This window comes from Bacillus sp. ABA4_010 (assembly GCF_056159105.1).
The window spans coordinates 1,899,775-1,957,445 of record NZ_JBSWUN010000003.1 but is presented as its reverse complement, the minus strand read 5'-3'; the positions used below and the strand labels follow the sequence as shown (position 1 = coordinate 1,957,445).

At 39.9% G+C, this 57,671-nt stretch carries 59 protein-coding genes (1 of these 59 running past the window's edge); 19 read left to right on the top strand and 40 right to left on the bottom strand.

Going from position 1 to position 57,671, the window contains the following annotated elements:
• Positions 1 to 608: 608 nt before the first annotated feature.
• Entirely contained in the window at positions 609 to 2,042 is a 1,434-nt protein-coding gene (locus tag ACXAEO_RS10990; protein ID WP_474880809.1) for an alanine/glycine:cation symporter family protein, read from the bottom strand.
• A 355-nt stretch (positions 2,043 to 2,397) separates the two neighbouring features.
• Here ACXAEO_RS10990 and ACXAEO_RS10985 point away from each other — a divergent pair, with 355 nt between their 5' ends.
• Complete coding sequence (locus tag ACXAEO_RS10985; RefSeq protein ID WP_474880807.1) at positions 2,398 to 3,189, top strand: hypothetical protein; 792 nt, start codon at positions 2,398 to 2,400, stop codon at positions 3,187 to 3,189.
• Complete coding sequence (locus ACXAEO_RS10980; protein WP_474880805.1) at positions 3,174 to 3,458, top strand: hypothetical protein; 285 nt, start codon at positions 3,174 to 3,176, stop codon at positions 3,456 to 3,458. The genes ACXAEO_RS10985 and ACXAEO_RS10980 overlap by 16 nt, the downstream gene beginning before the upstream one ends.
• Positions 3,459 to 3,494: 36 nt before the next feature.
• Here the strand turns inward: ACXAEO_RS10980 and ACXAEO_RS10975 are convergent, their stop codons facing one another.
• Entirely contained in the window at positions 3,495 to 3,800 is a 306-nt protein-coding gene (locus ACXAEO_RS10975) for a hypothetical protein (RefSeq protein ID WP_474880802.1), read from the bottom strand.
• A gap of 69 nt (positions 3,801 to 3,869) precedes the next feature.
• Positions 3,870 to 5,153, bottom strand: coding sequence for a nitroreductase family protein (locus ACXAEO_RS10970; protein ID WP_474880800.1), 1,284 nt, complete (start codon positions 5,151 to 5,153; stop codon positions 3,870 to 3,872).
• A gap of 231 nt (positions 5,154 to 5,384) precedes the next feature.
• Between ACXAEO_RS10970 and ACXAEO_RS10965 the strand changes: the two genes are divergently transcribed.
• Positions 5,385 to 5,789 (top strand): hypothetical protein, encoded by a 405-nt coding sequence (locus ACXAEO_RS10965; RefSeq protein WP_474880797.1) that lies wholly within the window; start codon positions 5,385 to 5,387, stop codon positions 5,787 to 5,789.
• Between the two features lie 68 nt (positions 5,790 to 5,857).
• On the opposite strand, the gene pepF is transcribed toward ACXAEO_RS10965, so the two are convergent.
• From pepF to ACXAEO_RS10940, 5 genes are all read right to left on the bottom strand, one after another.
• Positions 5,858 to 7,648 carry an oligoendopeptidase F gene (gene pepF / locus ACXAEO_RS10960; RefSeq protein ID WP_474880795.1) on the bottom strand — a complete coding sequence of 597 codons (1,791 nt, stop codon included), beginning with the start codon at positions 7,646 to 7,648 and terminating at the stop codon, positions 5,858 to 5,860.
• A 31-nt stretch (positions 7,649 to 7,679) separates the two neighbouring features.
• Positions 7,680 to 8,102: a DUF1284 domain-containing protein gene (locus ACXAEO_RS10955; protein ID WP_474880791.1), complete on the bottom strand. Its 423-nt coding sequence runs from the start codon at positions 8,100 to 8,102 to the stop codon at positions 7,680 to 7,682.
• Between the two features lie 27 nt (positions 8,103 to 8,129).
• Positions 8,130 to 8,885: an exodeoxyribonuclease III gene (locus ACXAEO_RS10950; RefSeq protein ID WP_474880788.1), complete on the bottom strand. Its 756-nt coding sequence runs from the start codon at positions 8,883 to 8,885 to the stop codon at positions 8,130 to 8,132.
• Between the two features lie 128 nt (positions 8,886 to 9,013).
• Positions 9,014 to 9,538: a type 1 glutamine amidotransferase domain-containing protein gene (locus ACXAEO_RS10945; RefSeq protein WP_474880785.1), complete on the bottom strand. Its 525-nt coding sequence runs from the start codon at positions 9,536 to 9,538 to the stop codon at positions 9,014 to 9,016.
• A 107-nt stretch (positions 9,539 to 9,645) separates the two neighbouring features.
• Positions 9,646 to 10,254 (bottom strand): LysE family translocator, encoded by a 609-nt coding sequence (locus ACXAEO_RS10940; RefSeq protein WP_474880783.1) that lies wholly within the window; start codon positions 10,252 to 10,254, stop codon positions 9,646 to 9,648.
• Between the two features lie 143 nt (positions 10,255 to 10,397).
• On the opposite strand from ACXAEO_RS10940, the gene ACXAEO_RS10935 reads away from it, so the two are divergent.
• A complete protein-coding gene (locus tag ACXAEO_RS10935; protein WP_474880780.1) occupies positions 10,398 to 10,943 on the top strand; it encodes a helix-turn-helix domain-containing protein in 546 nt (181 codons plus the stop codon).
• Between the two features lie 84 nt (positions 10,944 to 11,027).
• Here ACXAEO_RS10935 and ACXAEO_RS10930 read toward each other — a convergent pair whose 3' ends face one another.
• From ACXAEO_RS10930 to ACXAEO_RS10920, 3 genes are all read right to left on the bottom strand, one after another.
• Complete coding sequence (locus ACXAEO_RS10930) at positions 11,028 to 11,762, bottom strand: DsbA family oxidoreductase (protein ID WP_474880778.1); 735 nt, start codon at positions 11,760 to 11,762, stop codon at positions 11,028 to 11,030.
• 63 nt (positions 11,763 to 11,825) lie between these two features.
• Positions 11,826 to 13,949, bottom strand: coding sequence for a DEAD/DEAH box helicase (locus tag ACXAEO_RS10925; RefSeq protein WP_474880776.1), 2,124 nt, complete (start codon positions 13,947 to 13,949; stop codon positions 11,826 to 11,828).
• A 100-nt stretch (positions 13,950 to 14,049) separates the two neighbouring features.
• On the bottom strand, positions 14,050 to 14,463 hold the full coding sequence (locus ACXAEO_RS10920) for a hypothetical protein (protein WP_474880774.1): 414 nt from the start codon (positions 14,461 to 14,463) through the stop codon (positions 14,050 to 14,052).
• 151 nt (positions 14,464 to 14,614) lie between these two features.
• On the opposite strand from ACXAEO_RS10920, the gene ndk reads away from it, so the two are divergent.
• Positions 14,615 to 15,064 (top strand): nucleoside-diphosphate kinase, encoded by a 450-nt coding sequence (gene ndk, locus ACXAEO_RS10915; protein WP_474884107.1) that lies wholly within the window; start codon positions 14,615 to 14,617, stop codon positions 15,062 to 15,064.
• Between the two features lie 46 nt (positions 15,065 to 15,110).
• On the opposite strand, the gene ACXAEO_RS10910 is transcribed toward ndk, so the two are convergent.
• A complete protein-coding gene (locus tag ACXAEO_RS10910; RefSeq protein ID WP_474884105.1) occupies positions 15,111 to 15,758 on the bottom strand; it encodes a methyl-accepting chemotaxis protein in 648 nt (215 codons plus the stop codon).
• Positions 15,759 to 16,780: 1,022 nt separating this feature from the next.
• Here ACXAEO_RS10910 and ACXAEO_RS10905 point away from each other — a divergent pair.
• The gene (locus tag ACXAEO_RS10905) at positions 16,781 to 18,643 is read left to right on the top strand and encodes a sensor histidine kinase (RefSeq protein WP_474880772.1); all 1,863 of its coding nucleotides are present in this window, start codon (positions 16,781 to 16,783) and stop codon (positions 18,641 to 18,643) included.
• Positions 18,644 to 18,669: 26 nt separating this feature from the next.
• On the top strand, positions 18,670 to 19,650 hold the full coding sequence (locus ACXAEO_RS10900; RefSeq protein ID WP_474880770.1) for a response regulator: 981 nt from the start codon (positions 18,670 to 18,672) through the stop codon (positions 19,648 to 19,650).
• Positions 19,651 to 19,718: 68 nt separating this feature from the next.
• Here ACXAEO_RS10900 and ACXAEO_RS10895 read toward each other — a convergent pair whose 3' ends face one another.
• From ACXAEO_RS10895 to ACXAEO_RS10860, 8 genes are all read right to left on the bottom strand, one after another.
• Entirely contained in the window at positions 19,719 to 20,366 is a 648-nt protein-coding gene (locus tag ACXAEO_RS10895) for a peroxiredoxin-like family protein (RefSeq protein ID WP_474880768.1), read from the bottom strand.
• A 21-nt stretch (positions 20,367 to 20,387) separates the two neighbouring features.
• The gene (locus ACXAEO_RS10890; protein ID WP_474880766.1) at positions 20,388 to 20,945 is read right to left on the bottom strand and encodes an NAD(P)H-dependent oxidoreductase; all 558 of its coding nucleotides are present in this window, start codon (positions 20,943 to 20,945) and stop codon (positions 20,388 to 20,390) included.
• A 240-nt stretch (positions 20,946 to 21,185) separates the two neighbouring features.
• The gene (locus ACXAEO_RS10885) at positions 21,186 to 21,503 is read right to left on the bottom strand and encodes an ArsR/SmtB family transcription factor (protein WP_474880764.1); all 318 of its coding nucleotides are present in this window, start codon (positions 21,501 to 21,503) and stop codon (positions 21,186 to 21,188) included.
• Positions 21,504 to 21,605: 102 nt separating this feature from the next.
• On the bottom strand, positions 21,606 to 23,030 hold the full coding sequence (gene nhaC, locus ACXAEO_RS10880; protein ID WP_474880762.1) for a Na+/H+ antiporter NhaC: 1,425 nt from the start codon (positions 23,028 to 23,030) through the stop codon (positions 21,606 to 21,608).
• Between the two features lie 414 nt (positions 23,031 to 23,444).
• Positions 23,445 to 24,593: a M20 family metallopeptidase gene (locus ACXAEO_RS10875; protein ID WP_474880760.1), complete on the bottom strand. Its 1,149-nt coding sequence runs from the start codon at positions 24,591 to 24,593 to the stop codon at positions 23,445 to 23,447.
• Positions 24,594 to 24,821: 228 nt separating this feature from the next.
• Positions 24,822 to 25,463, bottom strand: coding sequence for a TetR/AcrR family transcriptional regulator (locus ACXAEO_RS10870; RefSeq protein ID WP_474880757.1), 642 nt, complete (start codon positions 25,461 to 25,463; stop codon positions 24,822 to 24,824).
• 140 nt (positions 25,464 to 25,603) lie between these two features.
• The gene (locus ACXAEO_RS10865) at positions 25,604 to 26,716 is read right to left on the bottom strand and encodes a metallophosphoesterase (protein ID WP_474880755.1); all 1,113 of its coding nucleotides are present in this window, start codon (positions 26,714 to 26,716) and stop codon (positions 25,604 to 25,606) included.
• Positions 26,717 to 26,788: 72 nt separating this feature from the next.
• A complete protein-coding gene (locus ACXAEO_RS10860) occupies positions 26,789 to 27,613 on the bottom strand; it encodes an SDR family oxidoreductase (RefSeq protein ID WP_474880753.1) in 825 nt (274 codons plus the stop codon).
• Between the two features lie 209 nt (positions 27,614 to 27,822).
• On the opposite strand from ACXAEO_RS10860, the gene ACXAEO_RS10855 reads away from it, so the two are divergent.
• Entirely contained in the window at positions 27,823 to 29,217 is a 1,395-nt protein-coding gene (locus tag ACXAEO_RS10855; protein ID WP_474880750.1) for a D-serine ammonia-lyase, read from the top strand.
• 157 nt (positions 29,218 to 29,374) lie between these two features.
• On the opposite strand, the gene ACXAEO_RS10850 is transcribed toward ACXAEO_RS10855, so the two are convergent.
• From ACXAEO_RS10850 to ACXAEO_RS10810, 9 genes are all read right to left on the bottom strand, one after another.
• Positions 29,375 to 29,461, bottom strand: a complete 87-nt coding sequence (locus ACXAEO_RS10850; protein WP_474884103.1) for a putative holin-like toxin — start codon at positions 29,459 to 29,461, stop codon at positions 29,375 to 29,377.
• Between the two features lie 164 nt (positions 29,462 to 29,625).
• Complete coding sequence (locus ACXAEO_RS10845) at positions 29,626 to 30,015, bottom strand: VOC family protein (protein WP_474880747.1); 390 nt, start codon at positions 30,013 to 30,015, stop codon at positions 29,626 to 29,628.
• Positions 30,016 to 30,102: 87 nt separating this feature from the next.
• On the bottom strand, positions 30,103 to 30,621 hold the full coding sequence (gene mug, locus ACXAEO_RS10840) for a G/U mismatch-specific DNA glycosylase (RefSeq protein ID WP_474880745.1): 519 nt from the start codon (positions 30,619 to 30,621) through the stop codon (positions 30,103 to 30,105).
• Between the two features lie 132 nt (positions 30,622 to 30,753).
• Positions 30,754 to 31,221: a hypothetical protein gene (locus ACXAEO_RS10835; RefSeq protein ID WP_474880742.1), complete on the bottom strand. Its 468-nt coding sequence runs from the start codon at positions 31,219 to 31,221 to the stop codon at positions 30,754 to 30,756.
• Between the two features lie 95 nt (positions 31,222 to 31,316).
• On the bottom strand, positions 31,317 to 31,469 hold the full coding sequence (locus tag ACXAEO_RS10830) for a hypothetical protein (RefSeq protein ID WP_474880740.1): 153 nt from the start codon (positions 31,467 to 31,469) through the stop codon (positions 31,317 to 31,319).
• A gap of 226 nt (positions 31,470 to 31,695) precedes the next feature.
• Positions 31,696 to 32,529, bottom strand: a complete 834-nt coding sequence (locus ACXAEO_RS10825; RefSeq protein ID WP_474880738.1) for a WD40/YVTN/BNR-like repeat-containing protein — start codon at positions 32,527 to 32,529, stop codon at positions 31,696 to 31,698.
• Complete coding sequence (locus ACXAEO_RS10820; protein WP_474880736.1) at positions 32,529 to 32,981, bottom strand: flavodoxin; 453 nt, start codon at positions 32,979 to 32,981, stop codon at positions 32,529 to 32,531. Before ACXAEO_RS10820 ends, ACXAEO_RS10825 begins: the two co-directional genes overlap by 1 nt.
• A gap of 179 nt (positions 32,982 to 33,160) precedes the next feature.
• Positions 33,161 to 33,631 carry a branched-chain amino acid aminotransferase gene (locus tag ACXAEO_RS10815; RefSeq protein ID WP_474880734.1) on the bottom strand — a complete coding sequence of 157 codons (471 nt, stop codon included), beginning with the start codon at positions 33,629 to 33,631 and terminating at the stop codon, positions 33,161 to 33,163.
• 58 nt (positions 33,632 to 33,689) lie between these two features.
• Positions 33,690 to 34,649 (bottom strand): tyrosine-type recombinase/integrase, encoded by a 960-nt coding sequence (locus tag ACXAEO_RS10810; protein WP_474880732.1) that lies wholly within the window; start codon positions 34,647 to 34,649, stop codon positions 33,690 to 33,692.
• 284 nt (positions 34,650 to 34,933) lie between these two features.
• Between ACXAEO_RS10810 and putP the strand changes: the two genes are divergently transcribed.
• Entirely contained in the window at positions 34,934 to 36,385 is a 1,452-nt protein-coding gene (putP, locus tag ACXAEO_RS10805; protein WP_474884101.1) for a sodium/proline symporter PutP, read from the top strand.
• A 118-nt stretch (positions 36,386 to 36,503) separates the two neighbouring features.
• Here putP and ACXAEO_RS10800 read toward each other — a convergent pair whose 3' ends face one another.
• A complete protein-coding gene (locus ACXAEO_RS10800) occupies positions 36,504 to 37,016 on the bottom strand; it encodes a helix-turn-helix domain-containing protein (protein WP_474880730.1) in 513 nt (170 codons plus the stop codon).
• A 151-nt stretch (positions 37,017 to 37,167) separates the two neighbouring features.
• On the opposite strand from ACXAEO_RS10800, the gene ACXAEO_RS10795 reads away from it, so the two are divergent.
• The 5 genes from ACXAEO_RS10795 to ACXAEO_RS10775 all read left to right on the top strand — a co-directional run bounded on the left by ACXAEO_RS10795 (position 37,168) and on the right by ACXAEO_RS10775 (position 42,652).
• Positions 37,168 to 38,466: an MFS transporter gene (locus ACXAEO_RS10795; RefSeq protein WP_474880727.1), complete on the top strand. Its 1,299-nt coding sequence runs from the start codon at positions 37,168 to 37,170 to the stop codon at positions 38,464 to 38,466.
• A 34-nt stretch (positions 38,467 to 38,500) separates the two neighbouring features.
• Complete coding sequence (locus tag ACXAEO_RS10790; RefSeq protein ID WP_474880725.1) at positions 38,501 to 39,484, top strand: ornithine cyclodeaminase family protein; 984 nt, start codon at positions 38,501 to 38,503, stop codon at positions 39,482 to 39,484.
• A gap of 250 nt (positions 39,485 to 39,734) precedes the next feature.
• A complete protein-coding gene (locus ACXAEO_RS10785; protein ID WP_474880723.1) occupies positions 39,735 to 41,246 on the top strand; it encodes a spore germination protein in 1,512 nt (503 codons plus the stop codon).
• Positions 41,247 to 42,422 (top strand): Ger(x)C family spore germination protein, encoded by a 1,176-nt coding sequence (locus ACXAEO_RS10780; RefSeq protein WP_474880721.1) that lies wholly within the window; start codon positions 41,247 to 41,249, stop codon positions 42,420 to 42,422.
• On the top strand, positions 42,422 to 42,652 hold the full coding sequence (locus tag ACXAEO_RS10775) for a hypothetical protein (RefSeq protein WP_474880719.1): 231 nt from the start codon (positions 42,422 to 42,424) through the stop codon (positions 42,650 to 42,652). Before ACXAEO_RS10780 ends, ACXAEO_RS10775 begins: the two co-directional genes overlap by 1 nt.
• Here the strand turns inward: ACXAEO_RS10775 and ACXAEO_RS10770 are convergent.
• The 3 genes from ACXAEO_RS10770 to ACXAEO_RS10760 form a co-directional block, all read right to left on the bottom strand.
• On the bottom strand, positions 42,649 to 43,743 hold the full coding sequence (locus tag ACXAEO_RS10770; protein ID WP_474880716.1) for a GerAB/ArcD/ProY family transporter: 1,095 nt from the start codon (positions 43,741 to 43,743) through the stop codon (positions 42,649 to 42,651). The two genes, ACXAEO_RS10775 and ACXAEO_RS10770, sit on opposite strands and share 4 nt — an antisense overlap.
• Before the next feature lie 171 nt (positions 43,744 to 43,914).
• Entirely contained in the window at positions 43,915 to 44,367 is a 453-nt protein-coding gene (locus tag ACXAEO_RS10765; RefSeq protein WP_474880714.1) for a GNAT family N-acetyltransferase, read from the bottom strand.
• 367 nt (positions 44,368 to 44,734) lie between these two features.
• Positions 44,735 to 45,034, bottom strand: a complete 300-nt coding sequence (locus tag ACXAEO_RS10760) for a hypothetical protein (RefSeq protein WP_474880712.1) — start codon at positions 45,032 to 45,034, stop codon at positions 44,735 to 44,737.
• Between the two features lie 216 nt (positions 45,035 to 45,250).
• Here ACXAEO_RS10760 and ACXAEO_RS10755 point away from each other — a divergent pair, with 216 nt between their 5' ends.
• From ACXAEO_RS10755 to ACXAEO_RS10745, 3 genes are read left to right on the top strand one after another with little or no spacing between them, the layout of a single operon-like run.
• The gene (locus ACXAEO_RS10755) at positions 45,251 to 46,744 is read left to right on the top strand and encodes a spore germination protein (RefSeq protein ID WP_474880710.1); all 1,494 of its coding nucleotides are present in this window, start codon (positions 45,251 to 45,253) and stop codon (positions 46,742 to 46,744) included.
• Positions 46,741 to 47,952 (top strand): Ger(x)C family spore germination protein, encoded by a 1,212-nt coding sequence (locus ACXAEO_RS10750; RefSeq protein ID WP_474880707.1) that lies wholly within the window; start codon positions 46,741 to 46,743, stop codon positions 47,950 to 47,952. Before ACXAEO_RS10755 ends, ACXAEO_RS10750 begins: the two co-directional genes overlap by 4 nt.
• A gap of 5 nt (positions 47,953 to 47,957) precedes the next feature.
• Positions 47,958 to 49,076 carry a GerAB/ArcD/ProY family transporter gene (locus ACXAEO_RS10745; RefSeq protein WP_474880705.1) on the top strand — a complete coding sequence of 373 codons (1,119 nt, stop codon included), beginning with the start codon at positions 47,958 to 47,960 and terminating at the stop codon, positions 49,074 to 49,076.
• Between the two features lie 78 nt (positions 49,077 to 49,154).
• Here the strand turns inward: ACXAEO_RS10745 and ACXAEO_RS10740 are convergent, their stop codons facing one another.
• From ACXAEO_RS10740 to ACXAEO_RS10725, 4 genes are all read right to left on the bottom strand, one after another.
• The gene (locus tag ACXAEO_RS10740; protein ID WP_474880703.1) at positions 49,155 to 49,769 is read right to left on the bottom strand and encodes a PH domain-containing protein; all 615 of its coding nucleotides are present in this window, start codon (positions 49,767 to 49,769) and stop codon (positions 49,155 to 49,157) included.
• Positions 49,770 to 49,953: 184 nt separating this feature from the next.
• On the bottom strand, positions 49,954 to 51,684 hold the full coding sequence (locus tag ACXAEO_RS10735) for a methyl-accepting chemotaxis protein (protein ID WP_474880701.1): 1,731 nt from the start codon (positions 51,682 to 51,684) through the stop codon (positions 49,954 to 49,956).
• A 254-nt stretch (positions 51,685 to 51,938) separates the two neighbouring features.
• A complete protein-coding gene (locus ACXAEO_RS10730) occupies positions 51,939 to 52,595 on the bottom strand; it encodes an HAD family hydrolase (protein ID WP_474884098.1) in 657 nt (218 codons plus the stop codon).
• A gap of 32 nt (positions 52,596 to 52,627) precedes the next feature.
• Positions 52,628 to 53,590, bottom strand: a complete 963-nt coding sequence (locus ACXAEO_RS10725) for a LacI family DNA-binding transcriptional regulator (RefSeq protein ID WP_474880699.1) — start codon at positions 53,588 to 53,590, stop codon at positions 52,628 to 52,630.
• Positions 53,591 to 53,731: 141 nt separating this feature from the next.
• Between ACXAEO_RS10725 and ACXAEO_RS10720 the strand changes: the two genes are divergently transcribed.
• The gene (locus ACXAEO_RS10720; RefSeq protein WP_474880697.1) at positions 53,732 to 53,854 is read left to right on the top strand and encodes a hypothetical protein; all 123 of its coding nucleotides are present in this window, start codon (positions 53,732 to 53,734) and stop codon (positions 53,852 to 53,854) included.
• Between the two features lie 81 nt (positions 53,855 to 53,935).
• Here ACXAEO_RS10720 and ACXAEO_RS10715 read toward each other — a convergent pair whose 3' ends face one another.
• Positions 53,936 to 54,202, bottom strand: coding sequence for a hypothetical protein (locus ACXAEO_RS10715; RefSeq protein WP_474880694.1), 267 nt, complete (start codon positions 54,200 to 54,202; stop codon positions 53,936 to 53,938).
• A 167-nt stretch (positions 54,203 to 54,369) separates the two neighbouring features.
• Here ACXAEO_RS10715 and ACXAEO_RS10710 point away from each other — a divergent pair, with 167 nt between their 5' ends.
• Entirely contained in the window at positions 54,370 to 54,597 is a 228-nt protein-coding gene (locus ACXAEO_RS10710; protein WP_474880692.1) for a hypothetical protein, read from the top strand.
• Between the two features lie 14 nt (positions 54,598 to 54,611).
• On the opposite strand, the gene ACXAEO_RS10705 is transcribed toward ACXAEO_RS10710, so the two are convergent.
• Positions 54,612 to 55,019, bottom strand: coding sequence for a YbaN family protein (locus ACXAEO_RS10705; RefSeq protein WP_474880690.1), 408 nt, complete (start codon positions 55,017 to 55,019; stop codon positions 54,612 to 54,614).
• A gap of 182 nt (positions 55,020 to 55,201) precedes the next feature.
• On the bottom strand, positions 55,202 to 57,671 hold the 3' portion of the coding sequence (locus tag ACXAEO_RS10700) for a YhgE/Pip family protein (RefSeq protein ID WP_474880688.1). It continues 218 nt past the right edge of the window; only the last 2,470 of its 2,688 coding nucleotides appear in the window; its start codon lies beyond the right edge, outside the window; it ends in the stop codon at positions 55,202 to 55,204.

Sequence of the window (57,671 nt, the reverse complement as noted above, 5' to 3'; positions counted from 1 at the left end):
ATATATTATAGAACGTTAACTGAAATCAACTACATATCATATCAAAATACAAGTATACTTAGAATAATGAGATATTAGAAATAAAATGAGATTGCTTGCTATATATAATAAATCTGTAAATAAATTTCATATGTATATATAAATGGCTAATTCATAATTCAATTGCAATAAAATTCGCTTGTTGCTGTAAATGAATTTAGACATTTATGCGTACGATTAATTTAATGTTAATGATCACAAAAATGATTTCATTTCTTGTATTATTTTTCATTTAGCGCTATAGCTCGTCTATATAATATGGTTACGTGTTCCGAAGGTTTTCATCATTTTTCTAGTTTACATAATGTGTTACGTTGTTTTATTTTACCATCACTACTATGTATCTGATTGGCTGTTCTATGCTGCCAGATGTTCTAATAAATAAATTTTCTTTTTTGATCACCATTGGTTAAAAATGGTTATTTGTGAATATATATCCAAAATATAAGTTATAAGCCCCGCATATTTTGTACCAAAATGAATTATTTTGAATAAAAATTCATTTTTCTTTGTGTTGTTACAGCCGTAAAAAAAGAACGAGGGCATCTCCCCGTTCTTTTTTTATATAATTAACTCGCAATTCTTTCTTCTGGTTTTGTTTCTTCTTCCCAGCATGATGCGTTTGTTAAACCGTCGATGCTCTCTGCTTTAAATACAGGCTCCTTCCCTTCTTTTCGCTGTGATACATAGTCTTGTAAGACCGCAAAAGCCACTTTTCCTAATAAGAAGATCGCAATTAAGTTAATGAGTGTCATCAGTGCCATTGCTAAGTCTGCTAGGCTCCAAACGAATTCTAAGCTTGCCATAGTTCCGAAAGCAACCATGCCTAGAACCATTAAGCGGTATACAAGTAATGATGTTTTGCTTGATTTAATAAAATCAATGTTTGTTTCTCCGTAGTAGTAGCTTCCGATAATGGAACTGAAAGCGAATAAGAAGATAGAAATCGCTACGAATGTGTTTGCCCATGCGCCAACATGTGAAGCAAGTGCTGCCTGCAGCAATTCAATGCCGTTTAAATCTGTGTTTCCGTATTGATCTGATAATAGAATGATAAAAGCCGTTGCGCTACATACGATTAATGTATCGATGAATACGCCAAGTGTTTGGATTAACCCTTGTTTTGCTGGGTGTGTAACAGATGCCGTTGCAGCTGCGTTCGGTGCACTTCCCATACCAGCTTCATTTGAAAACAAACCACGTTTCACACCAAGCATGATGGCTGCCCCCATTGTTCCGCCTGCAAACTGTTCGAAACCGAATGCGCTTTTGAAGATTAAGCTGAAAACAGCTGGCATTTCACTAATGTTCATGATGACAACATATAAGCTGATGATTAAATAGAAAACAGCCATGATTGGTACGATAATTTCAGAGAATTTAGCAATGCGGTGAACGCCTCCGAAAATGATAGCAGCTGTTAAAGCTGTTAAAATAACGCCCATGACGATTTCATTTGTGCCGAATGCTATTTTGAACGCGCTTGAAATTGTGTTAGATTGTACAGAGTTGAAAATAAGGCCGAAACATAGCGCGATCAGAATAGCGAAAATAATGCCTAACCATCTTGCATTTAACCCTTTTTCCATGTAGTAAGCTGGGCCTCCGCGGAAGCCATTTTTATCTTTCACTTTATATACTTGTGCAAGTGTGCTCTCAATAAAACTTGTAGCTCCTCCGATAATTGCTACGAGCCACATCCAAAAAATTGATCCTGGCCCCCCTACTGCTAAGGCAATAGCAACCCCTGCCATGTTCCCTGTTCCGATACGAGTTGCTGCCCCAATAAAGAACGATTGAAGCGATGAAATATCTTTTTGACTGCTGCCTGATGAAGCGATTGATTTATCTCCTAATAAACGAAACATTTCTTTAATTAATCGAATTTGAACGAATTTTGTTCGAACTGTAAAGTAAATCCCCATTCCGATTAGTGCGGCAATTAATACGTATGACCATAAAACGTTGTTCAACGATGAAATAATGCCATTGAGCATTTCCATAATGTTCACTCTCCTAGATGCGTTGTTTGAAATTGGAATGAAGACCGGTCAATCTTTATCCTTTATCACTTTAAAGCTGATTCGCGTTTAAATGTGTGTGTAATTGAATTATATCTGCTCATTCGACAAAATTATACACTTTTTTCTCTTTTTTCTGAAAAATTAAATATATCAAAATATGGAATCTCATAAATTGTTATAATCTTACTCTTTCCATAACAGTAATTATCCAAAAAAGGTAATTATATGGGGAAAGCATCCCCTTTTACCCGCTCCTGTATTCCATACTTGGAAAAATGAAGTAAGACTCTTCCTTTCTTGCTCATGCTAAAATGAGATGAAGGATGTGATCATCATGGGGAAACGAATAAACATCATGATACGATTAGCTCTTTTTCTCTTTTTACCTATTCTCTTAAGTTTGGACTCTCCCGCTTATGATTCTAATTATCAAGCAAAATACACATCGCCTGAAGGAATTGCCTTTTTAAGCTATACAGACACGTGGGATGAGGAAAAGTTAAAAGGTTTATATGAAGAGTTATTGAAAAATAAGCATGGAAGTGAGATTTATATGTTGCAAGAAGTGCGGGTAAAAGCAGGTTCATATGCAGATTCCCGTGTGAAGGCTCATTTTCATGCATGGACGAATACGATTACGTTATATAATGGCGATCAATATACAGAACCTTCCGCTTATCGAGAAACATTGGCTCACGAATATGGGCATCATTTCGCCTATTATCATTTTATCTCTCACCATCTTCCCTTTTCGACAGGGGCAGATATAAGAGGATTAAACGATGAACCCGTACGCTGGGATGCGTTTTGGAATTACTCAGGGAATCATCATAAATGGTATCCTCAAGAAATTATGGCAGATGATTATGTGCTGTTGTATGGTGCTGTGGAGCCATCGGATCGCGAAGATGTTCATAGCAATGAAGCGTTCTATCGTCGAACAGAACACGAAAATCAAGATATTGAAAACGTATTTGATAATGAGGAGTTGCATCAATATTTAGAGGAAAAGACAGGGCTCGAAATAGATAAAAGCCGCTTGCTTAATACGCCGAGCTTCAGTCTGTTGAAGAAGATTCCCTTTTCTTTTCTATTGCCGAGAAAGAGGATGTGGCGTATCGATTAAATATATCAGTCTATGAACAAGAAAATGATGCTTATACAGAAGACGGGTATTATGAATGGACGGATATTACATCTGAAAATGATGGAAAAGAGCTCATGTTTTCACTTGATACGGTCTCTCTTCCTTCTGACGGATATTTAAAAGTAAATGTCGATGTGCTTGACTTAACAACATCGATTGGTTTTGAAACAGAAGCTTTTTTTATGAAGGTACAAGATGAGAACGTAACTGGTCCGCTTGCGTTAGATGACTTACCTGAAATTAAGTAGACTAAAAAATGTTGTCTAGCAAATAGACAACATTTTTTAGTCTTTATTGTGAAAACGATGAAGTTGTTCCAATAGATTTTCTGCTGTTAAAATTTCGATTTGTCGCTCGCCAAGCAAGTCGAAATGAGGATAATGGGAACGATGATGAATATAGCGTGAAGGAATGCCATATTGCTTGCCCCATTCTGCTAGACGCTCGATATCGGCACATCCGACTTTCGTGACGGTTTTCATGCCTGGAAAGCGTTCATCGATCCAATAATGTGTCAAAAAGGCGATTTCTCCGCTTCTCACTTTATCTTTCCAACGTTGTAATTCTTCTCGTTTAATGCCAAAAGCCATCCTGTCACCTCTTTCCTTCTTATCGTACCATAAGGAAAGAAAAACAGCGAAGAAGGAAGCATGTTCTGTTTATCGTTTGACTAAAATTTGGGATAATGGTTTTTTCGTAATATCTGGCACTTGGCAATCTTTTGCTGGATAGCCTACAGGAAGAACAACAATTGGCATTTCCTCTTTTGGTCTTTTTAATAAATCGCGCAAGAATGTCATCGGACTAGGTGTATGTGTTAAAGTACATAACCCAGCATGATGCAAGGCAGACATTAAAATACCGACAGCAATCCCCGTACTAATTAACGGCATCGTTTTTTCTTTTGAAGAAGAATCCTCTATTTTAAATGCTGCAATTACATACGGCGCATCTGTTAAATGCGGTTTTTGCCAATTCGTACCGAGCGGCTGTAGTACATCCCGCCATTCATCCGTAATTTTCTCCTCGTAAAACTTCTTTTCTTCACTTTCCGCTTGCTCCCGTATTTTCTTCTTTATTTCAAGATGACTCACAAGTACGAAACGAAAGGCTTGTGACTTTGTGAGTTTTGGAACGGCAGTGACCGCCTGAAAAGCTTGCTGAATAAGCGTCAAATCAATAGGCTCTGTTGAATAGTCACGAACATTGCGTCTTCGTTTTATAAAGTCATAATAGCGAGATGCCATGTTTAATTGTTCTTCATCAGATTGAAAAACAGGTTTCTTTAAGGGAGTCTCTTTTTCTGAAAAAGAGAGAGTGATATCAGCATCTACTAAACTTTCTAATGAAAATGGTTCTAACTCTTCTTGCACCTTTGCATACCCAACAGCAAACAACAAAAACGGCGTTTCATTGTCTGGTCGCTGAAGGAAGTCTTTCATGGCCTTGATCGGCCGATGAATTCGGTAATCCAGTCTGGCGTGCTTTAGAGCCGCAATAAAAAATCCGGCACAAATAGCCGTTGATTCATTCGGGTAGTAATGTTTCACTTTTTCGATTGAGCCGTCGTTTTTTCGTTCTAAGCCGTACTTTTGCTTAAATAGCGCAACGACATACGGAGCAGACTCCAAAAACGCTTTGTCTGTTTCAACGTTTTGCTTCCTCTCCCTCCCTTCTTCCTCAGCTGCCTTACGTAATTGTTTTTTCATGAGCGGATCTTTAATAAGTACAAACGTCCATGGCTGCTGATTAGCGCCTGACGGTGACGTACCCGCTGCATGGATGATTTTCTCCATCACATCTTCTGAAACAGGTCGTTCGGAAAATTGGCTTGCTTCATGAGAAGCGTGCATCGTATCAACGAATGCCTGTACACGTTGTTGCTGCTGCTGAGACTGTAGCCGCTCAAAATTTAATAAAATAGAACCGTTGCTGATTGCCATTTATTTTTCCTCCCTATGTATGCGGAACATTCTTCCCTTTTGATTTTACTATAGTTGGAAAAATGATAACTCGTCAATAATATTCAGACTACTCAAGAGTTTTTCGTATTGGTACAAAAAAGACTTGAAAGAATGTTAAACTAGTAATCATTAGTGATAAAAGAACCGTTTTGTTAATATACGTGTACAAAAGTGTAAAAGCGTTAAAAACTAACTTTTAAGGAGAACGATGTGAAAAAACAACATTCGCAAACGTTAGAACAAAAACTTATCCAGCATTCTTTCAAGGACGATGATTCTCAAGACTTAATTAGCGTTGAAATGAAAGGGCTGGCAAGCAATGAAGCTGAACTAAAGCTAAACGCACTTAAATTATTAATAAGCCGAATGGATCTTCAAGACGCTTGTGCTGGAAACGAAAGTATTTTTGAACTGATGATGGATCAAGTTTTATTAAGCACGGCGGAACAACTAGGTTATGAAGGCTGGTATGATTTTCTCCCAGAAGGATCTATTCCGTATAATCCTGAAACGAATGAAATGGAAGTATCAGAGCCAGTCAATTGGCTTTTGCTTAAACAGTATGTCGATAGAAAAGCCTCACAATGGACCGGTAAAAGTATGACCGAACATTAATCGACGAATCTTAGTTCAGGTAAAGAAAAGAGAGACACGAATTTGTGCCTCTCTTTTTTCTGTTCTGTTTATATTTGTTTTGAAAATTCCTCAACTAATCCGTTGAAAATGGTTAAGGCGTGCTCGATTGGTTCTTGTTTTGATAAATCAACGCCCGCTTTCTTTAATAATTCAAGCGGATAGTCGGAGCTGCCGCTTTTGAGGAAGTTTAAATAGGCTTCCTGTGCCGAGTGTTCACCCTTTAGTAACTGGTCTGCAAGGTGGATAGCAGAAGCAAAGCCTGTTGCGTATTTGTATACATAAAACGGACGGTAAAAATGAGGAATTCGTGTCCAGCCATATTTTACTTCCTCCTCAAAGACAATGTCGTCTCCGTTGTACTCACGAAACAGATTTTCATAAATACGACTGAATTCGGCGGCGTTGAGCGGTTCGCCCTTTTCTGCCTTTTCGTGCGTGATTTTTTCAAACTCCGCAAACATCACTTGCGTAAAGAATGTCCCTTTAAATTGATCGATAAAATGATTCAATAAATGCTGTTTCATTTGCGGGTCGTCTGTATGCTTTAATAAGTATTTGATAAGCAGCACTTCATTAACCGTTGATGCGACTTCAGCGACGAAAATGGAGTAACCGGCTTTAATTTGTGGCTGGTGCTTACTTGAATAATAGCTGTGCATCGCATGACCCATCTCATGTGTTAGCGTGAATAAACTGTTTAAATCGTCTTGATGATTTAACAGAACAAACGGATGAACACCGTAAAGACCTAAATTGTAAGCACCAGACCGTTTTCCAGGTGTTTCCCTTACGTCGATATAGCGCTTTTCCTTAAAGCTTCTCAGCGTCTCTACATAGTCCTCTCCGAGCGGCTTCAAGCTTTCTAGCATCGTGTCATACGCTTCCTCGTATGAAATTTCTTGCTTCATCCCGCTCACTAACGGAACACTTAAATCGTAAGCGCGTAATTCGTCGACTTTAAGTTGCTTTTTTCGGATACGCATATATTCGTGAAGCGGTTTAATGTTTTGCTTTGTCGTTTCAATTAAATTGTCATATACATCTATTGGAATCATGTCTGAAAACAGCGCCCGCTCTAACGCAGACGGATATTTCCTCATTTCTGACAGCGTTACATTATTTTTAATCGCCGAAGACAGTGTTGAGGCAATCGTGTTTTGAAGTTGAACGTACGGCTCATAGTATGCATGATACGCCTCTTTTCGTTTTTCACGATTTTCGTCTTCCATAAGCTTCGAATACATGCCTCTTGTAAGCGGAACTTGATTTCCGTTATCGTCTGTGACCGTTCCAAAGCGGATATCAGCATTGTTGATCATTCCAAACGTATTTTTTGGAGAAGAAAGTGCCTCGCCCATTTTAGACAGTACTTCTTCTTGTTCTTTACTTAAGACATGCTTTTTATAGCGGTATGATTCAAGTAAATCATCTTCAAAATAAGCAAGCTCCTGTACATCCTTTATGTATCCTTTTAACACGCTTTCCTCTAGGCTTAATAAAAATGGCATGAAAAACGAAGTTGCGCTGCTCATTTTTCGGCCAAGCTGTGCCGCACGGTCAAGTAAAGCCTGGGAATCAGACACACGTGTATCTGTATCCATCTGCAAATGCGCATAGACGTACAATTTGCTGTACAAATAGCGCGCGTTTTCCGTCAGCTGCAAATAATCACATAACGAGCGGGCATCTTGAATCGCACCGTCGAACGTTTTTAATGTTTCAACCATCTCTAGCACTTTCGCATACTCTGCTTCCCAAGCACTCATTTCTGGATAAATATCAGTTAAATCCCATTTTTCACTGTTTGGCACATCGTCTCTTGACGTATACGTTCTCATTGGCAAAACTCCTTTTCTGTTTTCTCTCTATTTATTTCCGGCTGTATTGCTCTTTCAGCATAAGGATACCTTCCTTACACACCCCGTACCGGAGCCATGAACAGCCTTTACAAAGGACGTCCAAATCATCCGGTTCCACTTGATTAGCGACCATCGCCACAAGCTCGCTTTTTTGATAAACGTCTCCGTGGCGAATCCCGAGATGTGTTGTTACATTCGTATCTAATCCAATAACATGTGTTTGAGATTGATTGCAAATGCCGTCTCCTTGATGCGGACAAAATGAACACGTTTCATCGAGCCCGACAACAACTTGAATCGGATAATCAAGTTGGTCGTCTCGTATATCTGTCACGATTTCGGTCATTTTCTCGACGAATTCTGGACTATAGCCCATTCCTCTGAAACCGTGGACGCACAATAAATGATGACCTCTTAATATGGTGTGTTTCATCGCGCATCCCCCCTTTTTAGTCTGTTCTTATAAATCTATTTCAAGAACAACAGGACAATGATCACTTCCCATCACTTGTGAATGAATTTGGGCATCTTGCAGTTGATCGTTCAAGCGGTCAGATACGATAAAATAATCGATGCGCCATCCGATGTTCCGCTCGCGGACTTTGTTCATATAAGACCACCAAGTGTAGGCCCCTTCTTGATCGGGATAAAAGTGACGGAAGGTGTCCATAAATCCTGACTCCAACAATGTTGTCATTTTCCCTCGTTCTTCTTCGGTGAAGCCTGAGTTTCCTCGATTTGGTTTTGGATTTTTTAAGTCGATTTCGGCATGCGCGACATTTAAATCACCGCAATAAACGACTGGTTTGACTTTATCGAGCGCTTGAAGATGCAGACGAAGTTTATCTTCCCAAGCCAACCTAAAATCAAGTCTGGCTAAATCCCGCTGAGCATTCGGTGTATAAACATTCACTAAATAAAAGTTTTCAAATTCTAGCGTTAAAATGCGGCCTTCCGCTTCTTCAGTTTCAAGGCCAACCCCATAGGAAACAGATAAAGGCTCGTGTTTCGTAAATACAGCCGTACCGGAATAGCCTTTTTTCTCTGCGTAATTCCAGTATTGAATATAACCTTCTAATTCCAGGTCAATTTGTCCTGCTTGCAGCTTCGTTTCCTGTATACAAAAAAGGTCGGCGTCCATTTCGTGAAAATAGTCGAGAAAGCCTTTTTTCACACAGGCTCTAATGCCGTTGACGTTCCAAGATATCAATTTCATAAAATGCTGGATTCTCCTTGCTTGTTAATCTTTATAACTCTGTAAAGTTTATCGTAAAAGTTGGTATTCATACAATAAAAAATACCACGACTAGTTCAATGAATAGTTGTGGTATTTTTTATGCTTCTTTATTTTTCTGCCAATACGTTAATGAACTCCCGCATATAATCCGGCAAATCAGGCGGACGGCGACTTGAAACGATGTGTCCGTCGACAACGACTGGTTCGTCATGCCAGTTCGCTCCTGCGTTCATCATGTCATCTTTAATGCCTGGTGTACTTGTAACGTTTCGTCCGTTTAAAATTTTAGCCGAGATTAATACCCAGCCGGCATGGCAAATTTGGCCAATCGGCTTTTCTTGTTGGTCCATTACTTGAACCATCGACAAAATCTCTTCATAGCGTCTTAGCTTATCAGGAGACCAGCCTCCCGGTACTAAGATGGCATCATACTCGTTTGGATCCACCTCTTTAAATGAGCAATCAGATGTAATCGGTACACCGTATTTTCCGATGTACGTTTCATTCGCTTTTTCCCCAGCGATATGAACGATAGCGCCCTCTTCTCGTAAGCGCAGTACTGGATACCAAAGCTCGAGATCTTCGAATTCATCACTAACAAGCTGGATGACTTTTTTTCCTTGCAACTTCATTATGTATTTCCTCCTTTGCCTTTCTTCACTTTTTATTCTGAAGGAAGGATTCGGTAAATGCAAATAAAAGAAAGCCCCGTTACGGGACTTTCCATAAAAAACGACTATTAACGTTGCTTTTCTAACGCGAGCTTTAAGCCGAAGCCGATAAGTACAAGGCCTGTCGCTTTCTCCATCCATTTTTGGACAGTTGGCGCCAGCAGCCATTCACGTAAGTGGGTAATGAAATAGACAAAAAGGACAAACCACGTAATGGAAAGGACTGTGTACGTAACCCCCATCGTGATCAATTGCTTCGTCGTGCCCGCTCCAGGAGTGACAAACTGCGGCAAAAAGGTTAAGAAAAACATCGCCACTTTCGGATTAAGCACATTGGAGAATAGTCCTTGCTGAAAAGAAGAGCCTTTTTCGCTTGACGGATGAGATTCTTGCTTTTTATTTTTAGCGAGAAGGGAAGAAACCCCGAGATAGAACAAATACACCGCTCCGACGTATTTAACGATTTCAAAAGCGAGTGCCGATTGCATTAAAATCGCAGAAAGCCCGAATGCCGCAGCAAACGTATGAACTAATGAGCCGACTGAAATACCTAATGCCATTTGAAACCCCGTTTTTCTTCCTGAAGCAATGGTCGTCTTCGTAATTAACGCGGTATCAATCCCTGGACTAATGACGACAAAAAGCGAAAGCAACAAAAATGTCAGAAATTCATTCATCTTTCTCTCCTCCTTCTGTACTTCCAAAAAACAATGAATTATAATTTAACAAATGTAAGAACAGTTTAACATGTTGAGTATAATTATGAAATGACATTTACGATTATAAAATGAGATTTCATATTTACATGAGGGAGTATAAGATGGAAAACATTGATATTGGTCAGAAAGTGGAAAAACATCGCAAACAGCAAGGGTTGAGTTTGAGGAAACTTGCTGAAATGGCAGATATTACACCGTCGATGTTAAGTCAAATTGAACGGGGGTTAGCGAACCCGTCCATTCAAACGCTCAAGTTAATAGCGAAAGCACTTGATGTTCCGACATTCAGCTTTTTGATGGAGGAAACGAATACGGCTGATTTAGTCGTCCGAGCAAAGGAACGTAGAAAAATGACGATCGATCATTTATCATATGAGCTGCTGTCACCTGATTTTACAGGAAATCTTGCAGCGGCCATCATGAAGGTCCCGCCCCATTCCAAGTCGTCAGAGAAACTGTTAGAGCATAAAGGCGAAGAAGTGGCGTTTATTTTAGAGGGGAAAATTACACTGTATCTTAACGAAGAAGCCATTATCTTAGAGACGGGAGACAGTATCAAAATCCCCGCTTATATGAAGCATAAATGGGAAAATGAATTTGAGGAACAAGCGGTTGTATTATTTGCTGTGACCCCTCCGTCTTTTTGATGACATTTCGTTTCTCTTCTAATATGAAAGGATGACCGCAATGATAAGAAAACCGCTTGGACGAAATATCCAAGCGGTTTTCTCTTATTCGTTTTTACCTGAACCCGGAATGTCGCATCCGTCTTCTGTACAAACGGTTCCGTCACCCTCTGATGGTGATAAGGATTGTAACACAGGTTGTCCGTTTTCTTCTTCCCACACTTTTTGAAGTGCACCAGCGAATACTTCTGACGGCTGTGCGCCAGATATCGCGTATTTATTGTTTAACACGAAGAAAGGAACTCCTTGTACACCAATTTGTCTTGCTTCTGCTTCTTCAGTTCGTACGGTTGTTTCGTAATCATTCCCTTTTAACACCGCTTCTGTTTCTGCACGGTCAAGTCCTGCTTCAACAGCTAAATCAAGCAAGGTTTCATGGTCAGCAAGATGCTTCGAGTCTGTAAAATACGCCTTCAGCAAGCGCTCCGTTACTTCCGCATCTTTTCCTTTTGCTTCCGCAAATTTTGCAAGGCGGTGTGCATCAAACGTATTGGTGCGAATTAATGTTTCAAATTGGAAGTCCAAGCCGACCGATGCCGCTTGCTGTACAATGCCGTCATTCATTTGTTTCGCTTGTTCAACAGACATGCCGTACTTTTTCGCGATAATCTCATGAATAGAGAGGTCTGTATCGCGGCTTGCATTCGGATCTAATTCGAAGCTTTTAAAGACGACTTCTACTTCATCTCGATTCGGAAACTGCTCAAGCGCTTCCTCTAAACGACGTTTTCCAATATAACAAAACGGGCAGGCAAAATCTGACCATACTTCAATTTTCATCGTGACACCTCATTTTTCTTTGTCATCTGTGCATATGATACCACATATTCCCGCATATTCCTTTTAATCTGCCTGCACGTTTTGCCGGCACGTTTCACACAGTCGGTCTGGCGTGTCCCATGAAACAGACTGACTGCATGCTTCACATGTCCGCTCGGCGATATTTATACTAGATTTTAGCCGGTCATGAATGTCGTTGCTGATGCCTTCTCGTACTCGCTCCCACTCAAGTGCTTCCTTCTTTTTGTTCAGTCTGTATAAAAATAGTAAATGAAGCCCCGCTGCTTGATACGACAATTCAAGCTCTTCTAACGTATCCTTTTGGAGAAATGGCTCTGGTACGTTCTTGTTGTACACAATCGCCATGACAGAATTCATCCATTGTTCCACAAGTTCTGGCTCATTTGCAGAAAACGGCAAATGTAAAAAGCGGTAAAGGCTGACTGGGGCAAGACGCTCTTCTAGCTTCGTATCCCGCACAAGGCGATATAGCTCTTGTTCGTCCACAAGAGGCGCTTTTTTCGTGCCAGGCGGATTTTCGAATTTTGCCCATAGTTCAAAGAAGGTCCCGAGCGTCTTTTTATAAGATTGAAACCGAAGTAGCATCTCGTTTGTCGGAGCAATCGTAAATGAAGAAACCGGTTCATCTTCTTGCTGAAGCAGCTCGGTCATGTGATCAATATCTTTCGTAAAAGCAACTTTTCCGACGGGATACATTCCTTTTCTTCCTGCACGTCCGGCAATTTGTTTCACTTCCTGTGACGTCAGTTCACGTCTTTTCAGTCCGTCAAATTTCTCATTTTCCAAAAAGACAATGCGGCGAATCGGTAAATTCAGCCCCATGCCGATGGCGTCTGTTGCGACAATGACGGACGTTTCTCCGTCAAGAAAACGGCGTATTTGTTTTTTTCTCGTTTCCGGCGGCATATTTCCGTAAATCATACTGACGGAATGTCCGTGCCGCTGCAAGCCTGAGGCGACTTCTAATACCCGTCTGCGTGAAAAACAAACGAGTGCATCTCCTGCTTTCGTATCGCTTAGGCGAAAGGCTTGTTCTTCTACTTGAAGCGGAATGTTTCGGCTGTATTCACGAACTTCGACGGTTTGCTGCTGAAGCAGTCCCGTCAGTAATGTTTTCACATTGCGGCTGCCGATAATATGAACTTCACGGGCATTCGCCTTCGTAATCGCTCGGTACCATGAAAAACCGCGTTCTTGATCGGCCATCATTTGTGCTTCATCGATGACGATTACGTCGTAATAATCGGTTTCATCAAACATTTCGACAGTAGACGCTTGATGAGCGGCTTCTAGTGATAAACGCTCTTCTTCCCCCGTTTTTAACGAGCATGGCACACCTTCTGCATTCAAACGATCATAAATTTCAAGTGCCAATAACCGAAGCGGTGCAAGATACAAACCGCTTGCCGCCTGTTTCATTCGCTGAATGGCTCCATATGTTTTTCCTGTATTCGTTTCTCCGATATGAAGAATGTAGCGAATATCGGGATTTGGCGCATGATGGTACTCTTGTCCAAACAACTCTTCTATCATCTTGGCTTCTTCCGCTTTTTTTCGGTCAATTTCCATTAACGCTTCTTCTTTCAGGCGTTCTCGCTCGGCCAAATCTTTTTCGTAAAGAAATTGCTGTTCTTCAAAGTCAAACGGAAGCTCGGCAAGGCGAAGAAGATGCGTAACATGTTCTGCTTGAAGGTGTTCCAAGTAATGGTTCACCTCGTCAAAAAGCGGCTCCAACAGCCATTCAGCCAGCTTCGCATCTGTCAGCGGTTTCCCGAAGCACTTATGAACATCGCTTAAAAGAGATGGAGAAAGCTGATCAATTGCCCATTTTGGCAGCCAATCACTTAAATAATAAGTAAGAAGCCGTTCATATTCATAATAAAGTGTTTCATACTCATAATGCCTTCGATCCCAGCCGCGCGCATGCTTCGGAGGTTCATGCAGAAAATCACCAACGGTATATTGAAGCGGAGGCGGCACCTCTTTTTTCTTTTTCGGCTGTTTGCTTTTCCAGTCAACGGCAAGTTGACTAGCGACATAATGCCTTACATGTATGTATAAAGTAGAAAAGCGGCGCTTCATAATTGTTAAAGCGGTATTAACTACCTTTTCCTTCACCCGCTCCCCTTTTTCCAAAAGTTTTTGTTCTTTTTCCTGTTCGTTCATTGAAAATCTCCTTCTTCTTCTACGCAAATATAGCTCCATTATACTTCAACTAAAAAACATTCTCCCAAGGAAGGAAAATGTTTTCGCATATTTTTTCATTTTATCCTCTGCGGTAAATCACTTCAACGGTTAGGTGCCGGCTGATATCTGGGTGTAAGCATTGTAAAAAAGACTCGGTCACGGCATGCTTGCATAAAGAAAGGACGGATTTTGGGTCTTGCCACATCGACGGTTTGACGAGCTGATTGGCGGTTTGTGCCGCCGCGACCGCACATTGGTCAAACAGCGGTGTCCATGTCGCTTCCGATAGGTACGGATAGCGGACAAGTAATGACAGACGATGCCTTCTTCTCCCATATAGATCAAGATGAGACACTAACAGCTTTTCATAGCTAATGTCATACATAAAGGGCTCTTCTTCCTGTCTTTGGACATAAACTGGCAGTCTATAAGGATAGCATGGATAACGACTTTGAACCATCGGATACCATACCCACGGTGGACAGCCGTACATCGTCTCACACTCCTTTTTCTTTCAACATATGAATGATAAGCCTGTCACATGTGGCGGCTAGAGAAACTTTTCTTGTCTTCCTAGTTATAAACTCTTATATATTGTCCCATAATGATAGAAAAAAAGGTTTTAGGAGGTTATAACGATGCCGATGCAGCGCACATTTATAATGGTCAAGCCCGATGGTGTTAAACGAGGCTTAGTTGGGAAGATTATGAAACGTTTTGAACAAAAAGGATTTGAGTTATTACATGCGGAGCTCATGATGGTAGATAGAGCGAAAGCGGAATATCACTATATGGAGCATGAAGATAAACCGTTTTTCGGCGAATTGGTGGAGTTTATTACATCAGGCCCTGTGTTTGCGATGGTATGGGAAGGCGAAAATATTATTGAAGTTTCTCGTCTAATGATCGGAAAAACGAGTCCTGCAGAAGCCATCCCTGGTACCATTCGCGGTGACTTCGCTTGTTCGAAAGCAGAAAATGTCATTCACGGCTCTGATTCGCTTTTAAGCGCGGAGCGGGAAATCGAAAATTTCTTTGCGCCGTTAAAAAAGCGGGCAGATGATGAGTATTTCGGAGAGAGAAAAAGTATGTAAAAGAAAGAAGCGACCACAACGGCCGCTTCTTTCTTTTTTTATGTGGTTATGACGGTTTTTGGTACGTCGAATAAATATTATGAACAAGTGTATTTAGCTCATGAACTAACGTTTCTAATGAGACTGTAATATGATTTAACGCATCTGAAGAAGCGGATTGCTGCTCGGCAGCGGATAAAATATGTTCGATATCTTTTGAAAAAGCCGATGTAATGTTAGAAGCTTGATCAATTAAATGATTTGTTTGTTCGGAGTGACTTAGCAACAGTTTAGAAGAGCTAGATACATCACTAATTTGATGGCTCACTTCCTTTGTTGAGTTGGAAATTTCATTAAATGCTTGCTGAATTTCTCCAATTTGCGTTAAACCTTTATCCACCTCCAGCAATCCTACTTTCATTTTTGCAGATACATGATCGATACGCTCTTGAATCGAATAGACGACCGACTGTATTTCAAATGCCGATTGATTAGATTGCTGTGCAAGCTTTCGAACTTCTTTTGCGACAACGGCAAAGCCTTTTCCTTGTTCTCCAGCACGTGCCGCTTCAATGGAAGCATTCAGTGCTAAAAGATTGGTTTGATCAGCAATCGTAGAAATCACTCCGACTAATTGGCCAATTTCCCCTGAATTTTGCGCAAGCTCTTTAATCGTCCGATTCGCTTCATTTACTGTTTCCGTAATAACTCGCATTTGTTCGGACATATTTTCAATCGTTTTACTTCCGAACGTTACTTGTTCAGAAGTATCTTTCGCATTTTCACTGACCATTTCCGCCTTTTCTTTTATTTGTTGAATTTGAATGAGCATTGCATGGATACTTTCTGCGCTTAACTGTAATTTCATCGTTTGTCCATCTGCTCCAACTGAAATGGTTTGAATGGATGAAGCAATTTCTTGGCTCGCACTTGTCAATTCCTCTGAGTCAGTCGTTAATTGGTTCACCGACTGCAAAACAGAGGAACTTGTTTTATTTAAACTTTCTAATACTTCGTTTAATGTTTGCTGCTGCAATGCAACGGTACGTTCATATTGTTCTGTATTTAGTTGCTTTGAGTAAATGAACCAAATTGTAGCCCCGCTAATTAAGAGTAAATAAAAAGCATGAATGAACAGTAACGTAAAGCGATAGTCTGACGTTCCACATATTAATTGCGGAAAGAAAAAATAGCCAATCACATGCTGTACAGCAAAAATGACCGTACTCCATATAATTAATTGGCGATTATCATAATACGCAATCATCGCAATCACTAAGAAAATTGAGAAATGATATTCAACTAAACCGTCGCCTCCAGCAATAATTGAAATACTGCTAAAAGTCATAGTTAACATCATCATCCACGGAAGAAGTGGAGAGGTATCGTTTACTTTATAAAGAATCCAACTGCCGATAAACAATAGAGCTGGAATAACAAGCAAAGTATTTTGTAAAAATAAAAGTCCACCTGATAAATCTCCAATTCCTTTCATAATTAAATAGGAATCTAACAGGTGCAGCGATCTATGTAAAAAATGAGTCGCCAATGATAAACATAAAATAATTCCAGATAAAATAAGCATGAGAGTATTTTTTTGCAAGTTCTTCACTGAATCTTCTCCTTTTGCTATTCTTAATTTGCTAGTAATAACTTTCCAATGTTTTCTATTACTTATTTAACATACATGGAAGGACTCACAAAATTCTCACAAAGATTGGTTAGAAAGGTTGTTTTATGTCTATTTATCGAATAAAAACAAGAAATGCTGTATTTATTAGTTTCATATTTCTATTAGGTTTTCTTTTATTCTACCAACTGTATGACCAAACAAATCCAGACAATGAAGCACCAACCGCTCAGCGAGGTGTTCTTGATTTGACGAATTGGGATTTAGCGCAACAAGGTTTTGTCAAACTAGACGGAGAATGGGCTTTTTATGACGGACAACTTTTATCTCCAGAAGATATACATAAAGGGCGTGATAAACAATATGTGCTTACCCCTTCTGTTCTACGAGGAAAAGGCAGTGGTACATACTATTTAAACGTTCAGTTGCCAAATACGGACTCGATTCTAGGGATGAAAATATCGAGCATTCGAATGGCGCACACTCTTTTTGTAAACGGACAACAGGTAGGAAACAGCGGTATTCCAGCTAGTGACAAGAAACAATCTACTTCTGGAAATACGCCGTATGCGACTTTTTTTCATGTGCAAGGAAATACCGTCGAGATTGTAATTCAAACAGCCAATCATAGCTTTGTCGACAGAGGCATTGTGCAAAGTATTTACTTTGGGAATCAACGTGATATTACGGTCGTTCAAAATGTGAAATTTGGCTTAAATCTAGGGCTAATCATTATGCTCCTTTTATTTAGCATTTATCACTTAACGATTGCGACTTTACGAAAACAAGATCGATTTTTCATTTATAGCGGCCTTTATTTTTTCATTTTGATGCTATCTATTTCACTCAGCGGGGAAAAAGTGCTATTGCAGTTGTACCCAGAGCTTCCTTTTACGATCGCTTATAAGATGAAGGATTTTTTGGGATTCACTACTGTCCCGTTTTTAATTTTGTTGCTGCAAAGTTTAGAACCATCTATTCTTTCTAAAAAAGCGGCTTTTTCATTGAACATTCCGGTTTGTGCTTATTTAATATTAATCCTCACCTTGCCTTATCATGTATATTCTCATTTGCAATACATTCTTTGGCTATATGTTGTAGCGTTAATTGGATTATTAGTAAGTCGAAGCTTTTATTTATGTATAAAGAAAAGAGAGATGTTAAGTGAAAAAAGCGAGCTGTTCTTTTTAACCATTGCTCTTTTTTCAGCTGGCAGTTATTTAATGATGGAAATCTTAAATTCTTTCATCCCCATCAATATTTTTCAGCAAGGTGGTATGGTGAGTTTTATATTGTTTGTGCTGATATTTCTCGCTGTTAAATTAGCCAATTTGATGACCTCTTATGAAGTAGCGAGAGATGAAGCATTAGATAACGAAATGTCTTATTTAAATTTGCAGATTAAACCACATTTTCTTTACAATGCGCTCAGCAATATCATTTCTCTATGTTATACAGATAATCGAAGAGCGGCTTATTTATTAAATAAATTAAGTACTTATTTGCGCCTTATTTTTGAAAATAATCATAAAAACCCGTCTATTCCACTTCGAAAGGAACTAGAACTTATTGAAGCCTATGTGGAAATTGAACGAGCTCGTTTCGGAGATTTGCTTAATGTTCACTTTGATATACAACATGGCTTGGAACAAATCCATATTCCGTCTTTAGTCATCCAGCCATTTGTTGAAAACGCAATTAAACATGGGATTTTTAATAAATCTTCCAGCGGTAAGGTTCATCTTTCTATTCAAAAAGAAGGTTCATTATTAAAAGTAGTCGTTCAAGACGATGGAGTTGGGATGAGTGAAGAGGTGTTGAATGAGGTAAAAAATGCAGAAGGTAAAAATAGAGGAATTGGTTTGTTAAATGTACGTAATCGACTGCGGAATATAAGTGGTGCTTCCATGAGAATTACTTCCAATCCAACAAGTGGCACAACGGTCATCCTTTACTTGCCCGTCACATAAAGAAATGATCTTAAGGGGGGATTCGCTTGTTAAAAGCTATTATCGTAGAAGATGAACGCAACATTTTGCGTATGATGGAAATGTTTCTTACAGAAAACCCGAAATATGAATTGCTTGCTGCCTTCTCTAATCCTATTGAGGCAATGGAAGCAATTCCTTCTTTAAATCCTGATGTGTTATTTATTGATATTGAAATGCCAGGATTAAATGGGCTTGATTTAGCAGCAAAAGTCAAAACAGACAGCAACCAAATTGTTTTTACAACAGCTTACAGTCAATACGCTGTCGATGCTTTTCGTGTTCAGGCAACAGACTATTTATTAAAGCCTGTTACACCAGAAGCGATTGATTCAGTAGTTGAACGTTTAGAAAAAACGAAACAGCTTATTAATGGACAAACCTCGGCTATGACAAGCTATGAAATGACTGTTCATGGCTTCGGTTCTTTTTATGTGGAAAATAAAGCTGGCCATATTGTAAAGTGGCCTACTAAAAAAACAGAGGAACTGTTTGCCATTTTTTTAGTCAAAAATCAGCAATGTATTAATAAATGGATACTTGCAGATCAAATGTGGCCTGAGATGGATGGCGAAAGAGCGATTCATAATGTTCATAACACAATATATCGATTAAAAAAAACGATTCAGCAATTCGATTTGCCGCTCGCTTTAGAAACAGCAAATGAAGGCTATATGATGCGCATAGTAGGAGAATGTTGGGTTGATTTTTATACATTTATGGATAAAGTCGAGCACCACTCCGATTCACTAAGCGATTTTCAATACTTATATGACATTTATAAAGGCCCATTGTTTTATGATAAAGACTATACATGGTCTACAGATTTAAAGGAAATGCTGGACATTCATCATATGCAGCATAGTAAATGGCTCATACACTATTTTATGGACCGCGATGAGAGTTTAGCTCAAGCTATGATGAAGAAATATATGAACGAATATCCTTTCGATGAAACATTAATGATGTATCAAGAGAAAGGAACATGAACCAACTATGTAATGAAAACAAAAAGGGAAAAGCGCGATGCTTCTCCCTTTTTTAGTAAGTATGAGTATTAAGCTTGCTTTAAAAATGCAAGAACTTCGTTTGGATCAAGACGATACGTGTAATCAGCATTGGCGCTCGCTTTTAAAATGGTGCCATCACGATCGATGACAAATGTCGCTGGAACTGGAAGTCTCCACGCTTTTTCCGCATCATTGAAGGTCGCTAAATCCAAATTAAATTTCTCTTTGTATGTGTCGACTAAGTAGTCAGGGAATTCAAACAGTACGTTGTAGTCACGCAATACTTCCTGTTCTGGATCACTTAAAACGTGGAACGTCAGCTCATTTTTCTCCTGAGTAGATAAAGATTGATCTGGGCGTTGCGGACTAATTGCCATAAGCTCCGCACCCGCTTCACGTAACTCATTCAGAATATTTTGGTATGCTTTCAGTTCAAGGTTGCAATAAGGGCACCAGCCGCCGCGGTAAAATGTTAAGACGACGCGGCCTTTTTTTAATTCTTCATATAAAGATATTTCTTTTCCAGCTGCGTTTGTTAGCGTGAAATCAGGAGCCTTTTCCCCTTCTTTTAACCCTGTCGCCATTTCGGACTCAAGTAGTTCTTTATTAGCTCTTACAATGTTTGTTGTAACGTCTTCAGGTGCTCTTTCAAAAAAGCTCTCCCTCACTTTGTTTAGTTCTTCAGTTAATGACATATTATTCCCCAATCCTTTCTATTATGAAAGCTTGAATACTTCGTCTAAATGACGAGCAAGTTCTGATGTGTATTTTTCGATATTTGGATTTTTGATGACATCATGGGCACCAAAGCTTTTAAGTGGCTCCATTCCTGTATATTTCTGCATGTTATGAAGGTGCTCAAGTGCTCTTTCAAGTCCTTCACCTTTAAACATCAAGTCCGGATCGTTTAAAGCATATTCAGGCGCATTCCATGTTGTTGAAAACATGTATTTTTTCCCTTTCATTAATCCGCCTTCTCCATATTTCTCTTCTGGACCACCAAAGAAAACACCGTATGCATACACTTCATCAATGTATTTTTTGAAAAGAGCTGGAAGTGAAAACCAGTACATTGGTGTTTGGTAAATAATTGCATCTGCCCATTTAAATTTTTCGTGCTCTTCTTCAATGTTGTATCCTTCCTGAACAACCGTTGTTTTTATTTCGTATTTGTCAGAAAGAGTTGTCACGATTTGATCAAAAAGGGTTTTGTTTAGTTGACCTTTTGCAAACTCATAATATTCATGACCATTAATAACTAAAATGTTTTTCATGTTCGTTCCTCCAAATAATTGTCTATAAATAGTTCTATAGTTCGAAAACCATCGAACTATTGGAATCATATCACCACATTGGATGAAGTGCAACTATTTTCTCTCAAATTAAAATGAATCCATTATTTTACTGATTATTCATGACTGTTCCTTCTAGGAGAAACTATCCAACTGTTAATAAAAGAGTTGTTTTTATGTTGAAGCTGACTGAAAGGGTGATTTCCCTTTCAGTCAGCTTTTTTAAATATCTTCTTCTTTAATTGCCGTCACCGTGCGAAGCAATCCGGGAAACTTCTCGTCAATTTCTTCTTGGCGCAGCGAGTAAATGTGCTCCTTCCCTTCAATTCTCGCTTGAATTAGCCCCGCTTCCCGGAGCACTTTAATATGGTGGGATACCGTTGATTTCGGTAGCATGAGTTTCATTGTATAGGCGGTACAATTATTTTGTCCGCTTTCGCTTAAACAGCGAACGATTTTTATACGATTTGGCTCGCTTAATGCATGCATTACTTTTGTAAATGAAATACTGTCAATAGGTGGATGATAAGGTGTTTTCATACGTATTATTGTAGGGGGAAATGGATGGATAAGCAACCCTTTGAGCTTAAGAAAACTTCCAAAAAAAGAAAACAGACTGTCAAAGCAGCCTGCTTTTCTTCTTTACATCGCATCTTCCACTGTTTTTTCAAGCTGTTTCGCTTCGCTGTCTGATAGCTTCACAACGGAGAATCCGATGAGTGAAAATAAAATGGAGATGATTGGAACGGAAAAGTTTAAAATAGCATACGGCGCATAGGCGAATGCGGAAACCCCTAATGTACCGAAAATGAAAATGGCGCACGTATTCCATGGCACGAAGACCGATGTGATTGTACCGCCGTCCTCTAACGCCCTGGATAAGTTTTTCGGATGCAGGTTTCGTTCTTGGTACGCTTTCGAATACATGCGGGACGGAACGACAATGGATAAATATTGATCCGCTGATGCAATATTGGAGAAAAATGCAGTAACAACGGTTGAAGAAAGCAAGCCGCCGTCTGATTTAACAAGTTTTAAAATTTGGTTGACGATCGCTTCCAGCATACCTGTGCTTTCCATAACTCCGCCAAAGACCGCTGCAACGAGAATGAGAGAAATGGTGTACATCATTCCGTCAATCCCACCGCGGTTGAGCAACTGGTCGACCATGTCATTTCCAGATTCAAGACTAAAGCCGCCTTGAAGGGTTGTGAACGCTTCTGAAGCCGATCCTCCTTGTACAAGGACGTGAGCAAATGCCCCGAGAATGACCCCGACGATAAGCGCTGGGAGAGCCGGTACTTTACGAGCAACCAGTGCAATAACGAAAGCGGGAATCAATAACAACCATGGAGAAATTGAAAATTGTTCCTGAAGCGTTGATAAAACTGCTTCGATTTCCCCGCCGTCTACCGTCTCAGCTGTAAAGCGCATTCCTAAATACCAATAAACACTAAGAGCAATCAAAAGACCTGGAATCGTTGTGTACAGCATATGCCGGATATGATCAAATAAATTAGCATTGGACAACCCTGATGCTAACAGTGTCGTATCCGATAATGGTGACATTTTGTCTCCGAAATAAGAGCCAGAGATGACCGCACCGGCAATCATCGGTGCTGGAATGCCCATGCTCATCCCAATTCCCATACCGGCCACCCCAATTGTGGCCATCGTTGACCAAGAGCTTCCGATGGCAAGCGATACAACGGCACAAATCAATGTAATGGCCACTAAAAAATAAGTAGGAGATAAGAGCTTTAATCCGTAATAGGTCATCGATGCGATAATTCCGCCGCCAATCCATGAACCGATAATCATTCCGACGACAAGTAAAATAAGAACAGCCGGCAGTACTAAAAGAATTCCTTTATACATCCCGTCTTCGATTTGCTTCCAGCCGCTTCCGAGCCTCCAAGCGATAAAAGCCGCTACAATTGACCCGAGGATAAGCGGCACATGTGGACTGCCTTCAAACACAATAATCGTGACGGCCATCGTTGCCATCATAACTACTAAAGGTATTAATGCTAACCCAAACGAAACCTCTCTTTTTGTTGTGCTCAATCAATCGTCCCCCTCTTTGGAAAATTCAGTTTTTTTATGTTGTAATCGTACAACTAAGTCGCTGTTTATCACCACCTTTAAGTGAAACTGTTTTGGCCATCGTTTGCTGAATATAATTTAGTATATTGTTAGTATGATGTGCTGTAAAGAAAGAATCAAGAAGACTTGTTGACAAGCTAGAAATAGAAAAGCCGAGCAAAACAAGCATCAGCTAAAAGAATGAACAAAGCTCATCTCTTACGTATGCCTAGATTTGCCCAGCTATAATGAGACCATGAAAAGAGGTTATCTTTTCACTTCATTTCAGCTAAACGATTGATTTAAAATTTAAGTTTATAAAATGATAACGCTTTCAATGTTATTATAGTAATCTATTACCTTGTCGTCAATCTTAAATTTTAAATTTTCTAAAAATTACCTCTCGATATGTAAGGCCGACAGCCGTTGAATGACCGTTGCTAACAGCAATGTTCTTTCCACTAGCGAAGAGATTTCTAAATATTCTTTGTCACTGTGTGCATTTCCGCCGACAGGTCCTAATCCATCAAGCGTTGCAATTCCTAACGCAGATGTAAAAGATGCATCCGAACATCCGCCTGTTGCCGTATCTTCAATATCCAAACCGATTTCTTCTCCCACTTCTTTCACAATTTGAAGGAGCGAACGCGTTTTTTTATTTTTTTCCATTGGCGGACGATTAATTTCTCCATCTACCGTTACTTTTGTGCCGGGAACGTCGGTTGCTGAGCAAATTTCCTCAATTTTTTCTTCTAAAGGCTCTGCCTGTTCCATGTCTGTAATGCGAATATCAACATGAGCGACGGCATGGTCGGAAACGGTATTCGCAGAAGACCCTCCTTCAATAACGCCAACATTGACGCTAATGCCATTTTCGTGATCCGATAATTCGTGCAATTGAATCACTTTATACGCTAATTCTTCAATCGCACTTCTTCCTTTCTCTGGCTCAATTCCGGAATGAGCTGCTTTTCCGTGTACACTGACAGTATAATTCCCTTTTCCTCTTCGTGAAGAGACAACAGATCCGTCTTTGCGTGCTGGTTCCATTACTAACGCATATTTTTTCGTCACGGCATGTTTTTCAATAACTGGTCGAGATGTTAATGAACCAACTTCTTCATCGCTGTTTAATACAATTTGAACGTGTTTATAGCTATCATTTCCTTCATCCATTAATGCTTTCATCGCATACAAAATGGAAACAAGACTTGCTTTCATATCAATCACACCTGGTCCGTATGCCCGATCTCCATCAATGTGAAACGGACGCTCGGCTGCCGTTCCATCAGGGAAAACTGTATCCATATGGGCGATAATTAAAATGGAGGGGTCAACAGCGTCTTTATGCTGGATGACTAAATGATTGCCAAACTCTTCTTCTTTTGTAACGTTGATTTGAAATTGAAGCGAGGAGTATTGCTCTGTCAATATTCTCCCGATTTCATCTACCCCATGTTTATAATGGGAGCCGCTGTCAATATTGACAAGCTTCTCTAATAAATGAAGCATATTCCTTTGATTTTGTTGTAAAAACGTAAGCATATTTTCTCCTAACCTTTCCGGTACCCATTAGGCACTTATGATTTTTCTTTATTCTGCATATCCTTGTATGTTATGTATATGAAGATATGATGATCCGTGAGCACTTTTTATCCTGCATGAAAAAGGGAGTTTGACAAAACGAACGCTCCTCAATAGAAGAAAAGAGCGGCTAAGCGCTCGTTCATTCTATTGAGGAGCGTTCATAAACGGATTTCTCATCCGCTTAAGTTAAGTTTCGAACCCTTGCAATAATTTTAAGACAGCTGGACGGTAGATGTCTCGAAAGTCAGGTACCACATAGTCAATTCCTGCTTGTTCCACTGCTTTCTTTTGATACTCTGTTAATTCGGTCATCGGGTACATTCCTTGAGCTAATGCTAGCTGACTTCTAAAAAAGGCTTGAAGATCGCCTTCGGAAGCTTCTGGGAAGATTCCGTGCAATAACTGACAAGCTCGTTTTTGCATGTCCATTGATTCAACTTTAAATTTCGCAAGGGCTTCGACTGAAACATTTTTTTCGAGCACTGTAAGCAAAATCGACAGCAAATTAAGAAGACGTTTATGCTCATAAAGGTGATCTGTCCAGATGGTTGCAATTTCTTCTAACGAGTACGCTTTTCTTACATGAAACGCCTCTTCTAAGTTTTCCACCCACTTTTCAAAATCGCGGGCCAGTAGTTCAAGCAAAATCTCTTCTTTGCTTGAAAAATATATATATAAATTCGAGCGCGCAAATCCTGTTTCTTTGGCGATGGCTGCAAATGTAATGTCATCATATGGGACGGAATCATACAAGCGGGCCGTCGCTTTAACCACTTCTTCGATTCTTTGTCTTTTTTGTTCACTCGTTCGAGCGCGGGAAAAGCCCATATTATTCCCTCCTTCATTTATTATTGAGCTCACTTTATTGTAATGAAAGAAACGAATCTTGACAAATAGTATTCGTGGATTGTTCATCTGTACATATAAAAAGGAACAATTCTGTATGAGGGAATTGTTCCTTTTTATATTTATTCTTCAGCCGTGACATCCACTTGGATGATTTCAGAGCGGCTGCCAAGTCGTAAGGGAGGTCCCCAAAAACCGAAGCCTGAGGAGACGAACGCATGGAGCTGTCTTTTTTGTAAATAGCCCCAATCGAGTTCAAATATTCGTTTCGTAATGAAGTGATTAGGTGCCATTTGCCCGCGATGCGTATGACCTGAAAAAGAAAGATCGACGAAGGCATCAGCCGCTTTCGCGATGTCTGTCGGCTGATGATCTATTGAAATAATAGGATAATCTTTCGAAAGCGGCGCGACAAGGTCCTCATAAGATTTTCTCTGTCGATCGGTTTTATCTTTACGACCAACTAAATAAAAGCTATCATCAATGAACACCGTTTCGTCTGTCAAAATTCGAATGCCAATCCGGTTCATTTCCTCTATATATTCTGTCACTTGCCCTCCGTAATATTCGTGATTCCCTAATACGCCAAATATTCCTAATGGTGCATGTAACTCTTTTAATATGTCACCAAAATTCTTCTCGGTAAAAGGATCAAGTTCATCATCAATGACATCGCCCGCTAGTAAAATGATGTCTGGCTTCGTTGCGTTCACTTCACGCACAAGCCTTCTCGCATGTGTTCTTCCTGACAATCGTCCAAAATGCATGTCAGATGCCATCGTAATTCGAAGTGTTCTTCGATTTTGTAAGCTTTTTGGAATGGACACTTTATATTCCCGTACAACCGGATTATAGGCATTGTACATGCCAAGTCCAAAAATGAGAACGAAAATAAAGAGGGTGATGTTTCCTACCCAAAAGATTGCCGTCGCGCTCTCAACACCCGCAAGACGAGCAACCCAAACACTAATATTGGCCACTGGCAGCAGCATAATCGCGTATTGAATAAAGCCAATCATAAAGGATCCGAGAATACGAGAGAATGAGAGAAACGGCGATAGTCGATCTAGAAAATATGAATAGCCGAGAAAAAAGAATAAAATCCAAAAGATGGCCGGTGGGATTGATGAAAACGTGCTTAAGTATGCAAAGATATTCCAGCCGATATAGAAAAGAATGCCGTTAAATAGAAGTAATGTCAAAATAATTCTCATCCACAATGATGTTTTTTTCATGTATGCTTCCCTTCTTCAAATGAAAAATTAGAGGGGGATGCCGCCCTCTAATTTTTCGTTTATCTCGATGTATTAACTACCGAAAATTTGTTGTTTTATCGTAGCGATGAATTGGTCATCTCCTGCTGCTTCCCTTTGGTTCAGCCATTCTTCACAGTCAGCGCCTGCACGATAGCGAAGCTGATTTTTGCCATCTGTTGCGGCTTCATAAATAACTTCCGCTACAAGTTCTGGTTCACTCGCTTGATTTGTTGCTAATTCACTCATAGCATTCGTCATTTGGGCTAGCGCTTCATCGTAATCACGAATGGAGTCAGACTGAGCAAATACCATTGATCTTCCGCCGAAATCTGTGTTGATTGCACCTGGTTCAATGATTTTTGCACGAATGTTCAATTCGCCAAGTTCATATGAAAGCGACTCTGTTAAACCTTCTACCGCCCATTTAGTAGAATGATATAACGAAATGAACGGGAAAGCAACTCTTCCGCCAACAGAAGAAACGTTTAAAATGACTCCTTCCCTATTTTCACGAAAATGAGGTAAAAAGGCGCGTGTAACATCAATTAAGCCAAACACATTCACATCAAACTGATATCGAATTTGTTCTGTTGTCGCATGCTCCAGCGCACCCATTAATCCGTATCCTGCATTATTCAATAGTGCATCGACTTTTCCGAAATCGTTCAAAATTGCTTCTTTCGCCTTCTGAATGCTTTCTTGATCGGTTACATCTAATTTATATAGCTTTACTTGTTCACTTTGAACGAACTCTGTTTCTTTTTCAGGGTTTCTCATCGTTGCAGCGACGTTCCATCCTTTTTCAGCAAAAAATTTAGCTGTTGCTTTCCCAATTCCTGAAGAAGCACCTGTAATGACAATGGTTTTTACACTCATTTATAAACCCTCCAAAACAATAATTGACGACGTGTCGTCTATTAAAAATAATAATTGACAACGTGTCTTTTTGTCAATGAATTTAAACGTTCCATTTTAATAGTTTTCTAGAAGTCACTTCAAGTTGTCTGAAGTTATTGTTTATGTTAAATTTAATTTAACATCTATTAAATTCAACTTCCGGTTATTTCAATAGGAGGATTCATAATATGAAGCAGATAGAAAATATAGATATAGAACAATGGAAAGAGCGGGAGCCTTTGCTGCACAATCTTCTTGCATTAGAGGAAGTGTTTTGGAGTAACCCTCATCTTGAAGCATTTCAAACAGGCATCCAAAAATCGCCGCTTATAGAAGCAGATGTACTAGATGCAGAGGAACGACTGAAACGGTTTGCGCCATATATCGCCAAAGTGTTTCCTGAAACAGAAACGACAAATGGAATGATTGAATCTCCTTTAGTAGAGATTCCTTTGATGAAACAATCCTTACAGCTAGATAGTCCGCAGCCGATACGCGGTGAGTTATTATTAAAATGTGACAGTCACCTTCCGATTTCTGGGTCGATTAAAGCAAGAGGCGGCATTTACGAAGTGTTAAAACATGCGGAAAAATTAGCTCTTCAACATGGCTTGTTAACGCTTCAAGATGACTACTCCATAATAGACAGCGATCCGTTTCGGACCTTCTTTTCCCAATACTCCATTGCAGTAGGCTCGACTGGTAATTTAGGACTTAGTATCGGGATTATGAGTGCCCAATTAGGTTTTAACGTGACTGTTCATATGTCAGCAGATGCGAAGCAATGGAAAAAAGATTTGCTTCGCAGTAAGCGCGTTCAAGTTATTGAATATGAAGCTGATTATAGCAAAGCAGTGGAAGAAGGTCGGCGCCAAGCAGAGGAAGATCCGTCCTGTTATTTTATTGATGATGAAAATTCACATGACCTCTTTTTAGGTTATGCGGTGGCGGCATCCCGCTTAAAAAAGCAGTTGGACAAGTTAAACATTACCGTAGATAAACAGCATCCATTGTTTGTATATCTTCCGTGCGGAGTTGGTGGCGGTCCAGGAGGTGTAGCGTTCGGTTTAAAGCTGCTATTCCAAGATAACGTTCACTGTTTTTTCGCAGAACCAACCCACTCTCCGTGTATGCTTCTTGGTCTGATGACAGGACTGCATGATCGTATTTCCGTACAAGACGTTGGAATTGATAATATAACGGATGCGGATGGACTGGCAGTAGGTCGACCGTCTGGATTTGTTGGTAAAACGATGGAGCCTTTGTTAAGCGGGAGTTATACGGTCAGCGATGAGCGATTGTATAACTTGCTCAAAGAATTAGCTGATACAGAAAGCATTCATTTAGAACCGTCCGCGCTTGCGGGGATGATGGGACCTGTTAAGCTGTATAACGAGGGGCTTGACTACTTACAAAAGCATGAACTGACACACCACATGCAAAACAGCACGCATATTATTTGGGGGACTGGCGGCAGTATGGTTCCGAAAGAAATGATGAAACAGTATTATGAAAAAGGAGCCGCGTATACATTTAGGAAGCAAAACTCATCCGGCGCAATAGATAATACTTATCAAATGTAAACGAATATGGTATGATATAACTACAAACATGAATATACTAAAAAGACCGCAGTTAGCGGCTACTAACTACGGTCATACAATAGTCGTTCCTTCCGGGGATCGGCCTTAGAAATACGGATAGACCTTTCCTCATGAATGTGGCGTTCTCAAGGAAGGTCTATTTTTTATGGTTATGAAAAGCAAGTACCGCAATGATTAACATACTAAAGGAAATCATTAGGCTGATAGCTTCATATACCGACATGGCCTCACCCCCTTTCCATTCGGAAAACATAGATGGGAGTTAGCCGACCGCCCTTGAAAACAAACTAATGTATACTATCATTATACTATAAGTTGGAGGAAAAAGGTAGAACGTACGCTCTTATTCTTTTACAACTTTTAATAGGTAGGTTAACATATTTTTGCTTATTCTCTCCGCTCTTCCACAAGCTGCAGTGGTTCATTGTTCGGACCTCTAAATCGAATGGTTCGCCTGCCGTTCATGCCGCGTTTTGGTTCTTCTGTTCCAAAGACGATTCCATGTTCACGATAGTACGATATCGTTTCTTCCATATCATCGACGATAAATGCGATATGATTGACTAATCCGTTGTTCGAGTATGAAATCGTTGGCTGCAAATCACGAATAAGTTCAATTTCAAAGTCCGGCATCCCTTCGTGAGATAAAAACGCTAATTCCTTTCCGTTATTGATGAATCGAGTTGTCATTTTAAAGCCGAGAAACTGTTCATAAAAACGGATGGATTCATCCATATGTGACACTATAATGCCCACATGTTCAACTCTCTTAATCATCCTAGCCACCACCTGTAAGAAAATAGATTCAAAAGGTAGTTCAACAAAAAAAGCCAAATTCCTTTTCTAACTAGCGGGCCATTCTGTTTATTTTTCTTTGGCCGCATGAATGAGTTTAGGAAGCTCCTCGTAAATCGCAACAATATCATCTAGTTTCATTCGGACAAGTCCGCTCGATGAAGGAGCGACAAAGTCCAATGTGCCAGGAACCACTGGTTCTGGTTGAACTCCCCATGGAACGGACTTTCTTTTACTGTATTGCTCGTACACACCTTTTCCGACAAAACAAACAATTTTCGGTTTGTAGCGGGTAATTTTCTTTTTCAGTTCCTCCCGCCCTTCTTCGTATTCTTCTTTTGTAATATCTTGTGCCGCCTTCGTTGGTCTAGCAACAATGTTCGTCAGCCCATACCCTAACTCAAGCAAACTTCCGCCTTCTTCAGGCTTGTATTTTCGCGGAGTCAAACCCGCTCGATGTAAAATGGTCCAAAATCGGTTATTCGGATTGGCAAAATGATGCCCTGTTTCAGACGAGCGAATACTCGGATTAAATCCGACAAACAACAAGTCCAGCTGCTCTTTCACATAATCTTTGATTGGTTCCATCCACTCTCTCTCCTTTTGTATCACAGTCTTTAGTTTCTAGTTTATCATTTTAAGGGAAAAGACTCCCATTAAGAAAGACACCACTTGTATAAGTGATGCCCTTGTTTAGTTGATCGAGTATAGCAATCATTATTATTCCTCATGTTTGATCATACTGGTGTCTTGCCATCTTTGATAAATATAAATGATGACAGCCAACGTCATCATAAGCATAAAGATGCCAAAGTGCCCCATATTTTTCAGCTCATAAATTCCGAAAAATATTAATACTCTAAGACCGAGAAAAGCGTAAAGAGCATCTATTGCCGCATTTGAAAGGATATAAACGAAAAAAGACTTATGGAACGTGAAATGATAAATCCATATCGTACCAGGTATAAAAACCCCATATGTTAAAGGGACACTTGTAATAAATCCCCATGGGGCGATTGTCTCCTGTACGATCCACCAATTAAATGTATACCCCATTTCGAAAATAATGGTCACTAAAAGAGAAGCAAATATCGCCACAGGCATAAACCGTTTGACGGAATGTTTAGGTAAGAAAAATAATGATAACCAAGGAACAATCAGCATACTCCATAAAATAAATTGAGCCATTTGGACGCCCCCTTCAATTTTGTATCAGTATAGTGTTTGAAGTAAGGGGGAAATTATGCAACGAACATTAAAAAAAGTGCGGAACATCCATAACTTTACTCTTTCATTCCAACTACGCGTATTCTTTTATAGTCTGCGATCCATTGGCCGTTATGGAATAAAGTGTCTTTTAAGTTAGTTTCTACGCTTGTTATCACTTGTTCTTTAATTTCATCCGTAATTAATTGAACATTCCCTTTACCACCCAATTCTGCAACAAACCTTCCGCCTTGTTTTGGTGCTAATAATTCAATTAGACTATGTCCGTACTTGGAAACAAATGAGTGGCTTTAATCATATAAATTCGCATTCCAATTGTCTAATGTACTGTGTTTTTTCATTTTCAATCTCTCCCTTTATGATGGAATGGTAAATTTGAAAGAAGCTGTATAATTTTGTTAATTACATTATAATAGAGATAATTAATCATGAATATTAACAAAAGCGGATTCGCCAGCCATGGCCTTTGACCGAGCCACAAACTTCTGCTTTTCCCTCTTTAATAAAGACTCGTGAAATGGTACTGATGCCATGTTCATTTTGAGTTGATGACGCATACATAACATCTTCGTCAAAGCTTAAATCTAAATAGGAACGGACGGGTTGTGCACTGTGGCAGATATGCCATGCGGCCGAAGGTGTTTTGACCATTTCTTTCATTGAACAAAATTCAATTTTGCCGTTCCGCCCGCGGCATGACCCACCTGCGGCGATGAAGCAATCCTCATACACCGTCATAGTGGAAATCATATGATTTTTTTCTTTTTTCACTCGAACGATTTCCCCGCTTCGAAGATCAAGCAGCCAAATTCCTCCGTACTCTGAATGAATTTTTGTGCCGATAAATAATTGATCTTTATGTAAGTATAGTGAACGAATGGATGGTGCTTGATGATGAAAAAGTTGAAAAGGCTCAAGCGTTTTCCATGTGTCACCAAAGTCTGTAGAAATGTACAACTTTTTTTCACCATGTGCCACGACAAGACCTTGTACATTACTGCAAACATTCCAAATGGAACTAGCTGTTGGAAAGCGGCGAAGCGTCCAATCTTTTCCGCCGTTTAAACTCCGAAGAAACACTCCTTCGTCTCCAACTCCGTAAATGAAGTCTCCGTTGCTGTCTAAATCACGAATTTTTTTGTCACAACCTGCCCATAATGATTTCCACTCGTTTTCTTCTCGGATAAATAGTCCTTCATGAGTAGTCGCTAACAGCATCTTTCCATCTTCCAGTTTAGTGACAGCGGTTGCGCTCAATAACGTTTCCATTATGAAGCTCCTAATCGCTCAGCGAAAAATACCGCAAAATCCTTGCACGCTTCTACATCTTCCTCCGTTTCTGGCGATAGTTCAATTTTCAATCCTTTTTGGACAATTTCTGCTCCGCATTCTTCTAATCTCTTTTCAAATATCGAAACAGCTTCACAAAACTTTGGATAAGCAGTGTCTCCAGAACCAAATACAGCGGCTTTTTTTCCTGATAAATTAAAGTCTTCTAAGTCATCATAAAAATCTTCTGCTTCATAAGGAAGATCTCCATCTCCCCATGTGTAGCACCCAATCAAAATTCCGTCATAATCAACGAGTTCTTCTGAGGTAATTTCTTCTAGTTCCTTCATCATTACATCATGAGGGAATGTATTCAATGTATCTTTCAATATGTTTGCAATATCCTCTGTATTACCTGACATACTTGCATATGTGATTAAAATGTTTGCCATCGTCATTTGTCTCCTCTATAAGTTGATAACAATTATCATTATATTAATAATAATGATAATCATTGTCAATTACATTTATAGAAAAAATTCTACAAAGATTACTGAAGTTGTGCTAAAAACAAAAAAAGGCTGGCGCAAACGGTATTGTCCCCGTTTACACCAACCTCTTCTGCTGTTGATTATGCGTCTACTGCTTTCAGCAAGTTGGATAAAAACTGCCAGATTAATTCATAAGCGTCGCCAATGGACATCTCTTCTTGAAATCCTTCTGCATAATTTAAAGCAAAGTTTAAATCCCATAAGCCATCAGCTTGGTTGAACATCGCTCCAAATCGCAGCTCAGGTCCATTTAAATGTTCAGATAAATAAGCTTTCAATGCTTGGTCATATTTCTTTTGAAGCTTTAGTCCAAGCATAACATTGTAAAAACCGAACATATCATCAAGCTCGATTGAAATTGCATCTGTGCGAACAGATTCCAATGCACTGGATTCCATATAAATGAATTCCTGTTTATTTTTTGTTAAAAATTGAATTGATTCGTTCAAAAAAGAAACCGGTGCTTCCGCAACTAATTCATCTGTTTCTTTATGTACACGCTCAATATGGGCATCAAGGAAACGCGATTGATTCATTTCATGTTCTGTCATAGTTCAAATTCCTCCTATATGTATGCACCATTATATATTAGCATATCCTGATGCATCGTTAAAAATATTCTTTTACTTCCATATCCATTGCCTGCTCTTTTTGTTCATCAGATACGTGGGTATATTTTTGAGTTGTATTTAAATTGGTATGCCCTAGTAACTCTTGAACAGTTCGAATATCTTTTCCGTCACGGACAAGATGAGTAGCAAATGAATGTCGCAGTTTATGGCTGGAAATTCGTTTTAACCGCCACCCGTCATCGGATGAACTTTGTGCCAAACTTTCGCAAATCCGCTCGGTGATTTCTTGAATGCGCCGGCGTGAAATTCGTTTGCCGCGTCTTGAAATAAACACCGCATCTTCATGCCCTTTCATCGGATATTGTCTTACATTGTCAATGTAATCCATCAATTCATCAAACAAGGCGCGCGGAAGCGGAATGTATCTTGACTTATTCCCTTTTCCTAAAACGGTAATCCCTTTTTTCTCCATATGAATAGATGAGCGGTTTAAATGATGAATTTCTGTCACACGCAACCCAGCGAATGCCATCAGACCCATGATGATTTTATTTCGTTTAACGTGCTGCTTTTGTGACACGTTTTCAATTTGCTGGAAAAAAATTTTAAGTTCTTCTTTTTCTAAATAAGTCGGCAGCGTTCCTTTCGGTTCTTTCGCCGCTTCAAATTCGGCCGCTGGATTATGACTGACCCAGTCGTAACTCATTAAACATTTATAAAAAGAACGGATCGCCGTCAATCGTCTATTTCGAGTAACAGCCGAATTTCCTCTTTTCGTTTTCAGTTCATTCATAAATAATGTAATGTGCATTTTTTTCGTTTCTTCTAACTCTACTTTTTCTTGTTTTTTTCTAGTTAAATGCGCAAGGAAAAATAATACATCTCGTTTATAGTTTTCAATTGTAAAGGGTGAATAATCTTTATTATCCATATCGGTTTCAAAAATAAGCAACTCTTCTTCATATAAAGAGGTCAGCCATTTTTTAAACTCATTCATACTACCACCTAATTTCATCGATGTAGATTCGTTTCTTTCTATTATACTACGAATCTATGAAACCGCACATAAGAGATATTATGCGCGATAATGCTGAGACACGCTCTCTGACGAAATAAATTTCTTCTTTTCGGGTCAATGTTCATTTAATAAAATTTACATAATATAGAAATTTTGATAGAGATATGTAAATTGTAGTGAATAATCTAAATTCAAAGTCTGTTTTGAATTTTGTGTAAATTATGTTATAATGAACCATATTTTTAAAAGGAGATGATGTGGTTATCAGTAGTGCAACATTAGTGACGTTCATTGTGTATTTAGTGGGGATGCTGTTGATTGGATTGGTCGCTTATCGAAAAACGAATAATGTATCCGATTATTTACTTGGCGGGAGACAACTTGGTGGTTGGGTCGCAGCGATGAGTGCTGGTGCTTCTGACATGAGTAGCTGGTTGCTGTTAGGTTTGCCTGGTGCCTTTTATGCAGGTGGACTTGGAGAAATTTGGCTGCCGATTGGATTGGCAATTGGTATTTTTCTCAATTGGCAATTTGTCGCACCAAGACTTCGCAAATATACGGAAGTAGCCGGTGATTCGATTACGATTTCGGAGTTTTTAGAAAATCGTTTCCGTGATCGTTCAAAATCATTGCGAGTTATTTCCGCGATTGTTATCCTGTTATTTTTTGCTTTTTATACTTCCGCAGGATTAGTGGGCGGAGCGATTCTCTTTGAGAAGTCATTCGGGCTAACATATAGTACAGCGCTGCTGATTGGTGCTGCTGTGATTATTGCTTACACGTTTCTAGGAGGTTTCCTAGCTGTTAGTTGGACTGACTTCTTTCAAGGGATTCTCATGTTTTTGGCGCTTGTCATCGTTCCGATTGTCGCCATTGTCGAAATGGGTGGACTTGGAAACACATTGGAAGCGGTCAAATCCATTGATTCATCTTACTTAAATGTATTTGAAGGTGCAACGACTATCGGGGTTATTTCCTTGCTTGCATGGGGACTTGGTTATTCCGGTCAGCCGCATATCATTACACGCTTTATGGCCGTGAAAAATTTGAAGGAAGTGAAAAAAGGAAAAGTCATCGGGGTCTCTTGGACGATTTTATCGATGATTGGCGCAATGTTTACAGGTCTTGTCGGCATTGCTTACTTAGCTTCCAACCCCCTTGCGGATCCTGAAGCCGTCTTTTTAACTTTCACTCAAGTGTTATTTAATCCTTGGGTAGCTGGATTTTTACTTGCAGCGGTTTTGTCGGCCATTATGAGTACCATCGATTCCCAGCTTCTCGTGTCCTCAAGTTCCCTTGCCGAAGATTTTTACAAAGGCTTACTTCGTCAGGACGCGACAGAAAGAGAAGTATTATGGGTTAGCAGATTAGGAGTTTTAGTAATTGCCATTATTGCTATTTTATTAGCACAAAATCCAGAGAGTACCATCCTCGACCTTGTTGGATATGCATGGGCTGGACTTGGTGCTGCCTTCGGTCCTGTCATTATTCTTTCGCTATTTTGGAAGCAAATGACGAGAAACGGTGCACTCGCAGGCATGATTGTCGGCGGGCTGACGGTCATCATATGGGGAAATATGAGCGGTGGATTATTTGACTTATATGAACTAGCACCAGGCTTTTTATTCTCAGCCATCGCTGTCATCGTTACAAGCATGCTTGGTCAAAGTCCGTCACAGGAAATTGAAGAGGAATTTGAAAGAGCAACAGCTTAACAAAAAAGAAGGCTACCGGGAAGAATTCGTTTCCGAAGCCTTCTTTTTTTGTTTGAATATCGCTTCAAAATGGAATGTTAATCCGCTTTTCTTCCATTATATATGTAACATTTTGATGCTATTTCGACGATACCACCAAAAAGCGGACATGTTGATCGGAGAAGTTAAACCAGTAATGAGCTTTTCTAGCATCAAACATAAGCGATTGCTGTTGGTGAAGTTCTATTCTTTCTCCCTCGACCTCAACGGTTAACCTCCCTTCAATGACAAACAAAAATTCATGGCCGCTATGGGAAAACGCACTCCCTTTATTTTCACCTGGTTTTAACGTCACAAGAATAGGAGAAAAAACCGCATCATGAATGCCGTTTGCTAAATTTTGATAATGAAATTGTTCATGATTGGAACGGTCATGTTCTTCAGGGGAATCTTCCGAAAAAAAGAAACTTGGATTAACCTCTAATGTATCCGCAATTTTTTTTAAGGACTCTAATGTGACGCTACATTTGCCTCGTTCTACTTGTGATAAGAAGCTGATTGAAACGCCGGTTTGTTCAGCCAGACTTTTTAATGTTAGTTTTCTCTCTTTCCTCAATACTTTCATTTTGGCTCCGATTGAATTGAATGACATTTACACCCCTCCTTTTTTCCATCGTGTCTAGCTACATTATACATGACAAATTATTTACGTCACGATAATGTTGACAGAAAATTCTAAATTACTTAAAATGGAAGAAATGACAAATTGAAGTGACACTTCAATTTTAAAGGAGTGAGTCAAAATGGAAAAGAAACAAATGCGACGAGTCTTAATTGCAAGTTTAGTCGGAAGTTCAATTGAATGGTTTGATTACTTTCTATACGGAACCGTTGCAGCCCTTGTGTTTAACCAACTGTTCTTCGTAAATGAAGATCCGACCATCGGATTGCTGCTTTCCTATGCTTCCTTTGCGCTAGCTTTCTTCATCCGTCCCTTTGGTGGAATAATCTTTAGTCATATCGGGGACCGGATTGGCAGAAAGAAAACGCTTGTTTTAACCCTTAGTTTAATGGGGCTCGCAACATTTGGTATGGGACTTCTCCCGACCTATCAAGCCGTTGGTATTTGGGCACCTATTTTGTTAATCACCTTGCGCTTAGTTCAAGGTTTAGGCATTGGCGGCGAATGGGGCGGTGCCCTTTTATTGGCGGTTGAATATGCTCCCGCTGAAAAACGAGGATTGTTCGGAGCAATTCCGCAAATGGGTGTTACAATTGGCATGTTGCTTGGAACGATTGCCTTATCGATTATGACACTTCTTCCAGAAAACGCATTCATGACTTGGGGATGGCGTGTTCCCTTCATTTTTAGTGCTTTGCTTGTATTTTTTGGCCTATGGATTCGCAAAGGAATTGACGAAACCCCGTCTTTCAAAAAAGTGCAGGAATCTGGAGAAGTTCCAAAGCTACCAATTGTAGAAACACTTAAAAATTATTGGCGTGAAGTGCTGATTGCTGTAGGAGCTAAAGTAGTAGAAACGGCACCATTTTATATTTTTAGTACCTTTGTTGTCTCTTACGCTACTTCCAATCTCGGTTTCTCAAGAACCGCTACCTTAACTGCCGTGATGATTGCAACTATTGTGACGACCATCTTAATCCCGTTCATGGGAATGTTATCGGACAACATTGGCCGCAAAAAACTGTTTATCGGCGGAGCCATAGCAATGGCACTGTTTGCATTCCCATACTTCTGGATGCTGCAGCAACAATCGGTCCTTCTATTAGTGATCGCAACTGTTATCGGTTTAGGAATCATTTGGGCACCTATTACAGCTGTTCTTGGGACGATGTTCTCGGAAATTTTCGATGCAAAAATTCGTTATACAGGCATCACTCTTGGATATCAAATTGGTGCGGCTTTGGCAGGTGGAACGGCCCCGCTAGTAGCGACCGCTTTACTGAATCGTTTTAATAACTCCTATGTTCCAGTCGCTATTTATATTATTTTTGCATCAGTTCTGTCACTTGCAGCCATTTGGGCAGTAAAGGATCGCAGTAAGCAACTATTAGACGAAACGAATAAGAGCGCAGCGATGTAATCGATGGCTCTTTCACTTCAAGGAGGATTATGAAATGTTAATTATAAACGAAAAGGAAATCGAACAATTATATAAGATGAAGGACGCTATGACGGATTTAAAAGCGGTATTATACGCATATGGCACTGACAAAATAAACAATCCTCACCGTACTGTTCTCTCTTTTTCGAAATATGAAGCATCGGCCCTTTACATGCCAAGTGCTGATTTATCGGAAGAAGTTTCAGCCGTCAAAATTGTCAGCATTTTCCCAGAAAATCCTTCAAGGGGAATGGCAACGACACAAGGAGTGATTCTATTATCTGACGCAGAAAATGGTGAACATTTAGCGTTGATGAATGCCTCCTATTTAACGCGCCTTAGAACAGGTGCCTTAAGCGGCATTGCTACAGACTTTCTTGCACGTAAAGATGCGAAGGTGCTTACAATGATTGGGACAGGTGCTATGGCCTTTGAACAAGCAATCGCTGTACTAGCAGTAAGGAATATCGAGCGTATTGTATTAGTAAATCGAACAAAAGAAAAAGCGGAGAAATTCGGGGAAAAGCTACGGTCATTTGGAGTGACCGTTCCTTTTGAAGTGCTTGAAGATGTTTCAACGGCCGTGCGTCAAGCAGATATTATTTGTTGTGCCACCCGCTCAAATGAGTCTGTATTCAATGGACAAGACTTAAAGCCAGGCACACATATTAACGGAGTTGGCTCTTATTTGCCTCATATGAAAGAAGTCGATTATACTACGGTTACACGCGCTGCTAAAATTATGGTGGACGATTTAGAAGGCGCGAAACAAGAAGCAGGAGAACTCATCCATGCGTCTAATCATGGAAACTGGTCGTTTAACGATATTCACGGACAACTTTATGAACTTGTCACATTGGATAAAACAGGAAGAGAACATGAAGAAGAGATTACTTTCTTTAAATCCGTCGGCGCTGCTTACTTTGACCTCGCCGTAGCAAAAGGTGTTTATTTTCAATCGAAAGAACGTGGCGTTGGGATGAATGTTGAAATATAAATCATATAGGCATTTCCTAAGTGGAAAAACACCGTTTGAATTCAAGCGGTGTTTTTTATGGTTTGCTGGAATGTGGGTGTACACGTCAATAAATTTTCCCTGTCTTCAATGTTAATTATCATCGAAGACACATAATGCTCTTTTAGTTTTTCCATATTACTCTCGTATATACGCAATTTGTGAAACGAATAATTCCCATATATCCAAGACATTCTAGAACTAGTAAATGTTGTTCGGGAGGATTATTGCCATGAAGACGCGGCTACGAAAACTGCCAAGACGGCTTAAAGACAAGCCCCTCATTCAGGAGCCTATAATAGAATCTGAAGATCAAGCCGTTACGAATGACATTGACCAAAATGAAACGTTCATAAAGCTTGCATTTCAACAATGTTCGGATGTCATATATCGTGAAATTCGTCTTCAAGAGGATACCGACAAGCAACTTCTTATTTACATCGGAACATTAGTGGATGACAAGAAAGTGAGTGAGCAGATTGTTAGACCTCTTGCTTCTAAGCAAGACAGTCAGATTATTAATAAAAAAATCATAACTTCTAAATGGGAAGAGATTATCCAGCTTATTCTCCATGGATATGCCGCCGTACTTACAAATAAACAGGACTATGCAGTTTGTTATGAAGTAAAGGGAAGCATTGAAAGATCCATTGAAGAGCCTTTTTCAGAACCGGTCATTCGAGGGCCAAAAGAAGGCTTTATTGAGAGGCAGTCCGTCAATGTTGGGTTGCTTCGCCACTATATTCGTACACCACACCTAAAAATGGAAGAATTTATCGTAGGTAAGATGACAGAAACAAAAGTAATGGTTTCTTATATTGAAGGGCTTGCTGATGAAGTCGTCCTTAATCAAATACGTGATAAAGTCAATTCAATCGAAATTGATGGCGTATTGGAAACAGCTGCAATTGAAGAATTGATTGTAGATGATCCGTTCCCTATTTTCCCTCATGTGCTGGCAACGGAACGACCTGATGTCGTTGCAGGAAGCTTACTAGAAGGAAGAATTGCGATTCTAGTCGACAATACCCCTTTCGTACTCGTTGTACCCGCCACGTTTTGGACTGGTTTTCAAGGAAGTGAAGATTACAATCTCAGTTACCCTGTCGCCACGTTCATTAGACTGATTCGTTTAATCTTTTTGTTCGTGGCCGTTTTTGCTCCTTCCTTCTTCGTAGCGGTAACATCTTTTCATCAAGAAATGATTCCGACGAGCTTGTTGCTAAGCATTGCCTCCGCCCGGGAACCTGTGCCATTTCCAATTATGATTGAAGCATTATTAATGGAAATTATGTTTGAGGCACTGCGAGAAGCTGGAGTTCGCATACCGCAGACGATGGGACAAACAGTGAGCATCGTCGGAGGTCTTGTGATTGGTCAGGCAGCTGTTCAGGCGGGTCTTATTTCAACACCTATTGTTATTGTTGTATCGACTACAGGGATCGCAACCCTTCTCATCCCCCGTTTCACTTTTGCGAACGGTATTCGATTGCTGCGCTTTCCAATTATTTTTTTGGCGGGTTCACTTGGATTGTATGGAATTTCGCTCGGTTTTGTTGGAATTCTACTCTATGTTGTTCATTTAAAATCATTCGGTGTTCCCTATTTCACACCAATCGCTCCTTTTTCATTCAGAGCTTTGAAGGATGTTTGGGTTCGGGCACCGAGAAAAAATGGTCGTAACTTATCGCTTCCCTCTCAAGAGAGTGCAGTGAAAGCAGAGAAACAGAAAGGAGGAAAGTAGTTGAAGTGGTGGATGCTCATAGGAATGCTCCTTTCCCTGCTAATTAGTACAGGGTGTTGGGATCGTAAAGAAATCAACGATATTGGTTTTGTCATGGGGACTGGCTTGGATCTAGCTGATAACGGTGAGATAAAAGTAACACTTCAAATCGCTGTCCCAGCACCATCCTTAGTAGCCGGAGCACCGAGTGATACAGATAAGTTCTTTTTAATTTCAGCGGTTGGAAAAAATATACTTGAACTTGACCAAAAACTTCAACAAAAAATGTCTAGAACGCTATTTTTTGCACATCGCAGTATTATTCTCATTGGAGAAGATTTGGCTAAAAAAGGATTGAAAGATATTTTAGATGCATTCAACCGCAATCCGCGAAATCGCTTAAAAACATATATGCTTGTTGTCAAAGGTAAGAGTGCAGAAGATATGCTTCATGTTAATTACCCTTTTGAACTAGCTCCTTCAGAAGCATTGAAGGAAATGGAAATGTTGCGGGGAAAAGGAATGGCTGTCACACTGCGCGATTTTTTAATTGCATCGGTCAGTGAAGGCGTCTATCCGACGACAGGGGTTTTAGAACCAGCGATTTATAAGCTCCCTGATAAGCAAGAGGCTAGTCCGCTATTTCGTATAAACGGAACGGCTATCTTCAAATCAGGTCAGCTAGTCGATTTTTTGAATAACGAAGAAACACACCAGTTCCTTTGGTTTAAGAACAATAAAAAGACAGATAAAATCTCTGTCAATATCCCTGAAGGTGACGGAAATGTTGGCTTTTTCATTACGACGAGCAACTATGCAATTAATACGGATGCAACAAAGGATCCTATCAAATTTAATGTTAACCTAAAAGCCAATGGGAATCTATTTGAAAACACTTCTTCTCTAGATGTATCGGACCCAAACAATCTAGCCATGATAAAAAAGCGACTTGAGAATCAAGTGAAACAAGATATGGAAGCATTTATCGCGCAAATACAAACCCAATATAAAACCGACATTGTTGGCTTTGGCCAACAATTGCAACGGGATAATCCGAAAAAATGGCGTACGGTGGAAGAAAAATGGGATGAGCATTTTGTAGATGCTAATATTTCTGTATCAGTAAATCTCACTATAAGCAATACAGGAGCAATTGGTCCACCGCTACAATTGAAAGATAAGGAGATTAGAAAATAATGTTTATACGTTCAGCTGCCTATATCCTCTCTCTTGGCATTCTTACTTCCATCCAGGTTCGCCATCTATGGAGCAGGAACGAGAAACGAGAAGCATGGGTCTATGCATCATCAATGACTGTCTCCGCTGTCGTTGGTGTACTGCTAATTGCAGACATAGAAGTGCCGACCCTTGTCCTCCCTTTCGAAATGGTATTTAAATCTATTGGAAAATCGATTTTGTCTCATTAACGCTTGAACATTTTTGTTTTACTAATGTGTACGATAAGTAACAGCAACGGGAGCAAGCTTTGGGTAAAAAGAGCTAACATTGGATATGTGAACGTAATCCACGCTTCAAATTCGGCAGCGTTTTTAAAAATCCAAACAGAACCGACTGCCGACAGTACAGTGATGGGTACGACAGTTCTCCGATAATTTTTCGCTCCGAAAAGTTGGGTTGCACTTATACAAAACATATAGAGCAGCATCGTCACTTTAATAAAAATGCCAAGAATCCAAATCATAATTGCGAGCGCTTCTAGTCTTTCTAAAGGTCCAATAATATCGGTGTATTTAACAACATTCAAAAACGCGAATTTCAACCTAGGAGTTATTGGACCAAACACCATAATTGTCAGTAAGTCAATGACCATGATAAGTACAACGATGACACCGAGTGTCGACAGTAATTTTTTGCGGACCTGCTTTGGTTTTTCGTTCATATGTGGGAGAAACCACCCTAAAAAATAAAACTGACTCATCCAAGCGGACGGAACGATGGAGCCTTGAATAACTGGACCGATCCCCTCTGCGAGTACAGGAGTCAATAGAGCAGGATCGGCATGCTGGAGCGAAAAGATGAAAATGGGAATAAGTAAAATCACAATGATCATTACAATCACTTCATTGCATCTGCCTATCGTTTCTACTCCTGCCAATACCGCTAGACCACAAAAAAATAACAATGTTGTCATCAAGACAATTGGAGGCGTTTGGATTAAAAGATTCGTATTTAGAAATTTGGCATGTTCGTTTACAGTACTGGAAATAAAGAAAAACAAATAATAAGTGAAAAAAAAACCGAAAAGTTTACCGACCCATTTCCCGCAAATTGTGATCGCATACTCCATAATTGACTGATTAGGATAGTGCTTTGCCAAAGCGGTCATCACATAGATGCTGATAACTCCTGGTATGGCAGCAGGAATAATAGACAGCCAAGCATCTTGTTTAGCAAAAGACACCATGATTCCCGGAACGGACAAAATGAGGGTAGACACGATAAAAGTAAAAAACAGCAAGCTAATCTGATAGCCTGAAATTTTATCGTTGGAGTGCATGTTTTTTCTCCCCTCTCTGTACATTCTCCCTTCTTGCATTCTCTCCCAATTTCTTTTCGTTTAAACCCTCTTTTCCGCGTTGTCCATCGTGAGGCAAATGTTTCATTCTGCACAACAAAAAGAGGAAAGCCCATGAATTAACCTTTCCCCTCTTCTTAGCATCTTTTCGGATTATAAATCCATGGACAAGCGAATCATATCTCGGCACTGGATGCCATTTTCGAAAATAGCGTCGTTATAATTTCTGGTGAAGAAATCTTTGTCAATCCCAGTTATTCTAAATCCGCACTTTTGATAAAGCGCTAGCTGTCCAATACTTGAATTTCCAGTTCCCACTTCTATCGTTTTATAGCTTTGTGATCGAGCGTGCTGAATAGCATGGAGAACGAGCTTTTTTCCTATCCCTTTCCCATGCTCATTTTCAGCTACTGCGATATTAACGAGTTCTACTGTATTTGGATTCGTGGGCAATAATGCATAAACACCGATGATTTGCTCGTTTTGTTCCGCGATAACACACTCACTTCTATGTATATAGGTCTCTATCATTTTGACAGAAGGATCAGCTAACAGTAGCAAATGTAGCGGCGGGTGTTCGTTTATATGTAATGGTCGAATATTCATGTTTGTCTCCAACTTTCAAGTTAACATAATGATGTTATAGTAAATCATCTTCCACTTAAAATTATGATAACGTACATAATGACATAAACAATGTACAAAGGAAAGGTGGTAATTTTTAATCGTTCACATATCGTTTTCAGGTAAGCAGCAAGCTTTTTGCTTTTGAAAATTTTTAAGATTATCGCAACAAAGACTAATCCTAAAATAACTTGAAATACGATGCTACTTGCAAAGCTCTCAAGGAACGGAAGAAGTCTAAATATAAGTGTAAGTGCTACAAAAATTAAGAAATGTTCAATTGATCGATGAAATGAATTTTCTGTTTTTTGTTGTAAGTATGGCAATCCTGACTCCCCTTTACTCGCTGCTATATGATCGATGAAAATGAAACTTGCATTTCTCCTGTTAAAACCCCTACTAAAAGAACAACGATGACGATTGCTGCTATAGACAATATTAGTCGATAAACTAGCCAAATCGGTTGAAGCTGCTTTTTGAACTTGCTGTAAAGAGTGATGCTTGGAAACAGGATAGCTGCTCCAATTATAATGGCGATGAAGTCAGTGAAAGTGAATGGTTTACTAATATACGGGTCTAAGTAAAAATTCGTCAAAAACAGCACACCAAATAAGCTACATTGTAAACTGAAATATTTCAAAAAATTCATATCGCACACTCTCTTTCTCTCTATATCGATCTATGAAACCGGACATAGCCAATTTCATATTAGGTGAACCGCTACAAACACTTCCTAACTTTAACATAATATTTTGTCATTTCATATAACGCCATAGTGACTCTACGGGGAGCGTTCATCAAACTGAATATTTTTCCAATATCGAACCATACTATATAGAAAAAATTGGGGTGGGAGGAACAGTTTATGAAAGAATTAATGAAAACAGAAAAACAAGATGATAAAGCTGTTCTTTCAGCTGATTTGTCCGCCAATTTAGAGTGTCTTATACATGATTTCGGTAATAGTACAGACTTGGTTATTAGAAAATTTCGGGCATTGAATCGGCAAATTGCGATCGTTCATATCGATGGACTTATTGAAAAGCAATCTTTGCAGGAGTCTATTATTAAGCCGCTTCTTATTTGCGGTACACAAGTGATTGATGATGAGCAACTCATACCATACATTTGTGAGGAAGTGCTTTCAATTGGTGGTTTAGCATCCATGCGAGAGCGGAGTCAAATTTATGTCGCTTTATTTTCGGGTCATACGGTTCTCTTTTTAGATGGACAAAGTGAAGCGATTAGCTGCAGTACGGAAGGCTGGGAATCAAGAGGTGTCACAGAATCCACTTCAGAGGTTGTCGTTAGAGGGCCAAAAGAATCGTTTACCGAGACGTTGCGAACAAATACCGCCTTAATCCGAAAGCGTATTAAAAGTCCGAATTTGAGAGTAGATGCGTACAGTATGGGAAGCATTAGCAAAACAAATGTGGCGATGCTGTATTTAGAAGAAGTGGTCAATCCCGCTACGTTACAAAAAGTGAAGGACAGACTATCTCACATTGAAACAGAGGCTGTGTTTGATACCGGAATGCTTGAAGAATACATTGAAGAACATGCACATACGCTGTTCCCGACTATTATGAATACTGAGCGTCCGGACGTAGTCGCTGCTAATATTGTGGAAGGAAGAATTGGACTCATTGTGGATGGCTCACCCTTTGTTTTGATTTTACCGATTTCCTTCATGCAATATTTGCATTCATCCGAAGACTACTCGCATCGTGCAGATATTTCGTCGTTAATTCGATTACTTCGCTATCTCTTTTTTTTAATTTCTATCTTTTTGCCCTCTATTTATGTAGCGGCTATTATGTATCATCAAGAGATGATTCCAACGAAGCTAATGATTAGTGTCGCCGCTCAGCGGGAAGGAGTCCCCTTTCCTGCCATCGTCGAAGCGTTCATGATGGAAGTGACATTTGAAGTGCTCCGTGAAGCAGGAATTCGAATGCCGCGTGCGATTGGTCAAGCTGTTTCCATCGTTGGCGCGCTCGTTCTTGGTGAAGCAGCTGTTCAAGCAGGTCTTGTTTCCCCTGCTATGGTCATTATCGTATCCGTGACGGCCATTTCGAATTTTACGACACCTGGGTTTAATCTAGGGATTACTGCACGTATGCTCCGCTTTATTTTTTTAGCTCTAGCTGGATTCATGGGGATTTATGGGATTGTATTAGGGAGTTTAGTGCTCGTTGCGCATATGGTAACGCTGGAGTCATTCGGGGTTCCTTACATGAGCCCGATGGCCCCTTTCAACCTTTCTGACCAAAAAGATAATATAGTCCGTTTGCCGACAAAGCTGTTGACATTTCGTCCTGCTTTTTTAAGAAACATTCCGAACAAGAGGAAATCATGAGTATGATGAACATGTCAGGAAAGTGGCTCGCCTGCATGAGTTTTCTCCTCTTTTTGACAGGCTGCTGGGATGCAAAGGAATTGTCAGATGTAGGCGTTGTCGTGGCGATGGGAATTGATCAAGGCGAGAATGAAGAAGAACTCGTATTATCGTTTCAAGTCGTGAATCCTGCCATTATTGCCGGTGAAGTAACAAGTCCCTCCAGTCCCATTTCGATTGTGACGGATAAAGGGAACAACATGTTTGAAGCAACTCGAAAAGCATCACGGGAAATTTCACGGGAGCTTTATTTCTCTCACCTTATGTTGATTGTCATTGAAGAAGGAGTAGCGAAAGAGGGCATCTCTGATTTGTTAGATATGGTGGAGCGGGACCATGAATTTCGACTGACACCGGTTATGTTCATTGCAAAAGAAACGACAGCAGCAAAAGTCATCAGTACGTTAACACCGTTAGAACAGCTTCCAGCCAGTAAAATTTTGCAGTCCCTTCAAGCGACGACGAAAAAGTTAGCTCAATCGAATATAACCGAAATTTATTCGGCGATGGAAAAGATTTCAGCAGAAGGAGCCGAGCTCACCGCTCCTGGAATTAAGGTGAGCCCAAGCACAGACCTCGGATATAAAATGGGAAACTTGGAGCGTTCCGCTAAATTTGACGTTATTAAAATAGACGGTCTCGCTCTTTTTAAAGATGATAAGTTTTCGTCGTGGATGGAAGAAGAACTTGCACACGGAGTCGTATTGGTCGTTGGGAAAAATATCAACCCGGTTATCACCTTTGAGTGTGAAGGTAAAAAAGGCGGTGTGACGATTGAAACATTGAATCTTAAGCAAAACATTCAGGCAAAAATGAAACAAGGTAATCCAACTTTTACGATTCAAGTAAACGGAGATGCTCAAGTTGGAGAACTGAAATGCGCGATTGACGTAGGAAAATCAAAAGAACTGAAAGCGTTAGAAAAGCAGGCAGAAGAAAAAATTAAGCAAGAAATTGAAGAAGCTCTTGCGTTTGCGCAAGAACAAAAGAGTGATGTGTTCGGAATGGGCGAAGCGTTGCGACGTGCCGATCCTGAAGCATGGAAAAAAATTAAAAAAGATTGGGATACGGTTTTTTCAGACATCGCCCCGGACATCGATGTTCAATTGACCATTATGAGAACCGGAAAACGAATTAAGCCTTTACAGAAAGGCGACAACGGAGGATAAAGGATATGGAAAAGACATCCATCACTCCATTCCAGCTATTTTGTATGGTCGTTTTTTTTGAATTAGGAAGTGCTATCGTCGTCCCTTTAGGATTGGATGCGAAGCAAGATGCGTGGCTCGCTATTTTATTCGGTCTTGTCGGAGGAATTGCTCTTTTTTTCTTGTACTATTTTTTATACAAATTGTATCCGAATGATACGATTATTACGTATATGAAAAAAGTGTTTGGAACCTATTTAGGAAGCCTTGTCGGAATGGCTTATGTAGCGTACTTCATTTATATTGCCGCTAGGGTTTTAAGAGATTTCAGCAGTTTACTTGGTGCGTATACGTATATTTTCACGCCGATGAAAGTGACAAGCTTAATGATGATTCTCGTCATTATGTATGTCGTTCATAAAGGAATTGTCGCGATATCAAGAACCTCGGAAATTTATATTTGGGTGCTCGCAATTATTGGGCTGCTAGGCAATATCTTTATTTTAACTTCGAATATTATTGATGTTCAGCGAATTACCCCCATTTTGGAACGAGGATGGGAACCGCTCCTTAAAACCGTTTTCCCGTTAACCATTACCGTTCCTTTTGGAGAGATGATTGTGTTTACGATGATTTTTCCGTACTTAAAAAAACCGGAACATGTCATGAAAGCGGGTCTTGGGGGTGTAGTGTTTTCTGGTATATTGCTTGCTTGGACGATTGCCCTCTACATATTGGTGCTTGGAGTAGATGTAGCATCCCGTTCTCCGTTTCCGTTATTGCAGCTAGTCGGGAGAATTTCCGTTGGAGATTTTATTCAGCGGCTCGATGTTTTAGCACTGTTGACGTTATTCATGGGGATTTTCTTTAAAGTCACGACCTTTTTTTATGCGGCTACAGTCGGAACATCAGAGCTTTTTCCCATTAAGTCAAAGTCACTGATCGTTCTGATTTTAGGGGCGGTGATTTACATTTCTTCATTGGAAATGGCTGAAAGCTTTTCCGAACATATTGAAGAAGGCTTGCAGCTTGTTCCGAAGTTTTTACATATTCCAATTCAAATCCTCATCCCTCTGTTCATTTTGATGATCGCCAAATTAAAAGAGATTCGAAAGAAAAACAAGATGCGTTCCACTGGAGAGTGATTGTTGTCTTAGTGTCAAATGCCAAAAGGTGTGCCCGCATCACTTTGCGTCAGCACACCTTTTGCCCCTAAAAGCAGATTAGTTATTAATATAGCGCTCAAATACATCACTAAAATCTTTAACACTGTATTTTTTCTTCGCTTCCATTAACCAGGAGAACGCTGATTCATTTAGCTTATTAAATTGTTCCGCAAAGTCGTTCGTACTGCTTGTCACACGGCTTAATGTTGTTGAAGCCAAGTCCAAGCTTTGTTTCGCATACTGCAAAGACTGTTCATTCTCTCGTGAAATTTCAGCAATCGCCAGCAACGCTTTATATAAGTCTTTCAGTTCTTCAATATGTTTTTTATGTACGTCAATGGAATAAGGGACAGCACCCATCGTAAACTTGATTTCGACATCCAAATCGACCGTTCCAGCTGTTTCCAGTACGACATTAGAGATGATATGCTCGTAATAATTATAACGGCGCAATGTCCGCTTTTTACTGACAGCGCTCGTGCCATCTAAATGAATGAGTGCTTTATTTGTAAAACAATACTCGTCCGTTTTAGACTTAATTAAAAAGTAGATTTTCTCATCATCTTCATGCATCACATAATCATCTGCATCGACTTTATCATAATCGATTGGTTTGATTACACTTCCGACATCGCTCAATCCAAGAACATCTGAGGCTACTTTTTTAAACATACTTTCCATCCCCTCTTTCGCTTTTTCCTTCTTTTTCATTGTAACATGAATAAAGAAAAAATCTGTACATCTTTACAATGTATGGGAAAAAACGAGCTTCTATTCCTGTCTCTTGCGCTTAATATTTTGGACCATAAAAATAGACCGTTACGAACACCTTCGTAGCGGTCTATTGACTGAAGCATTAATAACGGAATTTATTGATTTCTTGTTTTAAGCCGCTAATTAAATCGTTGAGCTCGTTTGCAGAATCTGTTACGACACTAATCGCTTTGACTTGCTCGTCCATACTGGAGGTAATTTCCTCGGTCGATGCAGCAGATTGCTCGCTGACGGCCGCAATATTTTCAACTGATGACGAGACATGATCTTTCAATGTAACAAGCAATTGAATGTTTGTATTAACCTCTTGAATAATGTCGCTGATTCCTTTAATCGACTGATCAATCACATCAAATGATTTTTCCGTTTGAAGTACAGCGTTTGTTTGCTCTTTCGCCAAATCTTGTGTTTTCTTCATTTCAGTATTCGCTTTGTCTGTCTCTGAAATGATGCCTGTTAAGGTTTGACGCACTTTTTCTGTCGCTTCAGATGTTTGTTCAGCGAGCTTTCTTACTTCACTTGCTACAACGGCAAATCCTTTTCCGTGATCTCCCGCACGCGCAGCTTCAATCGAGGCATTAAGCGCAAGCAAGTTCGTTTGTTCTGAAATTTGATTAATTGTTCCGATGATGACTTCAATTTCTTTCACTTTGTTCGTCAATGCTTCTGTCACAACTTGGGCCTGTTGGACGGAGTAATCTGTTTCTTGCGATTTTTGCCGTAACATTTTCACACTGTCCATGCCTGATTTATTGGACTGGTCAACCTCGTTAGAAGCATGCTTCATTCGCTCTGTTTTCACAAAAAGCGATTGAATCTGTTCGGCTAACTTCATTGTGTTTTGGTTGGTGTCATCTGCCTCACTCGCTTGCTGGACGGCTCCTTGAGAAATTTCTTCGATTGCTCTGCCAACTTCTTCACTAGAAGCCGTCGTTTCTTCTGCCACTGCACTCAAATTTTGAGAAGTGTTCGTGATTTCTTCAATGGAATGCTGAACCTTCCCGATTAATCCTCTTAGCCCATCGGCCATCTCATTAAAACCGCTTACAAGTTCGCCAATTTCATCGTTTCGCTTCAAAGTTTGCGCCTCTACCGCCAAGTTTCCTTTCGCGATTTCTTTAACATGCTCGGTAATTGAAACAATTGGATTAGAAATGCGTTTTGAGAAGAAAAAGGCAACCAATCCGCCAACGATAATCGCTGCTATAAGGGTAATCATAAGACTTTTCAACACTTCATTTGCCCCTGCATTAAAGTCGGATTTATACGTTCCAGCTGAAATGATCCATCCCCAGTTCGGATCTAACTGGTTGTAGCTAATTTTTTCAGCAATTACTTCTTCGTTATTAGGCAATGTCCATTGATATGTAATAAAGCCGCCGCCCGCTTGAGCTGCCTTTATCTGTTCTTGAACAAACAGTTTCCCATCTACATCTTGTACATCCCAAACATTTTGCCCTTCAATGCTTGGATGTGCCACTTCGAGTCCATTTTCATCATACACGACAAAATAGCCGTTTTCCCCTAAATCAATTGGATTGGAAATGGTACGCTTGCCGTCGCTGCCCATTTCGCCAATTAAATAATTTTTAGCTTGTGCTTGCGCCTCTTCTAAAGATAAATCCCCTGATACGACTTGTTTATTCATGGAATCAATGAGTTGCAAGGCTGCTTCGACGCCATTTTTTAATGTTGTTTCTCCTAAATTTTCCAAATGGTTTTTTGCGATAACATAACCAACGGATCCGATTACTACACTCGGAATAATTAAAATAACTAGCATCATCGTAATCAATTTATGATGAATACGCATGAAATCCCCTCTTTCTATAAAAATTATCAATGAACATAAAGTGCCTTACTTAACCCGACTAAATGGTTGAGTGCATTAAGCGAGAATATGAGGCATTGGAAATTATTATACTATATTAGTTATTTATTACATATATTAAATTTTTAGTGTTCTCATTGTTTAAGTGAGTTTTTAGATGTTTTATTAAAAAATCTAATACAATCGCAAACAAAAACGAGCAGTTCCTTTCGGAATCCGCTCGCTTTTGTGTATCTTTACGATCTTTGCTCAATAAGTTTGACTACTTCGTTCAAGCTTCGTTCAGCCATAGAAGAAAGTCGAAGGTGATGTCCTTCAAAAGGAAGAAACTCGGTAACTGGATTTGGCACGATGACACAGCTTAATCCAGCCGCAAGCGCAGCTTTGGACCCGTTTAAGGAATCTTCAAAGGCTAAGGCCTCTGAAGGCTGAACATGTAATAGGTTCATCGCTTTTATATATAAATCCGGTGCAGGCTTTACCTTTTCAACCATGTCCCCTGTCACGATGACTTCAAAATAATGCAGGAGCCCAAGTTGCTCCAAGTAAGAAGTGACCCACTCTTTCCTAGAGCTTGAAGCAAGTCCAATTTGCAGTCCTAATTCTTTTGCTTCTTCTAAATACTCTTTTACTCCTTCGCGCGCTTCCATTTTCTCCATTTGAATCGTATGTAAGCTTTTAGCCTTCGCTTCAATTTCTGCGAGATTGCAGCGCTCCCCTAGCTGTGCATGAAAGAACTCATGAAGAACGGTATCATCTGTGCCGACACATTGACTGAACAGTTCAAGAGGTAATTCACAGTCATACGTTTTCATGGTTTCGTTAAAGGCATGGTACCAGGCGGTTTCTGTATCAATAATTAATCCGTCAAAATCAAAAATAATTGCTTTTATCAACGTTTTTCCCCTCTTTTTCATTAAAATTTTTAAACCGTTCCCCGCTCAATAAGTTTATGTGGCAACACAAGCTGAGAAACCGGTGTTTGTGTGAGACATTGCTGAAAAGCTTTCTGTCCCATTGCTCGAAGCGGCAATTCCATCGAAGTAATGTTTAAAGCTTTCGCAATTGGCTCATTGTCAAAGCCGATAATAGCTAAGTCATTCGGAATCTGAATCCCTCGCTTTTGGCATTCAATCACAATTCCTGATGCGACCGAATCGTTCGTCACAAGCAGAGCGTCCGGTCTTGACTGAAGGCTCGCCCACTCTTTCGCGACCCGCTCGCCATCTTCAATAGATAAGCAGTCTGTAAAAATCCATTCTTCTCTCAGCGGTTCGTTAATTTGCTTTAATGTATCGACATAAGCTTCGCGCCGTTTTAAACTACTTTTGCTTTCAGGACGGTTAACACAGTAGCCGATATGACGATATCCTTTGGTCAATAAAGCATTCATCGCATCTTTAAATGCTTGATAATGATTGATACAGACCGAAGAAATAGGCAAATTATCCGTTTCTTCGCATAATACAATCGGTCCGTATGCCATATAGGTTTTAATGACTTCAATTGAGCTTTGACGTGATGTAATAAGGATTCCGTCTACTTGTTTATATTTAAGCATATCGAGCGCTTCGACTTCTTTATTTGCTTCATAATTTGTTTGCAAAATCATTAATTTGTACTCATGCATATGGGCTTCTTGAGCAATTCCTTCAAGCAGCACGCTGAAATAATGGTGATGAATATGAGGAGTCACCACCCCGATGACATTTGTTTTTCCTTTAGACAAATGAACCGCACTCATATTTCTTTGATAATTCATTTTCTCGATGGCCTGCCAAACAGCTTCTCGTTTCTCTTGTGATACGTACGGATGGTTATTGAGCACCCTTGATACGGTCGTGACCGAAACGTTAGCCAAGCTGGCGATGTCACGTATATTGCTCATAACGGCCTCCTCTTTACTACATTCATTTTTAGTGCTTGCGTTGAAACGCATTTCACACTTTATAGTATAGATGGAGCTCCTATCTTTTGGAAACAAAAAATCTGGATATCGTGATATAAGATTAAGCGAAGGAGGATGGAAATGATGGAATGGCTAGTACTTCCGTTTCTTTGTTTCATCGAGTTGGCGTTTGTCTATATAGCCGTAAAAGATCAGGGCATGTCGCTTGACCTGGAGGATTTTGAGCAATTTTACGATAGTTGATTATAACGTGTGATAACTAAAGGTCTGTCTAAAAAGAGTTGTATTCCACTTTAGACAGACCTTCTGAAAATCAGCGTCTGTTTACCATGGTTGCGCACCATATGGCACAGGGTATGGATATGGGTAAGGATACGGATATGGTGCGTACATAGGAACTGGGTAGGCGGATGGAGAAGCAGCGGCCCCAACAGCTAGACCGGTGACGGCACCTGCCGCAAAGCCTGGATGATAGCCTCCCCAACCATGATACCCTCCGTGACCCCAAGTAGCATGCCCATGGCCGTGTCCCCAACTTGCATGCCCGCCTCCGTGTACTGGTCGATAATGTCCATATACGTGATTCATCATAATCACCTTTCCCTTCATCAATAATTGACTCTGTTTTATCATATGACGCTTTTATGGAAGTGGGCTCTCTTTTTTAGAAAAGGGAAATATCTCACCAGTATGAGCTTAATTGCATATCGTGTATGCGTAGGCATTTTTAAAATGAAAAATAATGGAGGAACAATATCGTGGCATATGAAATGAAAAAAGCGAAAATTAAATGTGAATTTACAAATGATTTTTCCCTTGCTCCAGATGCTTCGGCGGAAAAAGCTTTACGGACGATTTTGAATGCGATTAAAAAAGGAGAAACTGCTGAAATGAAAATGGCGGTTGAATATATGGATGGAACAGAGGCAGATTTTGAATTTGCAGATGAAGAGTTGGAAGACGAAGATGAAGATGAAGATGAATGACAAATCAGCCAGGGCTACCCTGGCTGATTTGTGTTTTCATGGTTGGATGGCTTTCGAAATGATTTAACGGATAGTACAATCACTGTCCAAAACAATGCACCGAAAATAAAAAAAGCTTTGAGCCAAATGTGGTCAACTACAAAGATAGCCGAAAAGCCAAATGACAGCCATACGGTCCCAATCGCCATCAGTTTTACTTTGAGCGGAATGGCTTTTCCGGAGCGGAAGCTTTGAATATATAAGCCGAGAACTTTATGGGTAATTAACCATTGATAAAGCTTTTCAGAGCTTTTAATATAACAAGCGGCGGAAAGCAGTAAAAATGGTGTTGTCGGCAATAAAGGCACGACAATCCCTAACACACCTAAAGCGAGGGAAATCGATCCAATAATAATTAATAACGTTTTGACGAATGGTTTCATCTAATCACACCGTTACAGTTAATGGTTGGACTCTCCATCTAAAAGAGAGCAGTATAACGCCCTAAATATACAGCGATTATACGGTTGTGTCAACAACATAACATTGCCATGCCATTTGTTGCTTACATAAAAAATGGAAAGACGGCTTTATAATGGCCGTCCTTCCATAAGAGTACATCTCATCAATGAATAATTTTACTCGATTTTGCCATTTCAGTTACACGCTTTGTCGATTTGCTGAGCGGTCCTTTTAAGACGACACCGAGTAAAAAAGCACCTGCGAGAAACAGCAATAAACAGACGATATCACGAATGACAATATCCGCTAGCATTCCTCCTACTGTTTCGCGCATTAAGCTAATCGCATACGTGAACGGTAAAAACGGATGAACAGCTTGGAAAAACGGTGGTGTGACTTGCACCGGAAACGTGCCGCCGGATGCAGATAACTGCAAGACAAGCATAATAATGGCAAATGCTTTTCCAATGTTCCCAAACACCGACACGAATGTGTACACGATAGTCATAAATACAAGACTAATCAATATCCCAAATAACACAAAGAAAAATGGGTCAGCCACATATGCTCCAAGTATTACCATATCCCCGATTGTTACAATAAGTGCTTGAAAAAATCCAATTGTCCAAAAGGTAAACAGGCGCCCAAAATAAATGTGATGGCTTTTATAGGCCTCTTCTGGATTTTCTACATCAAACCGCAGTAAGGACACAAGCAAAAGAGCGCCTACCCATAAGGATAATGTTGTGTAAAACGGTGACATAGCTGATCCGTAGTTTGGAATCGGAAATTTCTTGTTTTCTTTTAAGTGAACAGGATTAGCTAAAAAATCACTTTCGTTTTGAATATCATTTTTCAGCAGTGCAATTATGTCATCCAAATCTTGTGACTGTTCAAATTGCCGAATTTTATCAGCTGCCTTTCTCACCGAGTCTTCTAATTCTGGTAAATCGGTACGAACAAGGTCCGCTAATCTATGCACACTTTCTTCGATTTCGGGCAGCTTTTGCTGAATAAAATCAGCCAATTGATGAATTTCTTCTTCAGCCTTTGGCAAATCGGTACGAACAAACTCTGCAGCTTCGCGAATTTTCGGTTCCAACTGCGGCCAATCTTGCTTCATGAAAGCGGCGGCTTGATTCACGGCTTCTGTCAGCTGATCCATTTTTCCTTGAATCGTTTCAGCCGCTTCATGCAAGTTGGTTCTAATAGCCGGCAATTCATTTTTTAGCCGGGCTAATTCTTCCTGACCATAGTCCACCCCTTTTGCCGCATCATCTAATATAGCTTCTATATCTGGCAGACGTGTTTGAGCCATTTCTAATACGTCAGCGGCGTTTTGAGCTGATGATTTCAAATTGGCTAGTGCTTCTTGAATGGATGGAACAATTTCTGTGTCATAGCGTTCTAAAATATCGCCAAGTGTGCGGCTGGCATTCTTTGATAAACTATTCAAATTGTTAATCGCTGTTTTGACCGGCTGCTCTCCTCGCTCAATAACCGTTTGAATGCTTTTCATCGTTTCGGTTTGTTGCTCGAAATTTGTTTGCACATCGTTTAAACGCTGAGTGACATGGTCAAGCGGTTGGGTGGGCAAATAGGCGTTCAGCTTTGTAAACAAATCAGCTGTTCGCCCTGCAATGGTTGCCCCTGAAGCAAGACGTTCTTGTAAAAAGGCTAAAGCGTCAAGCGTCGGTTCTGGATCAATCTTTTCTTGTTTCAGCATATCTGTCAGTTGAGTCACAGCATCAGCTGTTTGTTGAAGAAGACTTATATTTTGCTTCATCACAGGTGCAATCGCCGCAAACGCTCCGTCATTTTGCTGTAAAAAATCATTTAAGCTAGCAGTGAACGCCCCTCCATCTTTGGCGATTTTCTCTACTTTCGGCAAAGCTTCTTGTGCCTCACGAATAATTACATCCGCTTTTTCCGCATTCTCTATCGCTTTATTCAACGCTTCTTCTACTTTGTAAAAGTTTTGATCAATTTCGACAATCCGGTCCGCCGCTTTTTGGATGTCTGGTAGCTTTTGCTGAATAACGATGATTTCATTTCCAACTTCCTCTATTTTGGGGAGGGACTCTTCAAGCTTCAAAATATAGTCGCCCGCTTGCATAATTTCCGGGATTTTCTTCTCAAGCTCGACGATTTTTTCGCCTTTTTCCCGAATCTCCGGTAGTTTTTGTTCGAAGGCTAATGCTTTTTTCCCTGCTTCTTCAATAGCTGGAAGACGCTTTTCCAGCTCGAACACACGCTGTTCCATATGCCGGATTGTTGGCAATTCTTTTTCAAGTTCAAGTCCAATTTTATTGAACTCTGTAAATAGCGCCTCACTGACCGTTTTCACAAAATTTTTGTTCACTTCTTCAATAATGCTTGTGGCTCCTTTTGCCGTAATTTTCGGAGCAATGGCATTAATTTTTTCATTAACGCTGTACTGAATTTCTGGATGTTCAGGCTTTTCTTCTAAAATCGTCGCAAGCTGAGCAGAAAAATCATTCGGAATGAAAATACTTGCATAATAGTCGCCGTGATTCACTCCTCGCTCCGCTTCTTCCGTACTGACAAATGTCCAGCCGAGCACGGGATTGTCTTTTAAGCTTTTAACAACCTCTTCGCCCACCTTTATTTCT

Bases quoted from the DNA above. Each gene is read 5' to 3' on its own strand.
- ACXAEO_RS10990 (WP_474880809.1), bottom strand. From the start codon at position 2,042: ATGGAAATGCTCAATGGCATTATTTCATCGTTGAACAACGTTTTATGG.
- ACXAEO_RS10985 (WP_474880807.1), top strand. From the start codon at position 2,398: ATGGGGAAACGAATAAACATCATGATACGATTAGCTCTTTTTCTCTTT.
- ACXAEO_RS10975 (WP_474880802.1), bottom strand. From the start codon at position 3,800: ATGGCTTTTGGCATTAAACGAGAAGAATTACAACGTTGGAAAGATAAA.
- ACXAEO_RS10970 (WP_474880800.1), bottom strand. From the start codon at position 5,153: ATGGCAATCAGCAACGGTTCTATTTTATTAAATTTTGAGCGGCTACAG.
- pepF (WP_474880795.1), bottom strand. From the start codon at position 7,648: ATGAGAACGTATACGTCAAGAGACGATGTGCCAAACAGTGAAAAATGG.
- ACXAEO_RS10955 (WP_474880791.1), bottom strand. From the start codon at position 8,102: ATGAAACACACCATATTAAGAGGTCATCATTTATTGTGCGTCCACGGT.
- ACXAEO_RS10950 (WP_474880788.1), bottom strand. From the start codon at position 8,885: ATGAAATTGATATCTTGGAACGTCAACGGCATTAGAGCCTGTGTGAAA.
- ACXAEO_RS10945 (WP_474880785.1), bottom strand. From the start codon at position 9,538: ATGAAGTTGCAAGGAAAAAAAGTCATCCAGCTTGTTAGTGATGAATTC.
- ACXAEO_RS10940 (WP_474880783.1), bottom strand. From the start codon at position 10,254: ATGAATGAATTTCTGACATTTTTGTTGCTTTCGCTTTTTGTCGTCATT.
- ACXAEO_RS10935 (WP_474880780.1), top strand. From the start codon at position 10,398: ATGGAAAACATTGATATTGGTCAGAAAGTGGAAAAACATCGCAAACAG.
- ACXAEO_RS10930 (WP_474880778.1), bottom strand. From the start codon at position 11,762: ATGAAAATTGAAGTATGGTCAGATTTTGCCTGCCCGTTTTGTTATATT.
- ACXAEO_RS10925 (WP_474880776.1), bottom strand. From the start codon at position 13,949: ATGAACGAACAGGAAAAAGAACAAAAACTTTTGGAAAAAGGGGAGCGG.
- ACXAEO_RS10920 (WP_474880774.1), bottom strand. From the start codon at position 14,463: ATGTACGGCTGTCCACCGTGGGTATGGTATCCGATGGTTCAAAGTCGT.
- ndk (WP_474884107.1), top strand. From the start codon at position 14,615: ATGCAGCGCACATTTATAATGGTCAAGCCCGATGGTGTTAAACGAGGC.
- ACXAEO_RS10910 (WP_474884105.1), bottom strand. From the start codon at position 15,758: ATGCGAGTTATTACGGAAACAGTAAATGAAGCGAATCGGACGATTAAA.
- ACXAEO_RS10905 (WP_474880772.1), top strand. From the start codon at position 16,781: ATGTCTATTTATCGAATAAAAACAAGAAATGCTGTATTTATTAGTTTC.
- ACXAEO_RS10895 (WP_474880768.1), bottom strand. From the start codon at position 20,366: ATGTCATTAACTGAAGAACTAAACAAAGTGAGGGAGAGCTTTTTTGAA.
- ACXAEO_RS10890 (WP_474880766.1), bottom strand. From the start codon at position 20,945: ATGAAAAACATTTTAGTTATTAATGGTCATGAATATTATGAGTTTGCA.
- ACXAEO_RS10885 (WP_474880764.1), bottom strand. From the start codon at position 21,503: ATGAAAACACCTTATCATCCACCTATTGACAGTATTTCATTTACAAAA.
- ACXAEO_RS10875 (WP_474880760.1), bottom strand. From the start codon at position 24,593: ATGCTTACGTTTTTACAACAAAATCAAAGGAATATGCTTCATTTATTA.
- ACXAEO_RS10870 (WP_474880757.1), bottom strand. From the start codon at position 25,463: ATGGGCTTTTCCCGCGCTCGAACGAGTGAACAAAAAAGACAAAGAATC.
- ACXAEO_RS10865 (WP_474880755.1), bottom strand. From the start codon at position 26,716: ATGAAAAAAACATCATTGTGGATGAGAATTATTTTGACATTACTTCTA.
- ACXAEO_RS10860 (WP_474880753.1), bottom strand. From the start codon at position 27,613: ATGAGTGTAAAAACCATTGTCATTACAGGTGCTTCTTCAGGAATTGGG.
- ACXAEO_RS10855 (WP_474880750.1), top strand. From the start codon at position 27,823: ATGAAGCAGATAGAAAATATAGATATAGAACAATGGAAAGAGCGGGAG.
- ACXAEO_RS10850 (WP_474884103.1), bottom strand. From the start codon at position 29,461: ATGTCGGTATATGAAGCTATCAGCCTAATGATTTCCTTTAGTATGTTA.
- ACXAEO_RS10845 (WP_474880747.1), bottom strand. From the start codon at position 30,015: ATGATTAAGAGAGTTGAACATGTGGGCATTATAGTGTCACATATGGAT.
- mug (WP_474880745.1), bottom strand. From the start codon at position 30,621: ATGGAACCAATCAAAGATTATGTGAAAGAGCAGCTGGACTTGTTGTTT.
- ACXAEO_RS10835 (WP_474880742.1), bottom strand. From the start codon at position 31,221: ATGGCTCAATTTATTTTATGGAGTATGCTGATTGTTCCTTGGTTATCA.
- ACXAEO_RS10825 (WP_474880738.1), bottom strand. From the start codon at position 32,529: ATGGAAACGTTATTGAGCGCAACCGCTGTCACTAAACTGGAAGATGGA.
- ACXAEO_RS10820 (WP_474880736.1), bottom strand. From the start codon at position 32,981: ATGGCAAACATTTTAATCACATATGCAAGTATGTCAGGTAATACAGAG.
- ACXAEO_RS10815 (WP_474880734.1), bottom strand. From the start codon at position 33,631: ATGACAGAACATGAAATGAATCAATCGCGTTTCCTTGATGCCCATATT.
- ACXAEO_RS10810 (WP_474880732.1), bottom strand. From the start codon at position 34,649: ATGAATGAGTTTAAAAAATGGCTGACCTCTTTATATGAAGAAGAGTTG.
- ACXAEO_RS10800 (WP_474880730.1), bottom strand. From the start codon at position 37,016: ATGTCATTCAATTCAATCGGAGCCAAAATGAAAGTATTGAGGAAAGAG.
- ACXAEO_RS10795 (WP_474880727.1), top strand. From the start codon at position 37,168: ATGGAAAAGAAACAAATGCGACGAGTCTTAATTGCAAGTTTAGTCGGA.
- ACXAEO_RS10790 (WP_474880725.1), top strand. From the start codon at position 38,501: ATGTTAATTATAAACGAAAAGGAAATCGAACAATTATATAAGATGAAG.
- ACXAEO_RS10785 (WP_474880723.1), top strand. From the start codon at position 39,735: ATGAAGACGCGGCTACGAAAACTGCCAAGACGGCTTAAAGACAAGCCC.
- ACXAEO_RS10775 (WP_474880719.1), top strand. From the start codon at position 42,422: ATGTTTATACGTTCAGCTGCCTATATCCTCTCTCTTGGCATTCTTACT.
- ACXAEO_RS10770 (WP_474880716.1), bottom strand. From the start codon at position 43,743: ATGCACTCCAACGATAAAATTTCAGGCTATCAGATTAGCTTGCTGTTT.
- ACXAEO_RS10765 (WP_474880714.1), bottom strand. From the start codon at position 44,367: ATGAATATTCGACCATTACATATAAACGAACACCCGCCGCTACATTTG.
- ACXAEO_RS10760 (WP_474880712.1), bottom strand. From the start codon at position 45,034: ATGAATTTTTTGAAATATTTCAGTTTACAATGTAGCTTATTTGGTGTG.
- ACXAEO_RS10755 (WP_474880710.1), top strand. From the start codon at position 45,251: ATGAAAGAATTAATGAAAACAGAAAAACAAGATGATAAAGCTGTTCTT.
- ACXAEO_RS10750 (WP_474880707.1), top strand. From the start codon at position 46,741: ATGAGTATGATGAACATGTCAGGAAAGTGGCTCGCCTGCATGAGTTTT.
- ACXAEO_RS10745 (WP_474880705.1), top strand. From the start codon at position 47,958: ATGGAAAAGACATCCATCACTCCATTCCAGCTATTTTGTATGGTCGTT.
- ACXAEO_RS10740 (WP_474880703.1), bottom strand. From the start codon at position 49,769: ATGTTTAAAAAAGTAGCCTCAGATGTTCTTGGATTGAGCGATGTCGGA.
- ACXAEO_RS10735 (WP_474880701.1), bottom strand. From the start codon at position 51,684: ATGCGTATTCATCATAAATTGATTACGATGATGCTAGTTATTTTAATT.
- ACXAEO_RS10725 (WP_474880699.1), bottom strand. From the start codon at position 53,590: ATGAGCAATATACGTGACATCGCCAGCTTGGCTAACGTTTCGGTCACG.
- ACXAEO_RS10720 (WP_474880697.1), top strand. From the start codon at position 53,732: ATGATGGAATGGCTAGTACTTCCGTTTCTTTGTTTCATCGAGTTGGCG.
- ACXAEO_RS10715 (WP_474880694.1), bottom strand. From the start codon at position 54,202: ATGATGAATCACGTATATGGACATTATCGACCAGTACACGGAGGCGGG.
- ACXAEO_RS10705 (WP_474880690.1), bottom strand. From the start codon at position 55,019: ATGAAACCATTCGTCAAAACGTTATTAATTATTATTGGATCGATTTCC.